At 71.1% G+C, this 57671-nt stretch carries 52 protein-coding genes and 1 pseudogene (2 of these 53 running past the window's edge); 26 read left to right on the top strand and 27 right to left on the bottom strand.

The window, feature by feature from the left end; genetic code table 11:
* Position 1: a 1-nt sliver of a hypothetical protein gene (locus F4558_RS29605; protein WP_053654123.1), read on the top strand. It extends 320 nt beyond the left edge of the window; just 1 of its 321 coding nucleotides falls inside the window; the start codon falls outside the window, past its left edge; its stop codon straddles the left edge of the window (only 1 of its three bases is visible, at position 1).
* A gap of 391 nt (positions 2 to 392) precedes the next feature.
* On the top strand, positions 393 to 1118 hold the full coding sequence (locus tag F4558_RS29600) for a methyltransferase domain-containing protein (protein ID WP_053654125.1): 726 nt from the start codon (positions 393 to 395) through the stop codon (positions 1116 to 1118).
* 31 nt (positions 1119 to 1149) lie between these two features.
* Here F4558_RS29600 and F4558_RS29595 read toward each other — a convergent pair whose 3' ends face one another.
* Positions 1150 to 2187 (bottom strand): LacI family DNA-binding transcriptional regulator, encoded by a 1038-nt coding sequence (locus tag F4558_RS29595; RefSeq protein ID WP_053654128.1) that lies wholly within the window; start codon positions 2185 to 2187, stop codon positions 1150 to 1152.
* Between the two features lie 144 nt (positions 2188 to 2331).
* Here F4558_RS29595 and arfA point away from each other — a divergent pair, with 144 nt between their 5' ends.
* From arfA to F4558_RS29570, 5 genes are read left to right on the top strand one after another with little or no spacing between them, the layout of a single operon-like run.
* Entirely contained in the window at positions 2332 to 3846 is a 1515-nt protein-coding gene (arfA, locus tag F4558_RS29590; RefSeq protein WP_167946921.1) for an arabinosylfuranosidase ArfA, read from the top strand.
* Positions 3847 to 3905: 59 nt separating this feature from the next.
* Positions 3906 to 5240 carry an ABC transporter substrate-binding protein gene (locus tag F4558_RS29585; RefSeq protein WP_053654130.1) on the top strand — a complete coding sequence of 445 codons (1335 nt, stop codon included), beginning with the start codon at positions 3906 to 3908 and terminating at the stop codon, positions 5238 to 5240.
* Positions 5241 to 5246: 6 nt separating this feature from the next.
* Positions 5247 to 6212, top strand: a complete 966-nt coding sequence (locus F4558_RS32285) for a carbohydrate ABC transporter permease (RefSeq protein WP_053654132.1) — start codon at positions 5247 to 5249, stop codon at positions 6210 to 6212.
* Positions 6213 to 6222: 10 nt separating this feature from the next.
* Positions 6223 to 7077, top strand: coding sequence for a carbohydrate ABC transporter permease (locus tag F4558_RS29575; protein WP_245241375.1), 855 nt, complete (start codon positions 6223 to 6225; stop codon positions 7075 to 7077).
* Positions 7074 to 8099 carry a glycoside hydrolase family 43 protein gene (locus F4558_RS29570; RefSeq protein WP_167946919.1) on the top strand — a complete coding sequence of 342 codons (1026 nt, stop codon included), beginning with the start codon at positions 7074 to 7076 and terminating at the stop codon, positions 8097 to 8099. The genes F4558_RS29575 and F4558_RS29570 overlap by 4 nt, the downstream gene beginning before the upstream one ends.
* Before the next feature lie 55 nt (positions 8100 to 8154).
* Here F4558_RS29570 and F4558_RS29565 read toward each other — a convergent pair whose 3' ends face one another.
* Positions 8155 to 9651: an amino acid permease gene (locus tag F4558_RS29565; protein WP_167946917.1), complete on the bottom strand. Its 1497-nt coding sequence runs from the start codon at positions 9649 to 9651 to the stop codon at positions 8155 to 8157.
* Positions 9652 to 9953: 302 nt separating this feature from the next.
* Here F4558_RS29565 and F4558_RS29560 point away from each other — a divergent pair, with 302 nt between their 5' ends.
* Positions 9954 to 11612, top strand: a complete 1659-nt coding sequence (locus F4558_RS29560) for a glycoside hydrolase family 10-like protein (RefSeq protein ID WP_167946915.1) — start codon at positions 9954 to 9956, stop codon at positions 11610 to 11612.
* A 177-nt stretch (positions 11613 to 11789) separates the two neighbouring features.
* Complete coding sequence (locus F4558_RS29555; RefSeq protein ID WP_053654141.1) at positions 11790 to 12326, top strand: phospholipase; 537 nt, start codon at positions 11790 to 11792, stop codon at positions 12324 to 12326.
* 97 nt (positions 12327 to 12423) lie between these two features.
* On the opposite strand, the gene F4558_RS29550 is transcribed toward F4558_RS29555, so the two are convergent.
* Both F4558_RS29550 and F4558_RS29545 read right to left on the bottom strand, forming a co-directional pair.
* Entirely contained in the window at positions 12424 to 15267 is a 2844-nt protein-coding gene (locus F4558_RS29550) for an ATP-binding protein (protein ID WP_245241374.1), read from the bottom strand.
* A 150-nt stretch (positions 15268 to 15417) separates the two neighbouring features.
* Positions 15418 to 15639: an FmdB family zinc ribbon protein gene (locus tag F4558_RS29545; RefSeq protein WP_167946913.1), complete on the bottom strand. Its 222-nt coding sequence runs from the start codon at positions 15637 to 15639 to the stop codon at positions 15418 to 15420.
* 38 nt (positions 15640 to 15677) lie between these two features.
* On the opposite strand from F4558_RS29545, the gene F4558_RS29540 reads away from it, so the two are divergent.
* From F4558_RS29540 to F4558_RS29530, 3 genes are all read left to right on the top strand, one after another.
* Positions 15678 to 17108 carry a lytic transglycosylase domain-containing protein gene (locus F4558_RS29540; protein WP_209273445.1) on the top strand — a complete coding sequence of 477 codons (1431 nt, stop codon included), beginning with the start codon at positions 15678 to 15680 and terminating at the stop codon, positions 17106 to 17108.
* 72 nt (positions 17109 to 17180) lie between these two features.
* Positions 17181 to 18197: a GNAT family N-acetyltransferase gene (locus F4558_RS29535; protein ID WP_053654149.1), complete on the top strand. Its 1017-nt coding sequence runs from the start codon at positions 17181 to 17183 to the stop codon at positions 18195 to 18197.
* Between the two features lie 92 nt (positions 18198 to 18289).
* A complete protein-coding gene (locus tag F4558_RS29530; protein WP_053654151.1) occupies positions 18290 to 21568 on the top strand; it encodes a lamin tail domain-containing protein in 3279 nt (1092 codons plus the stop codon).
* Positions 21569 to 21633: 65 nt separating this feature from the next.
* Here the strand turns inward: F4558_RS29530 and F4558_RS29525 are convergent, their stop codons facing one another.
* From F4558_RS29525 to F4558_RS29500, 6 genes are all read right to left on the bottom strand, one after another.
* Positions 21634 to 22149, bottom strand: a complete 516-nt coding sequence (locus tag F4558_RS29525; protein WP_053654153.1) for a helix-turn-helix transcriptional regulator — start codon at positions 22147 to 22149, stop codon at positions 21634 to 21636.
* Between the two features lie 545 nt (positions 22150 to 22694).
* On the bottom strand, positions 22695 to 23678 hold the full coding sequence (gene hemB, locus F4558_RS29520) for a porphobilinogen synthase (protein ID WP_053654155.1): 984 nt from the start codon (positions 23676 to 23678) through the stop codon (positions 22695 to 22697).
* Positions 23679 to 23697: 19 nt separating this feature from the next.
* Positions 23698 to 25278 carry a bifunctional uroporphyrinogen-III C-methyltransferase/uroporphyrinogen-III synthase gene (locus tag F4558_RS29515; protein WP_053654157.1) on the bottom strand — a complete coding sequence of 527 codons (1581 nt, stop codon included), beginning with the start codon at positions 25276 to 25278 and terminating at the stop codon, positions 23698 to 23700.
* A complete protein-coding gene (hemC, locus tag F4558_RS29510; RefSeq protein ID WP_053654160.1) occupies positions 25275 to 26243 on the bottom strand; it encodes a hydroxymethylbilane synthase in 969 nt (322 codons plus the stop codon). The genes F4558_RS29515 and hemC overlap by 4 nt, the downstream gene beginning before the upstream one ends.
* Positions 26240 to 27637, bottom strand: a complete 1398-nt coding sequence (locus F4558_RS29505; protein WP_053654162.1) for a glutamyl-tRNA reductase — start codon at positions 27635 to 27637, stop codon at positions 26240 to 26242. Before F4558_RS29505 ends, hemC begins: the two co-directional genes overlap by 4 nt.
* Positions 27634 to 28404 carry a redox-sensing transcriptional repressor Rex gene (locus F4558_RS29500; protein ID WP_053654163.1) on the bottom strand — a complete coding sequence of 257 codons (771 nt, stop codon included), beginning with the start codon at positions 28402 to 28404 and terminating at the stop codon, positions 27634 to 27636. The genes F4558_RS29505 and F4558_RS29500 overlap by 4 nt, the downstream gene beginning before the upstream one ends.
* 451 nt (positions 28405 to 28855) lie before the next feature.
* On the opposite strand from F4558_RS29500, the gene F4558_RS29495 reads away from it, so the two are divergent.
* Both F4558_RS29495 and F4558_RS29490 read left to right on the top strand, forming a co-directional pair.
* Positions 28856 to 30160, top strand: coding sequence for a sensor histidine kinase (locus F4558_RS29495; RefSeq protein ID WP_053654166.1), 1305 nt, complete (start codon positions 28856 to 28858; stop codon positions 30158 to 30160).
* Between the two features lie 50 nt (positions 30161 to 30210).
* Complete coding sequence (locus tag F4558_RS29490; RefSeq protein WP_053654167.1) at positions 30211 to 30864, top strand: response regulator; 654 nt, start codon at positions 30211 to 30213, stop codon at positions 30862 to 30864.
* On the opposite strand, the gene F4558_RS29485 is transcribed toward F4558_RS29490, so the two are convergent.
* Genes F4558_RS29485 through F4558_RS29475 form a run of 3 tightly spaced genes read right to left on the bottom strand, consistent with a single transcriptional unit; the run spans position 30845 to position 33427 of the window.
* Positions 30845 to 31510 carry an HAD family hydrolase gene (locus tag F4558_RS29485; protein WP_167946911.1) on the bottom strand — a complete coding sequence of 222 codons (666 nt, stop codon included), beginning with the start codon at positions 31508 to 31510 and terminating at the stop codon, positions 30845 to 30847. The genes F4558_RS29490 and F4558_RS29485 overlap by 20 nt on opposite strands.
* A gap of 20 nt (positions 31511 to 31530) precedes the next feature.
* Positions 31531 to 31785, bottom strand: a complete 255-nt coding sequence (locus F4558_RS29480) for a glutaredoxin family protein (protein WP_053654171.1) — start codon at positions 31783 to 31785, stop codon at positions 31531 to 31533.
* A complete protein-coding gene (locus F4558_RS29475; RefSeq protein ID WP_312877414.1) occupies positions 31775 to 33427 on the bottom strand; it encodes an AMP-binding protein in 1653 nt (550 codons plus the stop codon). Before F4558_RS29475 ends, F4558_RS29480 begins: the two co-directional genes overlap by 11 nt.
* Positions 33428 to 33999: 572 nt before the next feature.
* On the opposite strand from F4558_RS29475, the gene F4558_RS29470 reads away from it, so the two are divergent.
* The 3 genes from F4558_RS29470 (at position 34000) to F4558_RS29460 (ending at position 37141) form a co-directional block, all read left to right on the top strand.
* Entirely contained in the window at positions 34000 to 34962 is a 963-nt protein-coding gene (locus F4558_RS29470) for an ECF subfamily RNA polymerase sigma factor, BldN family (RefSeq protein WP_053654173.1), read from the top strand.
* A gap of 288 nt (positions 34963 to 35250) precedes the next feature.
* Positions 35251 to 36132, top strand: a complete 882-nt coding sequence (locus F4558_RS29465) for a DUF5667 domain-containing protein (protein ID WP_167946909.1) — start codon at positions 35251 to 35253, stop codon at positions 36130 to 36132.
* Positions 36133 to 36265: 133 nt separating this feature from the next.
* Positions 36266 to 37141: an HAD family hydrolase gene (locus F4558_RS29460; RefSeq protein WP_053654175.1), complete on the top strand. Its 876-nt coding sequence runs from the start codon at positions 36266 to 36268 to the stop codon at positions 37139 to 37141.
* Positions 37142 to 37150: 9 nt separating this feature from the next.
* Here the strand turns inward: F4558_RS29460 and F4558_RS29455 are convergent, their stop codons facing one another.
* From F4558_RS29455 to F4558_RS29415, 9 genes and pseudogenes are all read right to left on the bottom strand, one after another.
* Positions 37151 to 37960, bottom strand: coding sequence for a lysophospholipid acyltransferase family protein (locus F4558_RS29455; RefSeq protein WP_053654985.1), 810 nt, complete (start codon positions 37958 to 37960; stop codon positions 37151 to 37153).
* A 245-nt stretch (positions 37961 to 38205) separates the two neighbouring features.
* On the bottom strand, positions 38206 to 39282 hold the full coding sequence (locus tag F4558_RS29450) for an NAD-dependent epimerase/dehydratase family protein (protein ID WP_053654992.1): 1077 nt from the start codon (positions 39280 to 39282) through the stop codon (positions 38206 to 38208).
* A gap of 121 nt (positions 39283 to 39403) precedes the next feature.
* Positions 39404 to 39505, bottom strand: coding sequence for a 30S ribosomal protein bS22 (locus F4558_RS29445; protein WP_007465623.1), 102 nt, complete (start codon positions 39503 to 39505; stop codon positions 39404 to 39406).
* 306 nt (positions 39506 to 39811) lie between these two features.
* Positions 39812 to 40021, bottom strand: coding sequence for a helix-turn-helix domain-containing protein (locus F4558_RS29440; RefSeq protein ID WP_007465625.1), 210 nt, complete (start codon positions 40019 to 40021; stop codon positions 39812 to 39814).
* Between the two features lie 206 nt (positions 40022 to 40227).
* Positions 40228 to 41412: an ABC transporter permease gene (locus F4558_RS29435; protein WP_053654177.1), complete on the bottom strand. Its 1185-nt coding sequence runs from the start codon at positions 41410 to 41412 to the stop codon at positions 40228 to 40230.
* A gap of 119 nt (positions 41413 to 41531) precedes the next feature.
* A pseudogene (locus F4558_RS29430) lies at positions 41532 to 42407 on the bottom strand (ABC transporter ATP-binding protein); the annotation flags it as partial.
* Positions 42404 to 43786 (bottom strand): efflux RND transporter periplasmic adaptor subunit, encoded by a 1383-nt coding sequence (locus F4558_RS29425; protein WP_053654178.1) that lies wholly within the window; start codon positions 43784 to 43786, stop codon positions 42404 to 42406. The pseudogene F4558_RS29430 and the gene F4558_RS29425, both read right to left, overlap by 4 nt.
* A 40-nt stretch (positions 43787 to 43826) precedes the next feature.
* Positions 43827 to 45116 (bottom strand): hypothetical protein, encoded by a 1290-nt coding sequence (locus F4558_RS29420; RefSeq protein WP_167946907.1) that lies wholly within the window; start codon positions 45114 to 45116, stop codon positions 43827 to 43829.
* A gap of 83 nt (positions 45117 to 45199) precedes the next feature.
* Entirely contained in the window at positions 45200 to 46120 is a 921-nt protein-coding gene (locus F4558_RS29415) for a proline dehydrogenase family protein (RefSeq protein ID WP_053654182.1), read from the bottom strand.
* Positions 46121 to 46273: 153 nt separating this feature from the next.
* Between F4558_RS29415 and F4558_RS29410 the strand changes: the two genes are divergently transcribed.
* From F4558_RS29410 to F4558_RS29400, 3 genes are read left to right on the top strand one after another with little or no spacing between them, the layout of a single operon-like run.
* Positions 46274 to 46546 (top strand): hypothetical protein, encoded by a 273-nt coding sequence (locus tag F4558_RS29410; RefSeq protein WP_312877413.1) that lies wholly within the window; start codon positions 46274 to 46276, stop codon positions 46544 to 46546.
* A 1-nt stretch (position 46547) separates the two neighbouring features.
* Positions 46548 to 47714: a glutathionylspermidine synthase family protein gene (locus tag F4558_RS29405; protein WP_167946905.1), complete on the top strand. Its 1167-nt coding sequence runs from the start codon at positions 46548 to 46550 to the stop codon at positions 47712 to 47714.
* A 19-nt stretch (positions 47715 to 47733) separates the two neighbouring features.
* Positions 47734 to 48321, top strand: coding sequence for a CGNR zinc finger domain-containing protein (locus tag F4558_RS29400; protein WP_167946903.1), 588 nt, complete (start codon positions 47734 to 47736; stop codon positions 48319 to 48321).
* A 49-nt stretch (positions 48322 to 48370) separates the two neighbouring features.
* Here F4558_RS29400 and F4558_RS29395 read toward each other — a convergent pair whose 3' ends face one another.
* Positions 48371 to 49177: a sugar phosphate isomerase/epimerase family protein gene (locus F4558_RS29395; protein ID WP_053654188.1), complete on the bottom strand. Its 807-nt coding sequence runs from the start codon at positions 49175 to 49177 to the stop codon at positions 48371 to 48373.
* 75 nt (positions 49178 to 49252) lie between these two features.
* Positions 49253 to 50197 (bottom strand): Ppx/GppA phosphatase family protein, encoded by a 945-nt coding sequence (locus F4558_RS29390; protein ID WP_053654190.1) that lies wholly within the window; start codon positions 50195 to 50197, stop codon positions 49253 to 49255.
* Between the two features lie 80 nt (positions 50198 to 50277).
* Between F4558_RS29390 and F4558_RS29385 the strand changes: the two genes are divergently transcribed.
* Genes F4558_RS29385 through F4558_RS29375 form a run of 3 tightly spaced genes read left to right on the top strand, consistent with a single transcriptional unit; the run spans position 50278 to position 51692 of the window.
* Positions 50278 to 51078: a DUF3109 family protein gene (locus F4558_RS29385; RefSeq protein ID WP_053654996.1), complete on the top strand. Its 801-nt coding sequence runs from the start codon at positions 50278 to 50280 to the stop codon at positions 51076 to 51078.
* 30 nt (positions 51079 to 51108) lie between these two features.
* The gene (locus F4558_RS29380) at positions 51109 to 51309 is read left to right on the top strand and encodes a hypothetical protein (RefSeq protein WP_197281488.1); all 201 of its coding nucleotides are present in this window, start codon (positions 51109 to 51111) and stop codon (positions 51307 to 51309) included.
* Between the two features lie 32 nt (positions 51310 to 51341).
* Entirely contained in the window at positions 51342 to 51692 is a 351-nt protein-coding gene (locus F4558_RS29375; RefSeq protein ID WP_312877412.1) for a type II toxin-antitoxin system death-on-curing family toxin, read from the top strand.
* Positions 51693 to 51708: 16 nt separating this feature from the next.
* Here the strand turns inward: F4558_RS29375 and F4558_RS29370 are convergent, their stop codons facing one another.
* Both F4558_RS29370 and F4558_RS29365 read right to left on the bottom strand, forming a co-directional pair.
* Positions 51709 to 52392, bottom strand: coding sequence for a response regulator (locus tag F4558_RS29370; protein WP_053654192.1), 684 nt, complete (start codon positions 52390 to 52392; stop codon positions 51709 to 51711).
* Positions 52393 to 52414: 22 nt separating this feature from the next.
* Entirely contained in the window at positions 52415 to 53698 is a 1284-nt protein-coding gene (locus tag F4558_RS29365) for a sensor histidine kinase (protein WP_053654194.1), read from the bottom strand.
* Positions 53699 to 53901: 203 nt separating this feature from the next.
* Here F4558_RS29365 and phoU point away from each other — a divergent pair, with 203 nt between their 5' ends.
* The gene (gene phoU / locus F4558_RS29360) at positions 53902 to 54555 is read left to right on the top strand and encodes a phosphate signaling complex protein PhoU (protein WP_053655002.1); all 654 of its coding nucleotides are present in this window, start codon (positions 53902 to 53904) and stop codon (positions 54553 to 54555) included.
* Positions 54556 to 54615: 60 nt separating this feature from the next.
* Here phoU and F4558_RS29355 read toward each other — a convergent pair whose 3' ends face one another.
* Positions 54616 to 55383, bottom strand: a complete 768-nt coding sequence (locus F4558_RS29355; RefSeq protein WP_167946901.1) for a phosphoglyceromutase — start codon at positions 55381 to 55383, stop codon at positions 54616 to 54618.
* 153 nt (positions 55384 to 55536) lie between these two features.
* Here F4558_RS29355 and F4558_RS29350 point away from each other — a divergent pair, with 153 nt between their 5' ends.
* Positions 55537 to 56817 (top strand): MDR family MFS transporter, encoded by a 1281-nt coding sequence (locus F4558_RS29350; RefSeq protein ID WP_053654197.1) that lies wholly within the window; start codon positions 55537 to 55539, stop codon positions 56815 to 56817.
* 108 nt (positions 56818 to 56925) lie between these two features.
* Positions 56926 to 57671, top strand: partial view of an MFS transporter gene (locus F4558_RS29345; RefSeq protein ID WP_167946899.1) — the 5' portion only. The gene runs 538 nt beyond the window's last position; 746 of the gene's 1284 nt are visible here — the first part of the coding sequence; the start codon lies at positions 56926 to 56928; its stop codon lies off the right edge, out of view.

Raw genomic sequence — 57671 nt, 5'->3', positions numbered from 1 at the left:
ACCTGCCGCACCCCTGCTCTGGCCGGCCCCGGCGCACCCTGCCGCCCCGGTCCGATTCGCCGCACCCGGACGCGGCTCAGGGCTCACGGCTCACGGCTCGTGGTCAACGGCTCGCAGCCACGGCCCGGGATCGAGGGCGTGGCGCGGAGGCGCGGGGCGTGGCGCGGAGGCGCGGGGCGTGACGCGAAGGCGTGGGTGCGGGTGCGGGTGCGGGGCCCAGGGCTCGTCGAGGCGTGATACCTCTGAGGAATTTTGATGACTCTCAGGTATCACGCTCGCCGCAGTGTCCCCGTCGGTCCTGCGACACGCCGACTGGACGGCACGCCGAGGCTGTGGACGAGTGGGGCATACCGGGCGCGGATGCGGGTAACGCGCGGCGGGAGGTGGCCCCAATGGTTGCTTTGGCACAGACTCCACCCTCGGCCGACCGGCTGCGGGCGATCGACGAGTTCCTCGCGCGGGCCTGGGCGGACCAGGTCCGGCACGACGACCGGCTGCGCGGCTTGGCGGTCGAGGTGCGGTTCGACCGGGGGGTGGCGCACCTCAGTGGTGAGGTGCCCGAGCAGGAAGACCTACGGCTGGTACGCGACATGGTGGGCCGGCTGGCCGGGGTCTACGGCGTCTGGTGCCGGGTCGGCGTCGGCGGGCGGAAGCCGGTGGTGGTGGATCTCGGCTGCGGACCGACGAAGCAGTGGCAGGGCAACCTGGGGTTGGACATCTATCCAGCGCCGGGTGTGGACGCGGTGGCGGACCTCTCCGGCTCGCTGCCCCTGGCCGACAATTCGGTGGACGTCCTCTTCGCCGTACACATCCTGGAGCACCTGATCGACTTCCTGCCGCTTGTGGACGAGTGCCACCGGGTGCTCCGCCCGGGTGGCGTGCTCCACGTGATGAGCCCCTGGTGGGGGCACGTGAACGCGGTGGCGGACCCGACACACGTGCGGCTGATGGACGTGCAGACGTTCAAGGGGATCTGTCAGCTACGGCCACCGGGCACGCCGCGTTGGTATCCCCTGCACGCCGGCTGCGACGGCGCCTCCATCTTCGCCGACCTGACCCCACTGCCCCCCGACGAGGACCCGGCACCCCAGTCCCACCTGGCCCGCTTCTTCGACTGATCCGCCCGCCCCAGCCGGCTTGGTCAGGACGTCATTGCGGCGGTACGCCGGCAGCGAGGGCACTGACCTTCTGGGTGGATTCTCGTAGTTCCACGCGGTAGGGGGCGGAGAGTTCCCGGGCGGGAGCAGCCCGGTCGCCGTCGAGACGGTTGGCGAGCAGTTCGACGGCGAGACGGGCGATCCGCTCCTTGTCCGGCGCGACGGTGGTGAGCGTCGGGATCGAGAACCGGCCGTCCTCGATGTCGTCGAAACCGACGACCGCCACGTCGTCGGGCACCCGTAGGCCGGCCTCGTGCAGGGCACGCAGGGCACCAAGTGCGAGCGTGTCGTTGAAGCAGAAGACGGCGTCGGGGCGTACCCCTGAGGTGAGCAGGCCCCGCATGGCGGCGGCACCGTCGGCGCGGTGCCAGGCCGCTGCGGGTGCCACGAGGGTCTCGTCGAAGTCGAGGCCGGCGGCGCGGTGTGCGTCGGCGTAGCCGGCGAGGCGCAGCCGGGCGCTGGCGCCCTCGTCGGTGCGCTGCGAGCCGATGGCCGCGATCCGGCGGTGGCCGAGCTGGATCAGGTGGCTGGTGATCTCGCGGGCGGCCGCCACGTTGTCGATGACGACGCGGTCGGCGGGGCCGTGGTCGACCCGCTCGCCGAGCAGCACCATCGGGGCGCCGTCCAGACCGGTCAGGTCCTCCGCGGTGAGTGCCAGCGGGCTGAAGATGAGCCCGTCGATGAGGTGGTCGGTGATGCCGGACGCGACAACCCGTTCCTGCTCGCGCCGGCCGCCGGTCTGGTCGATGAGCACCGTCCAGCCGTAGTCGGCGGCGGCGGTGACGACGTGGCGGGCCAGTTCGGCGAAGTACGGGATGTCCAGTTCCGGCACGGCCAGGGCGATCACACCCGTGCGGCCCTTGCGCAGGTGGCGCGCGGAGAGGTTCGGCCGGTAGTTGAGTTCGGCGATGGCCTGCTCGACCCTTGCCCGTGTGTCGGGCCGGACGTGGACATAACCGTTGACCACGTTCGAAACGGTCTTCACCGACACGCCGGCCCGCTCGGCCACGTCCTTGAGCCTGTGTCGCACTGCGAAACCTCCCCTGTAACCAAGCGCACCATACCTCGTCATCAGCTCTTTACAACGTTGCCTACAACGTTGTAGAAACGAGGGACACCGGGGTGGCCCGTGACTGCGGTCACCCGGTCCAGCACCGAGGAAAGGTGGCATCCCTTGCGGACGGCACAGCTGACGATCGATCCGGCCTTCGCGATCGGCCCGGCCGACCGACGACTCTTCGGCTCGTTCGTCGAGCACATGGGGCGGTGCGTCTACGGCGGCATCTACGAGCCCGGCCACCCCAACGCCGACTCCCGCGGCCTGCGCCGAGACGTGCTTGAGCTGACCCGCGAGCTGGGCGTATCGGTGGTCCGCTACCCCGGCGGCAACTTCGTCTCCGGCTACCGCTGGGAGGACGGGGTGGGCCCGGTCGGTGACCGGCCGCGCCGCCTCGACCTGGCCTGGAAGACGATCGAGACCAACGCGTTCGGGCTGGACGAGTTCATGACCTGGGCCGCCGAGGCCGGCGTCGAGCCGATGATGGCTGTCAACCTGGGCACTCGCGGCGTCCAGGAGGCCCTTGACCTGCTGGAATACTCCAACCACCCGGGCGGCACCGCGCTTTCCGACCTGCGTCGCAAGCACGGCGCGGAGGACCCGTACGGGGTGCGGCTGTGGTGCCTCGGCAACGAGATGGACGGCCCGTGGCAGGTCGGCCACAAGACCGCCGACGAGTACGGGCGACTGGCCGCCGAGGCGGCCCGCGCGATGAAGATGATCGACCCGTCGATCAGCCTGGTCGCCTGCGGCAGCTCCAACCGGCGGATGCCCACGTTCGCCGCGTGGGAGGCGACAGTGCTGGAGCACACCTACGAGCACGTCGACTACATCTCGGCGCACACCTACTACGACCCGTCCGACGGCGACCAGGCCAGCATCCTGGCCTCAGCCGTCGACATGGACAACTTCATCACCGAGGTGGTGGCCACCGCCGACCACGTCGCTGCCAAGCAGCGGCACAAGCGCAAGCTGAAGATCTCGTTCGACGAGTGGAACGTCTGGTACGAGTCCCGCCTCCAGGCCGACCTGGACCGGCGCGGCTGGGTCGAGGCGCCGGCGCTGATCGAGGACGACTTCACGGCTGTCGACGCGGTGGTCGTCGGTGACCTGCTGATCACCCTGCTGCGTCACGCCGACCGGGTCGGGGTGGCCGCTCAGGCCCAGCTCGCCAACGTCATCGCGCCGATCCGCACCCGCAACGGCGGTCCCGCCTGGCGGCAGAGCATCTTCCACCCGTTCGCGCTCACCGCCCGGTACGCCCGGGGCACCGTCCTGCGTACCGAGCCGGTGTCGCCGCGCTACGACACGAAGAAGTTCGGGGACGTGCCGGTGCTCGACACCGTCGCCGTACACGACGAGGAGACCGGCGAGCTGACCGTCTTCGCGGTCAACCGTGACCAGACGGACCTCGCATTGGACATCGACCTGCGCGGTCTGCCAGGACTGTCCGGTTATTCCTTCCAGAGCATCGCTGCCGGGTCTGACCCGTCGGCGACGAACACCGAGGCCGAGCCCGACCGGGTGACGCCCCGGGAACTCCCCACACCCACCACCGACGGCGGCCGGTGCACCGTACGCCTCCCCGCCGTGTCCTGGAGCGTGCTGCGCTTCGGCCCGGCCGCCGTCTGATGTCGTACCGGGCTTGACCAGGCACAATTCATTCCGTCCCCCCAAGGAGAGATACCAGCATGATCCAGAACGACATGAGCCGGCGCCGCCTGCTCGGCCTTGGTCTCGGACTCGGTGCCGCGGCTTCGTTGACGCTCGCCGGTTGCGGCGGCGGCGACGATGACGGCGCCTCCGGGCCGGCCGCGGGCAACGGCGGCAAGGAGTACACCGGACCCAAGGTCGACCTGAAGCTGTGGAACGGCTTCACCGGCGGCGACGGCGAGATCTTCAAGACTCTGGTGAACCAGTTCAACACCGAGCACCAGAACATCGCCGTCTCGGTGGCCACGTACCAGTGGGAGGACTACTACAACAAGCTCCCCGGTGCGGCCTCCAGCGGCAATGGCCCGGACATCGCGGTCATGCACATGGATCAGCTCGCCACCTTCGCCGCCCGTGGCGTGATCAGCGAGCTGGACGACGTGGCCAAGAACCTGGAGCTCTCCGAGGGCGACTTCGCCCCGACCGTCTGGAAGGGCGGGCTCTACAACAACAAGCGGTACGGCATCCCGCTGGACATGCACCCGCTGGGCTTCTACTACAACAAGTCCGTCATGGAGAAGGCCGGCCTCGACCCGAACAAGCCGCCAACCACCAAGGACGACTTCACGGCGGCTCTTGTCGAGCTGAAGAAGTCCGGCGTGCAGGGCTTCTGGGTCAGCCCGTTCCAGTTCACCGGCGGCATGACCTTCTACTCCCTGCTCAACCAGTGGGGCGGCACCCTCTTCGACGCCGACGTGGCGAAGGCCACGTTCAACTCGGACCCGGCGGTCGAGGCGTGCACCTGGTTCGTCGACATGATCAAGCAGGGCCACTCACCTGCGAACGTCGGTCAGGACGCCGAGTACCTGGCGTTCAAGAGCGGCAAGAACGCCTTCACCTGGAACGGCATCTGGCAGATCAACGATCTGAAGAAGAGCCCCGAGGTGCAGTGGGGCGTCGCCCCGCTCCCCCAGATCGGCAGCAAGCCGGCGGCCTGGGCAAACTCACACAACTTCACGATCGTGAAGCAGCGGGCCAACAACGCCAACAAGGTCTCGGCTGCGAAGGTCTTCATCAACTGGCTGAGCCAGCACTCGCTGGACTGGGCCAAGGGCGGTCAGATCCCGGCCCGTAAGGATGTCCGCGAGGGTGCCGAGTTCAAGGCGCTTCCGGAGATCTCGGCGCTCGCCCCCGAGCTGGACTACGCGGCCTTCCCGCCGGCGGCACCGGGGCTGGGCGAGGTCATCACGACCTTCTACAACTCGTTCAACGAGGCCGCGCTGGGCAAGAAGACGCCGAAGCAGGCGCTTGACGACGGTGTTGCCAAGGCCAACAAGCAGCTCGAGGACAACCGCAAGAAGTACGGGAGCTGATAACCCGTGGCGGACGTGATCGAGGTCGGGGCGGCGCGCGATGACGCGCCGCCCTCGGCGGCCAAGGCTCCCCGCCGGGGCGCCACGGCGGGCCGGACCGGACGGGCGACGCCGTATCTGTTCCTCGCCCCCTACCTGATCCTGTTCGGGGTGTTCGGCCTGCTGCCGATCATCCTGGGCGTGTGGCTCAGCGTGCACCAGTGGGACTTCCAGCTGCCCAACCGCCCGTTCGTCGGGTTGGACAACTACAAGCAGCTCTTCTCCAGCGACTCCGCCGTCTTCGGCGACTGGTGGCAGAGTGTCCGGGCGACCGCGATCTTCACGCTGCTGTCGGTGCCGCTGCTCGTTGTCGTACCGCTCGGGTTGGCGTTGCTGTTGAACCGCTCCTTCCCGGGTCGGACCTTCTTCCGGGCTGTGTACTTCGCGCCGTACGTGCTGGGTGTTGCGGTGATCGGCCTGCTCTGGCGCTTCCTGCTCGACGCCAACCTGGGCCTGGTCAACCGGCTCCTCGGCGTGGTCGGGCTGCCGTCGGACACCCCGTGGGTGACGAACATGCCGTGGGCGTGGATCTCCCTGGTCGGGGTGACAGTCTGGTGGACCTCGGGCTTCAACGCGGTGATCTACCTGGCCGGCCTTCAGGACATCTCGCCTGAGCTGTACGAGGCGGCCCGGATGGACGGCGCCAGCGCGTGGCAGCGGTTCCGCAACGTCACACTGCCCGGCCTGCGGCCGGTGCTGCTCTTCGTGATCACCACGACAGTTCTCGCCTCGGCGAACATGTTCGGCCAGTCGTTCCTGATCACCCAGGGCACGCCCGGGACGGAAACCCGCACCGTGGTGTGGTTCATCGTCGAGGAGGGCCTGCGGAACAACAACGCCGGCCGCGCCGCCGCCATGAGCCTCGTGTTCGCCCTGATGCTGGTGGTCGTGAGCATCGCCAACTTCCGTCTCTTCCGCTACAAGGAAGACTGAGGGGTACGCCATGACGACGCCCACTCCGACCACCCGCCATTCCGCTCTCACGGGCCGGGTCGTGCTCTACGCCACCCTTGTGGCGCTGGCCCTGATCTTCCTGGTCCCGCTGGCCTGGATGGTCATCACCTCGCTGAAGACCTACACGGCCGCCCAGCAGATCCCGCCGAGTTGGCTGCCCAACCCTGTCGCGGGCTACGGCTACGAGCAGATCCTCAACAACTCGGCCAACCCGGTGCTGCGCTGGTTCCTCAACAGCATGGTGGCCGCCACCCTGCACTCGCTGCTGGTGCTGGTGACCGCCTCGATGGCGGCGTACGCCCTGGCCCGTCTGCGGTTCCGCGGGCGCGGGGTGACCTTCGCGCTGATCGTCGGGACGCTGTTCATCCCGCCGACCTCGCTGATCATCCCGAACTTCCTGATCGTCGACCAGCTCAGCTGGATCGACACCCTCGCCGTCGTGGTGGTGCCCGGCGCGGCCAGCGCGTTCGGGGTGTTCTTCCTGCGGCAGTTCTTCCTGTCTCTGCCGAACGAGTTGGAGGAGGCCGCGACGCTTGACGGCGCCAACCAGTGGCAGATCTTCTTCCGGGTGGTGCTGCCGCTGTCCAAGCCGGCCCTGGCCACCCTGGCGGTGCTGTCGTTCCTGACCAACTGGAACGACTTCCTCTGGCCGATCTTCGTGCTGTTCAGCCCGGAGAAGCTCACCCTGCCGCCGGGCCTGGGCCTGCTCCAGGGCTCGTACGTCACCGACTACCCGGTGATCATGGCGGGTGCGGTGCTGGCAAGCGTGCCGGTGCTGATCCTCTTCGTGCTCGCTCAGCGGCACATCATCCAGGGCGTCTCCCGCAGCGGTCTGAAGGGATGACGCGGGCGACAACCCTGCGACGTGGCGCGGCGGCGGTCGTTCTGGCCGCCGCGCTGCTCGTTTCGGGCTGCACCGGAGACAGCGAATCCACCCCCACGAGCAGCGGGAGCGACTCAAGCATGTTCACCAACCCGGTCGTACGCACCGACGCCCCGGACCCGCAGGCCATCCAGGTGGGTGACACCTGGTATCTGTTCCACACCAACTCCGGCGGCCGCAACGTGCCGGTGCTGACGTCGGCGAACCTTGTCGACTGGGCCGAGGCGGGGGACGCCCTGCCTGCGCTGCCGGACTGGGCGGACGCCGGCAAGACCTGGGCGCCCGAGGCGATCCAGTTGGCACCGGAGGAGTTCCTGCTCTACTACACGGTGGCCGGCCGGGAGTCCGGGCGGCAGTGCGTGGGTCGCGCGGTGGCAAGTGCGCCGCAGGGCCCGTACCGGGACGACTCGACAGGTCCGCTGATCTGCCAGGCGGACCTGGGCGGGGCGATCGACGCGAGCCCGTTCCGGGACACCGACGGCAGCCTCTGGCTGCTGTGGAAGAACGACGGCAACGCGATCGGGGTGGACACCTGGCTCTGGTCGCAGCGACTCTCCGACGACGGCCTGACCCTCGTCGGTGAGCCGACGAAGCTGCTCAAGCAGACCGAGCCGTGGGAGGGGACCCTGATCGAGGGGCCGTTCTTCCACCGTCAGGACGGCCGGCTGCTGCTGTTCTTCGCTGCCAACGCCTACGACCGGGCGGAGTACGCCGAGGGCTACGCGGTCTGCGAGAGCCCGACAGGCCCGTGCGTGAAGGCGGCGGAAAACCCGATCCTGAAGAGCACCGACGCCGCCTCCGGCCCCGGTCACGCCTCGATGGTGGTCAAGGACGGCCGCACGTGGCTGCTCTACCACGCGTGGCCGCCCGGCCAGGAGGGCAGCACCGACCCCGGTCGGCAGGTCTGGCTCGACGAGGTGACCTGGGTCGACGGCAAGCCTGTCGTCAAGGGGCCGACCGCCTCACCGCAGCCTCGACCCTGAGCGGATCGCATGGAAGGGCCCCCGCCGGAGCGGGGGCCCTTCCGCACGTGTCGGGTCAGGCGGACGGCTCGCGGGGCGCCGGGGCGACGGCGGGCTCGTGCTGGGCAAGCCGGTTGCGGCGGTAGCCGTAGCCGAAGTAGATCACCGCGCCGAGCAGCATCCAGGCCAGGAACCGCAGCCAGGTCTCCACCGACAGGTTGAGCATCAGGTAGAAGCAGGCAAGCGCCGACACGATCGGCAGCACCGGCGAGAACGGCACCCGGAACGGACGCTCCAGGTCAGGCCGCTTGCGGCGCAGGATCGGCACGGCGATCGAGACAAGCACGAACGCACAGAGCGCGCCGATGCTGACCAGGTCGGCCAGGGCGGACAGCGGCAGGAAGCCGGCCAGCAGCGCGACGACCACCGTCATGATCGCTGAGATCCGGTACGGCGTGCCCCAGCGCGGGTGCACAGTCGCGATCGAGGGCGGGATCAACCCGTCGCGGGCGATGGCGAACCCGATCCGGCCCATCGCCACCAGGTCGACAAGGATGACGCTCGTCAGACCGGCGACGGCGGCGATGGAGACCAGCACCGCCGCCCAGCCGGCGCCGACCGACTCGAAGGCCGACGCGATGGGCGCGCCCCGGTCGATCTCGGTGTAGGGCACCATGCCGACAACCACAAGCGAAACGCCGATGTAGAGCACCGTGGAGATCAGCAGCGTGCCGAGCAGACCCAGTGTGAGGTCCCGCTTGGGCTTACGGGTTTCCTCGCCGAGGTTGGCCACGGCCTCGAAGCCGGTGTACGCGAAGAAGACGACGGCTGCGGCGCTGAGCACCCCGACGAAACCGAAGACCGACGGTTCCAGCCCGAACAGCGCCTGGGTGACCGGCTGCTTTATGCCGTCGTCGCCGCTGCCTGCGGGCTCGGCCGGCGGGATGAACGGGGTGAGGTTGGTGGCCTTCACGAAGAACAGCCCGGCGACCACCACGAAGACGCAGATGGACACCTTGACCAGCACCAGCAGGTTGGTGATCCGGGCGGACTCGCGGATACCGACGATCGCCACGACGCCGAGGATCAGCACGACGGCGATCGCGCCGATGTTGACAGTGCTGCCCTCCTCGCCGAACCACCGGGTCGGCAGGTCGAGCAGTTCGGCGAGATAGCCGGACCAGCCTCGGGCCACCACCGCCGCGCCGAGCGCGAACTCCAGCAGCAGGTCCCAGCCGATGATCCAGGCGACGATCTCGCCCATCGTCGCGTACGCGTAGGTGTAGGCGCTGCCGGCTGTCGGCACGCTGGAGGCCAACTCGGCGTAGCAGAGGGCGGCGAGCAGGGCGACCACCCCGGCGATGCCGAAGGAGATCACCACGCCCGGTCCGGCGCTGTCGCGCGCCTCGATGCCGGTGAGCGTGAAGATGCCGGTGCCGATCACGATGCCGATGCCGACGCCGGTGAGGTCGACAGCGCCGAGCCGCCGCTTGAGCCCCAGCTGGCCCTCGCTGCCGTCGGCTTCGCCCTGGGCTATGACGTCCTTGATTGGTTTGGTTCGCAGCATCGACATGCGCTCACCCCTCCCACCGCGCGACCACCCCCGTGGCGGCCGGTGACCGGCGTTGCTACCCACCGACCGGTACCGTCAACCGCTCTGGAAATCTGACGTTCGGTATGCGAAACATCACGGGCGGCAACCCGGCAATCGACGCCGGACACCCCGAACTCCGACTGTCGGCCAGATGTGGTGTGAACCCCTTGCGGCGGTGGGCCGGAGTGTGAAAATTTCCTTCCAGCGACAAATAGGCAGCGGCGAATCTTGCCGAACCTGTCGCTCGGAGCACCGGTAGCCCCAACGAAGGGACACACCGCATGAAAGCACCTCGACTAGGAGCTGCCGGGCTGGTCACTGCCCTGCTCGGCACGCTCGTCGCCGCCACTCCCGCCAGCGCCGCCCCGGCGAGCGTGGAGACCTCCTCGACCACCACCTGCGTCACCGATCCGGCCACGCCGAAGAGGCAGTTCCGGGCAATGTGGATCTCGTCGGTCGTCAACATCGACTGGCCCAGCAAGGGCTCCCAGAGCAGCCCGGACCGGGTCGCCGCCCAGCAGGCCGAATACCGCGACCTGCTCGACCTCGCCGAGCGACTCAACCACAACGCCGTCGTGGTCCAGGTCCGGCCGACCGCGGACGCCCTCTGGCCGTCGCCGCACGAGCCCTGGTCGGAGTACCTGACCGGCGTCCGTGGCCAGGACCCCGGTTGGGATCCGCTGGCGTTCCTCGTCGCCGAGGCGCACCGCCGCAACCTGGAGTTCCACGCCTGGTTCAACCCGTACCGCGTCTCCATGCCGGCCCCCGGTGGTGCCGGCGCGGACCTCACGCAACTCGCGCCCGGCCACCCGGCGCAGCAGCACCCGGACTGGACCTTCGCGTACCCGCCGGCCGGCGTCGCCGGCAGCCGGCTCTACTACAACCCCGGCATTCCCGAGGTACGCGAGTTCGTCCAGACCGCGATGATGGACGCGGTCAAGAGGTACGACGTCGACGGGGTCCACTTCGACGACTACTTCTACCCCTACCCCAGCGGCACCTACCAGGTGCCTGACGACGCCACCTTCGCCGCGCACAACAGGGGTTTCACCGACCGGGCGGACTGGCGGCGGGACAACATCAACCTGCTCATCCAGGAGATGAACGCCAAGATCAAGGCGGCGAAGCCGTGGGTGAAGTTCGGGGTCAGCCCGTTCGGCATCTGGCGCAACCAGACCGCTGACCCGCTCGGCTCGGACACGACCGGCAGCCAGTCGTACGACATCATCTCCGCCGACACCCGCAAGTGGATCAAGCAGGAGTGGATCGACTACGTGGTGCCGCAGCTCTACTGGTACATCGGCCAGTACCCGGCCGCCGACTACGCGCGGCTGGTCCCGTGGTGGGCCGAGACGGTACGCGGCACCCGCGTGCAGCTCTACATCGGCCAAGCCGACTACAAGAGCGGCGACCCGGCGTACGGGCCGTTCTGGCAGAACCCGCGCGAGCTGTCCGATCATCTGACGCTCAACCGGTCGTACCCCGAGGTGCAGGGCAATGTGCACTTCTCGGCCGTGCAGGTCCGGGCCAACCGGCTCGGCGCCACCGACATCTACGCCGCCGAGCACTACTCCCGGCCGGCGCTGGTGCCGGCAATGCAGCACCTGCCCGCCAAGCCGCTGCTCTTCCCGGTGGTCACCAAGGCCGTCCGGGAGGCCGACGGGGTGCGGTTGACCTGGCGTCAGCCCGCCGACGGCGTCGGGCCGCTGGGCACTGCCACCTCGTACGCGATCTACCGATTCGACGGCACCACGCTGCCGGGCCGGTGCGGCATCGCGGACGCCGCCCACCTGATCGACACCGTCCGGGCCACGCCCGGAGCGCAGTCCTGGGTGGACACGTCGGCCGAGCCCGGCCAGCGCTACACCTACCAGGTGACCGCGTTGGACCGGACCGCCAACGAGAGCCCGGCCAGCCCGCCGGCCTTCGTCCTCCGCTGACCGTACGATTCTGCTGAACTGCCCCGGGTGCCACGGCACCCGGGGCATTCGTCTGTTTCGACGCATGTCACCAATAGTTGGTGGGACGCATACCGACAAGTTGATCAGTTGATCGAGACTTGTCGACACCCGGTAACCCGCCGGTAACATCCCCGCTCACCCCCGCGGAGGTCACCCGTGCCCCGACGTCTCACCACAATGCTCGCCTCGGGCGCGCTCGCACTGCTCGCCAGCCTCGCTGTCGCCTCCCCCGCCGCAGCCGTCACCCCCCAGCAGAAGCTGTCGGTGCTGTCCAGTTGGACGCAGACAAGCGCGTCCAGCTACAACTCGTGGAACAGCGCCCGGGTCAACAGGGCACCCTGGGCCGACTACAACTTCAACTGGTCCACCGACTACTGCTCGTCGAGCCCGGACAACCCGCTCGGGTTCACCTTCAACCTGAGCTGCTACCGGCACGACTTCGGCTACCGCAACTACAAGGCCGTCGGGCAGTTCTCCGGCAACAAGGCCCGCCTGGACAACGCCTTCTACGCCGACCTGAAGCGGGTCTGCGCCACGTACAACGCGGTCGTCCGTCCGGCCTGCAACAGCCTGGCCTGGACCTACTACCAGGCGGTCAACATCTTCGGGTCGGTCGCCGCCGTCCAGCAGGCGGACATCGACCGCGCTGCCCGGATGAAGGCCGACGCCGAAGCCCGCGCCGCCGCCCGCTGAGCATCGCCCCACTCTTCGGTGCGGCCATTCAGCGATACCGGATGGCCGCACCGAAGATCGCCAGCGGCACCATCTCCTGCGGGATCCGGCGTGACGATCAGGCCCGTTCGGTGCGACCGGCCGGACGCCGATCCTGCTCCGCACCGGCCTGCTGGGGCGCGGAGGCCGCCGGCATGGTGCTGAAGCGTGTCGAATCCGCCGCCAGGTCCGGGTGTTCCACGTCGAGCGCCAGCGCGACAGCCTCGTCCAACCCCAACTCGGCACCCTCGCCGTACGCGTCGTCGAACGCCGCGTCACCCAACACCCCGCGCAACTCCGCCTGCTGGTCGGCCCAGTAGCCGCCGTAGATGCCCGGCGTACCCCGCATGCTCGCCCGCGTCACCTGCGCCGCCCCGAACAACCGGGCGGCGGTCGTCCGCTCCCCACTCAGCGCGCAGCGCACAGCTATCGCGTTCAACGTGTCGCACGCTCGGCCGTGGTAGCCGTGGTACATCCGGGAACGCAACGCCACAAGCAGATGCTCGTGCGCGGCGATCACGTCGCCCCGGGCCAACGCGACCATCCCGAGCAGCATGTCCACCGAACGCCGGCCCCGCTCCACAGGCCGCGCCGCCTCCACCGGCCGCGCCGCCCCGAGCAGTTCGGCCGCCTCCTCAAGCTCGCCACGCCGCCACAGCAACTGGGCGAGGCTGAACACGGCGAACAGCGCCTCGCCGACGACGTCCTGCCCGTGTGCCCAGTCGATGACCTCCCGGCACACACGCTCGGCCTCGACGAACTGCCCCATGTCGACAAGCGGCGCCGCCCGGCCGGCGAGCACCCGGGCCAGCAGCCCGGCGTCACCGGCCTGCCGCGCCGCCGCCTCCGCCCGCTGCGAGTAGCGCAGCTCCTCGGCGAACTCCCCGTCGGCACCGGCGTGCAGCGAATGCATGTGGTACGCCGCCGCCAGCTCCGCCTCCGGAATCCGCTCGCCCGTCTCGGCGATCCGCCCGTACAGCCGGAACAGCCAGAGCCGCCCCTCCCGGGCCAGCCCACGCTCGCGCCACCACTGGTCCAGGCCCCCGGCCAGCCGCAGGCCGGCACGGGCGCTGCCGCCGGTCGCGCACCACCGCAGCGCGGCCCGCAGCTCGTCGGCGAGCGGGTCCAGCGTGTACAGCGACAGCGTCACCGGCCGGCCGTCCGGGCCCAGATGCGCCCGCTCCAACGCGTGCACCGACCAGGCCACGTGCCGGTCCCGGGCCGCCTGTTCCTCACCGGCCTCGACCAGCCGTCGCGCCGCGTACGCGCGGATCGGGTCGAGCATCCGGTACGAACTGCCGGTCGCACGCGGCTCGGCAAGCACCATCGACTTGTCCACGAGCACCGACAGGGGATCCAGCGGGTCGTCCCCCAGCAGCCACTCCACGGTCGGAAGGTCCACCGGCCCGGCGAACACGGCAAGCCACCGCAGCAGCCGCGCGGCCCGGGGGCCCAACGTCCGGTACGACCAGGTGACTGTGGCCTGCATCGTCAGGTGGCGTTCGGTGGCGGAACGCTGCACAGCCCTGCTCGCCGGGGTGGGCGGTGGCGTACCGATCGCCGCCGCCACCAGGTCCACGGTGTCCTGCTGGTTACCCGACCAGCCCCGCTCCACCGGCGGCGGCTCCGGATCCTCCCGACCCGCGTCCAACGTGCCGAGCACGTCCTCCAGCCGCTCGGCGAGCTGACCTACCGAGAGCACCCGCAGCCGGGCCGCCGCCAACTCGATGGCGAGCGGCAGCCCGTCCAACCGCTGCACCACACGGCGCAGATCGGCCGACTCGGCGGCCTCCGGTTGCCGGCCGCCGCGCGCCGCCGCCGTACGGTCCAGCAGCAACGCCACCGCGTCGCTCTCCGCGCCGTCCGGACGCGGGTCGACCGAGAGCGGCGGAATCCGCCACACGACCTCACCGGGCAGGCTGAACGATTCGCGGCTGGTCGCCAGCACCCGCACGCCGCCCCCGCCGGACAGCAGCCGCGAGATCACCTCGGCGCAGGCGGACGGCTGCGCGTCGCAGGTGTCCAGCACGACGAGCATCCGGCGGCCGGCCGCGTACTCCACGAGGGTGTCCATCATGGGCCGGCCCGGCTCGGGTCGCAGCCCGAGCACGGCGGCGACCGCGAACGCCACCAGCCCCGGGTCGGTCACCGCCGCGATGTCGACGAACCACACCCCGTCCGGGTACGCCTCGACGACCCCACCGGCCAGCTCGACGGCCAGCCTGGTCTTGCCCGCGCCACCCGCGCCCAGCACTGTGACCAGTCGATGCTGCTCCACCAGCCGACTCAGTTCGGCGCGTTCGACCTGCCGGCCGACGAACGACGTCACCTGGGTAGGCAGGTTGTGCGCCACAGCGTCGGCGGTGCGGGGACGAGGGAACTGCCGCTCCAGCCCCGGTGCGACGAGCTGAAACAGCCGCTCCCGGTCGTCGAAGCCGCGTAGTCGGTGCAGGCCCAGGTCGAGCAGTGTGGCACCGGGCGGCAACGGGTCGGCCCGGCGGGCAGTCGACGCCGAACAGAGCACCTGCCCGCCGTGCGCCGCCGCGGCAACCCGCGCGGCGCGGTGCACCTCGGGGCTGGCGTACTCCCCGTCGCCCGGCTCGGCGTAACCGGTGTGCAGGCCCATCCGCACCCGCGGGGCGGCCTCCGCCGTGGGCCAGTCGTGACTCGCCAGAGCCCGCTGGGCCGTCAGGCACGCGGTCAGTGCCGCCGCCGCGTCGTCGAAGGCCAGGAAGAATGAGTCGCCCTCGGTCAACAGCTCCGCGCCACCGGTGGCGGCGAGCGTACGACGCAACAACCGGCGGTGCTCGGCGAGCACCGGACGGTAGTCCGCGCCAAGCAGCTGGGCCAGTCGGGTCGAGCCCTCGATGTCGGTGAACACGAAGGTCACCCAACCGCTCGGGAGCTGGATCCGTGGCGACATGCGTGGAACCTCCGCCCGTAACGTCGGGTTCATGCTGCCTGAGTCCGAGCAGTCACGCATCGTGAGAACGGCCGGGCACGTGCCGCCTCAAGGTGCCACTCGGGCCCGCTCCCGGCAAGGCCCGCCCACCGGTCGGACGCGAACGGCCGATCAGCAGCCGCAGGCGCCGCCGCAGCAGCCACCTCCGGCGGGCGCGGGCACACCACCGGCGGAACCGCCGGCACCGCGGCCGGTGACCGCCACAGCGGACAGCAGCTTGACAGTGTCGGCATGACCCTGCGGGCAGGCAGCCGGCGCGCCGGCCTCGACCATCGGGCGGTTGACCTCGAAAGTGTCGCCGCAGGCGCGGCAACGGAACTCGTACCGGGGCATGACAACCAGGGTACGTGGACCTGACGCCCACCGGGGACATGAGTGATACTCGACGGGTGGTGGACGGCGAGGACGAGACGCGTGTGCGACCGCTGCGACCCGCCGCGCCGCTGGACGGCCCGCTCGAAGGCTCGGGAGCGGCACCGGACCCGGCGGCCCGGGTCGTGCCCCGCCCTCGCCGGCCCTGGTTGAGCGGCAGAAGACCGGACGCCAAGACCAGCCCGACCCGCGACGCCGCCCCAGCGGCCGACGCGGCCGACCCGGCAACCATCCCGACCAGCGACGCCGGCCCGGCGAGCGGCGCGACCGTCACCGACTCCCCGCCGACGGATGCCACCGTCGCGGACCCAAAGACGACCACCGTCGCGGACCCAAAGACGACCACCGTCGCGGACCCAAAGACGACCACCGTCGCGGACCCGAAAGCGGCCACCGTCGCGGGCCCGGCCGCGACCATCGTGGACGGCGTGGCCGTCCCGCCGGCGCCCCAGAGTGGCCGGCGGCGACGCGTGCCGTTCGCGCACGCTGTTCGCCTGCCCCCGCGCCAGGCCGCGGCGACCGCCGTTCAGGTGACCCGCGACTGGTCGCGCCGGCCCAGCGGCCGACTCGCTCTTCCCGGCCTCTTCCTGTTGGCTCTCGTGGCGGCGACGGCCGCGGCGGGTGCGCTGCTCGTTCCCGCGACCATCCGCGCGCCCCGGCCCGTGGCCGTCGACGCCTCGGTCCCGCCGACCAGGGCCGTACCACGGTTGACACCGCCCGGCCTGGCGCCCACCGGCCCCCTACCGACGGGGGCACTGCCGACCGCTCCGCTGCCCACCGGCCCGCTCCCCACCGCCCCGCTGCCCGGCGGTGGGTTGCCAGGTGGGCCGGGCGGTGGGCTGCCGGGCGGCGGTGGCCGCCCCTCGGACGCCCTGGCCGGCTGGGCTCAGCAGGTCGGCGCAAAGGTCGGCATCCCCCCGGTCGCCATGCAGGCGTACGGGTACGCCGAGTGGGTGCTCTCCCAGACCAACCGCAGCTGCGCGTTGAGCTGGACCACGCTCGCCGCGATCGGTCAGGTCGAGTCCGGCCACGGCTCGGCCAACGGCGCGAGGCTCGGGCCGGACGGCAGGGCGCTGCCGGAGATCATCGGTTTGCCGCTGGACGGCAACGGCGGCCGGATGCGGATCATCGACACCGACCGTGGGGTGCTCGACAAGGACACCACCTACGACCGCGCGATCGGGCCGATGCAGTTCATCCCGACCACCTGGCAGGAGATCGGCGCAGACGCCGACGGCGACGGCGTCAAGAACCCGCACGACCTGGACGACGCCGCGCTGGCGGCCGGCAACTACCTGTGCAAGGGCGGCCGGAATCTCAGCATCCCTGGCGACTGGTGGAACGCGATCCTGTCGTACAACGACGTACGCCGGTACGCCCAGGCCGTCTACGACACGGCGAACCGATACGGACAAGCCAGCCGCACGTGAAGTGATCGTCCGCATACATTGGAGAACTGGACACTTCCCCCGGACAGCTGTTAGCGGCAAGCTAGACGAGTGATGGTGCGCGAGTGGGACCCCAGGACCGCGTCGTCCGCCGAGATCGCGTCGTTGCTGTCCACGCTGAACGCGGTTCTGGCGGCCGATCTTCCGCAGGACCCGCCCTGGCGGGAGACCTCCCTGCGGGAATACCTCGCTGAGGTGATGCCCGGCGAACGGCGAATCTCCTGGATCGCCCAGGCCGAGCCGACCGGCCCTGACGAGCCTGGCGCGGTCCTCGGGCAGGTGCATGTGCTGCTCCTCGGTGACATCGGCGTGATCGAGGTGCTGGTCCACCCGTCCGTACGCCGCACCGGTCTCGGCCGTGACCTGGTGTTGCGGGCCGCCCGGCGGGTCTACCAGGAGGGCTTCCAGTCGATCGGCGTCGAGGTGGTCGGCGACACGCCGGCGGTGGGTTTCTACGAGTCGCTCGGCTTCACCAAGGAGTACGTGGAGACGCGCAGCGTGCTCGACCTGGCCACTGTCGACTGGGCCGAGTTGACCGAGATGGCAAACGGGCTCGGCTCGGGCTATCACCTGGAGTTCTGCCCTGGCGGCCCACCGGACGACCTGATCGAGTCGTACGCGCGGGCCAAGGCCGAGGTGCGCGACGTGGACGACGGCGAGCTGCGCCCCAGCTCGTACGACCCCGAGCGGCTCCGGGACAGCTTGAACACCCTGCACCGCCGGGGCATGAAGCCGTACATCGTGCTCGCACAGCATGAGCAGAGCGGCGAGGTGGCGGGGCTGACCGAGGTGGTGGTGCCGGCACAGCACCCGACCCGCGCCGACCAGTACGACACGATCGTCGTGCAGAGTCACAGGGGCTACGGCATCGACCGGGCGATCAAGGCCCGGATGCTGCTGGAGCTGCGCTCCGCCGAGCCTGAGCTGGCCGAGGTGCAGACCTGGAACGCGCAGGCCAACGAGGCCATGCTCAAGGTCAATGCGGAGCTTGGCTACCGGCCCGACCGGGACTGGTGCGAATACAGCGTCGATGTCGCCGAGTTGGTGCACCGGCTCGATCCGCCGCGCTGAGGAATTCACGAAACTGTCCAATGAGGGATGGACGGTGGACAGCCGCGCACCTTAACGTGCGTTGACTCCTGTCCACCCATCGTGGAGGCCCTATGCGCCCGCGCCGCACCATGGCTGTGCTCGCGACCGCCACCGCCGCTGTGACCGTCGCGGCTCTCGGCGTCGCACCCACCGCGGCCAGCGCCGCGCCCACCGACCTTTTCATCTCCGAGTACGTCGAGGGCTCGTCGAACAACAAGGCGATCGAGCTGTTCAACGGCACCGGCGCGGCCATTGACCTGGCCGCTGGCGGCTACCAGCTCCAGCTCTACTTCAACGGTTCCACCACGGCGACCACCATCGCGTTGACCGGGAGCGTCGCAGCCGGGGACGTGTTCGTGTTCGCCAGCGCCTCGGCCGGAGCCGCGATCCTCGCCCAGGCCGACCAGACCACCGGTGCGGGCCTGTTCAACGGCGACGACGCGATCGTGCTGCGCCGGGGTGCCGCAGTGCTCGACTCGATCGGCCAGGTGGGCGTCGACCCCGGCACCGAATGGGGTGCCGGCGTCACCAGCACTGCCGACAACACGCTGCGCCGGCTGCCGTCGGTGACCGCTGGTGACACCGACCCGTCGGATCCGTTCGACCCGGCCGCGCAGTGGGCCGGCTTCCCGGTCGACACGTTCGACGGGCTCGGCGCGCACACCGTGGACGACGGCGGCCCGGTCGACGTACCGGCCACGCTGACCTGTGGCGGACCGCTGGTGACGGCCTCGGGAACCGCGGCGACCCGTGAGGTCACCGCCACCGACCCGGACGACACGATCGTCGACCTGGCGGTGACCGGGGTCAGCCCGACGCCGGCCACCGGGTCGATCACCCGTACCGCTGTCACCCCCGCCGACGGGGTTGGCGGCACCGCCCGCGCCACGATCGGCACGAGCGCCGACCTCGCCGCCGGGGCGTACACCGTCACCGTCACCGCGACCGACGCGGACGGCGGCAGCGCGAGCTGCGCGCTTGCCGTGCAGGTCACCCGGGAGCTGACAGTCGGCGAGGTGCAGGGCCCGACCACCGACGCCGAGTCGGGGCCGACCGACCGGTCACCGCTCGCGCCGGCGAGCGGCAACGGCACGAGCAGCACGATGTACGACGTACGCGGCGTGATCACCCAGTTGACCCGGGCGCGTACGTCGGCCGGGGCGGAGCAGCATGGTTTCTTCCTGCAGAGCCGCACCGGTGACACCGACGGCGACCCGACCAGCTCCGACGGCATCTTCGTGTTCATGGGCACGTTCACCTCGTTGATCGGCGGCTATGTGCCGACGGTCGGCGACGAGGTGGTGCTCCGGGCACGGGTGTCGGAGTACTTCAACTTCACCCAGCTCTCCGGTGCCTCGCTGGTCCGCCGGATCGCCACCGGTCTGGATGTGAACTCGGCGGTCGCGGTGACCGACGCGGTGCCGCCCGTCGAGTTGACCGACGCGCAGCGCTTCTGGGAGCGGCACGAGGGCTCCCGGATGCGGGTACGCGCGGGCAGCGGCGCGGTGAGCGGCCGGGACGTCTTCTCGTCCACAGCCGACGCCGAGCTGTGGGTGGTCGACCGGGACGACCCGCTGTTGGACCGCGCCGACCCGTACGCCCGGCGGGTCTTCCGGGACTCGCACCCGCTGGACAACGACCCGACCCGGCGCTTCGACGACGGCAACGGGCAGCGCGTGCTGCTGGGCAGCATGGGCGTGAAGGCCACCGCCGGGGACAGCGCCGCGCTGCTCCCCCCGGTACGCACGTTCGACACGCTGCGCGCGGACGCGGTGGGCGGCGTCTACTACTCGTTCGAGAAGTACGGCGTGCAGGTCGAGCAGGCGGACTTCGCCGCCGGGGCCGACCCGTCGCGGAACAGCCCGCCGAAGCCTGCCGACCGCTCGCAGGAGCTGGCGGTCGCCACCTACAACGTGGAGAACCTGTACGACTACCGCGATGACCCGTTCGACGGCTGCGACTTCGCCGGTAACGCCGGCTGCACCGGCGTCACCCCGCCGTTCGACTACGTGCCGAGCAGCGAGGCGGACTACCGGGAGCACCTGACCGCGCTCGCCGACCAGATCGTCAAGGATCTGCACGCACCGGATCTGATCCTGGTGCAGGAGGCCGAGGACCAGGACATCTGCACGGTGTCCGGGACGGTGCTGGCCTGCGGTGACACCGACAACGCCGACGGCGCGCCGGACAGCATCCAGGAGCTGGCGCTCGCGGTGGCGGCGGCCGGCGGGCCGGCGTACGCCGCTGCCTATGACCGGACCGGCGCGGACGCCCGCGGCATCACCGCTGCCTTCCTGTACCGCACCGACAGGCTCTCGCTTGCCGCAGCGACGGCTGGCGACCCGCTGTTGGGGTCGGCGCCGACCGTCCAGTACCGCGCTGCGGGGTTGCCGGGCAACGCCGACGTGCAGAACCCGAAGGCCCTCAACGCGGTGCTGCCGGCAGACGTGGACACCTCCACCGGGCGGGACGGCAACAACGTCTTCACCCGCGCTCCCCAGCTGGGCAAGTTCAGCGTGGCCGCGGCACCCGGCTCGACCGAGCGGTTCACCCTGTACGCGCTGAGCAACCACTACTCCTCCGGCCCCGACAGCCGGGTGGGGCAGCGTCGGGAGCAGGCGGCGTACGGCGCGGCGATCGTCACCGCCATCGAGGCGTCCGACGCGCACGCGCGTGTGGTGTACGGCGGGGACCTGAACGTCTTCCCGCGTCCGGACGACCCGATCGCGACGGGCAGCCAGCCCACCCCGTCGGACCAGCTCGCCCCGCTGTACGAGGCGGGCCTGCACAACCTGTGGGACAACCTGGTCGCGGACGTGCCGTCGTCGGCCTACTCGTACAGCTTCGAGGGGCAGGCGCAGACGCTCGACCATCTGTTCGTCAACGACGCGCTCTACGGCGATCTGGTGCAGGTGCGGGCGGCGCACATCAACGCCGACTGGCCGGCGGAGTTCACAGCTGACGGGTCGCGCGGTTCCAGCGACCACGACCCGCAGGTGGCCCGGTTCCGCTCGCGGGCGTCGTTGACGGTGGCCGACACGGCTGTGGTCGAGGGCAACCAGGGAACCCGGCAGCTCACCTTCACCGCCACCGTGTCCCGGCCGCTGTCCCAGCCGGTGCTGGTCTGCGCCGCCACCGTCGGTGTGACCGCGCAGGTCGGCTCGGACTTCGACCCGTACGTCGGTTGCCGGACCCTTGCCGCCGGGCAGACGTCGGTCGCCTTCCCGGTGACCGTGCGCGGTGACCGCAAGCGGGAGTCGGACGAGAAGCTGACGCTGCTGGTGGCGGGTGTGCCCGGGTTGCGCCTGGCCGATCCACTGGCGGTGGGCACCATCACCAACGACGACTGACGTCGCGCGTTCCCGGTGAGGCCCGCAGGTCCGTTCCGGACCGGCGGGCCTCACTGGTGTCAAGGTCAGACCACCCCGCGCGGGGGCCACGGCGGTCGGGGCAGGTGCCGGTGTTGGGCCACACGCACCTCCCACTGGCTAAGGCGCCGCATCGCGTCCCGAATTGCCCGGTCGCGGTAGAACGTCTCAGGCGGGCGGGCCAGCCCGTAGATGTCCGCCCACCACTCACCCAGCTCAGGGTCGAGAATGGTGTCGAGGTGCGACGGGTAGCGACGCTCGGCGCCGTTGTACGTGTCCTGCCAGTCCCGCATCGGTTTCAGCACCCGGCCGAACTCGTCCACCACGGCCAGCCGGCAGCCCACCACACCGATGATGCGCCGGAGCAGGACGATGCTCGGCACCATGCGGCCGGCCTCGATTCGGCCAATGGTGGCATGGTGCACACCCGCCCACCTGGCCAGCTCGCGCTGGCTCAGGTCGGCGCGACGGCGGACCGCCCGAACGATGCCGGCGGCCGGCCAAGGCGCATCGGAGGGCTCGGTGAGGAGGGCCGGCTCGGGTGCGGCAGACGAATCACTCATGCCGCCACCGTCCCGCCTGGTGGAGTTGGCCGCAATCCCGCTTGCCGGGCCTGTGGACAACTAGCTGACCTGTGGACAACGCCTGCGGCTCGGCGGGTAACTTTCCGTGCTTGCGGCGCCAATTACGCCGCCGCTACAGCGCGTCACAGGGCTGCACGCTGCCCCCGTCGGGCAGCCAGACCAGGCCAGGCCCACCACCGGACTGACCAGGAAGGCTCCGATCCTCGTCAGCAGACACACCACCCCACGCCCGCCCCCTTTGCTCTGCAGCTCAATATGCGCCGAAAGCGGAGGGTGAGCGTCGCTGTCATGGGTGCAAAGCAAAGGCGGGAGGAGGCGTGGTGGCGGCTCGTCATGTGGTTACGCTCCGCAAGCCGTTATTGCCGGTGGGTCCACAGGTCGGTCGGTCCGCGGGCCGGCACGTCCGGGAATCTCTACCGCACCGCCCGTCGACGGGATACCCGGTCAGGACGCGCTAACCGTGCGCGAGCCGGTACCGCCCCCACACGCTCGGAAGACAGCGTGGCCGGGGTCGGACCTCGGGGTCAGTATCGCTCGCGCAGGAGCTGGGCGGCCTCGACCGCCCAGTACGTGAGGATGATCTGGGCTCCGGCCCGCTTGATCGAGGTCAGCGTCTCCAGAATCACCCGCTCGCGGTCGATCCAGCCGTTCGCGGCGGCCGCCTCGACCATCGCGTACTCCCCGGAGACCTGGTAGGCGGCGACCGGGACGTCCACCGCGGCCCGGACCGCCGACACCACGTCGAGGTACGGCAGCGCCGGCTTGACCATCACCATGTCGGCGCCCTCGGCGACGTCAAGCGCCACCTCGCGCAGCGACTCGCGCAGGTTGGCCGGGTCCTGCTGGTAGGTGCGTCGGTCGCCCTCCAGCGCCGACTCCACAGCGTCCCGGAACGGACCGTAGAACGCCGAGGCGTACTTCACGGCGTACGCCAGCACTGCCACGTCCTGGTAGCCGGCCGCGTCGAGCGCCCGGCGTATGACGCCGACCTGGCCATCCATCATGCCGGACGGCCCGACCACGCCGACCCCGGCGGCGGCCTGGGCCACCGCCATCTCGGCGTACGCGGCCAGGGTGGCGTCGTTGTCCACCTCACCGCCGGGGGTGAGCAGCCCGCAGTGCCCGTGCGAGGTGAACTCGTCCAGGCACAGGTCGCCCATCACTACGGTGTTGTCGCCCACCTCGGCCACCACGTCGCGGATGGCGACGTTCAGGATGCCGTTCGGGTCGATGCCGCCGGAGCCTGTCGGGTCACGCCGCTCGGGCACCCCGAAGAGCATGATCCCGCCGACACCGGCCTGGACCGCCTCGGCGGCAGCCTTGCGCAGCGAGTCCCGGGAGTGCTGGAGCACCCCCGGGAGCGACGCGATGGCCCGGGGCTCGGTCAGCCCCTCCTTGACGAACATCGGGACGATCAGCTCGGCCGGGTCGACCCGGGTCTCGGACACCAGCCGCCGGATCGCCGGGGTGCGGCGCAGCCGGCGTGGCCGGATCTCGGGGTACGACATGTTCGGCCTCCTCGGACGGCTACCGGAAGCGCAGGGCGGTCGGCCCCTGCACCTTCGAGCCGCGGCGCTGCTTGGCTGGCATGGCGGCCAGCTTCTCGCGCAACTCGACGGCGTAGGCGGCGAGCGCCTCCACCAGGTCGGGCACCGAGGCGTGCGGCGGCTGGACGTCGACCCGCAGGCCGAACTCCGTCGCGGTCTCCGCCGTCTTGGGCCCGATCACAGCAACAACGGTACGGGCGTGCGGCTTCCCCGCGATACCGACGAGATTGCGCACTGTCGAGCTGGACGTGAAGAGCACGGCGTCGAATCCGCCCGACTTGATGGCGTCCCGGATCTCGGCGGGCGGCGGCGCGGCCCGCACCGTCCGGTACGCGGTCACGTCGTCGACCTCCCAGCCGCGCTCGGTGAGCCCGGCGGCGAGCGTCTCGGTGGCGATGTCGGCGCGCGGCAGCAGCACCCGGCCCACCGGGTCGAGGATCTCGTCGTGCGGCGAGAACTCGGCAAGCAGCCCTTCGGAGGACTGCTCCCCGGCGGGGATCAGCTCCGGCTGGATGCCGAACGCGCGGACCGCGTCCGCAGTGGCCTCGCCGATGCAGGCGATCTTGACGCCGCCGAAGTGCCGGGCGTCCAGCCCGTGCTCGGCGAACTTCTCCCAGACCGCGCGGACCGCGTTGACCGAAGTGAAGATCACCCAGGCGTACCGGCCGTCGACAAGGCCCTTGACGGCCCGCTCCATCTGCGCCGGGGTACGCGGCGGCTCGACAGCGATGGTCGGCACCTCACACGGGATCGCCCCGTACGCCCGCAGCCGGGCGCTCATCGCGCCGGCCTGCTCCTTGGTACGCGGTACGAGCACCTTCCAGCCGTACAGCGGGCGGTTCTCCCACCAGCTCAGCTTGTCGCGCTGCCCCACACCGGCACCGATGGTGAGCACCACCCGGCCGGTGAAGCCGAGCGCGGCGGCCACGAAGCTGTCAACTGTCGACGTCGTCGTGTACTGGGTCTCGCCGGTGCCGTCGCCGGTCACCCCGACGCCCGTGGTGCCGTCGATCCCGGCGGCCAGCAGACCGTCCCGGACGGCGGCGAGATCACCGGCGTCCACAGCGAGCGCGAGCGAACCCCGACCGACGGCAGCGGCCAGCGCCTCGAAGTCCAGCGCTGTGACGTCCTCGACGTCGGCGGCCGTACGCACGCCAGGCAACGGAACACCCGCGTAGGTGGCCACGCCCTCGGCCTGGCCGACACCGGGCACGACCTCGAAGTGGGCGGCGGTGCGGGCCACCGCCTGCACCTCCTTGACCACCGAGTCGTGGCCGAACGGGTCGCCGGCCACCAGGTGCACCGCGTTCAGCCCGGACCGGGCAGCGGAGATCAACACCTTCGCCACGTCCCCCGGTGCGCCTTCGGCAGGCGTGAACTGGGCGTCGTCCCTGGCCTCGGCGCGTACGACGGCGAGCAGGGAGTCGGGGACTCCCCGGTCGTAGATGACCTGGTCGGCGTCTACCAGGGCGTCGTGCGCCCGACGGGTCAGCAGGCCCGGGTCACCGGGGCCCGCCCCGACGAATGCGATACGACCGACGGGCTTACGGGTGCGGGTCATTCTGTGCTCCCAAATTCCTGGGTCCCCGGGCCGGTGTGTCCTTCGTGGCCGAGGATCGAGTCGGCGCCGAGTTCGAGGAGTTCGGCGGCGAGTGCCTTACCGATCTCCGCCGCGTCGGCGGGCGTTCCGGTGCGGGACAGCCGAAGGTCACGAGTGCCATCCGGACTGATCACCGCCCCGCGCAGGTAGATCTCATCGCCGGTGTCACCTTCGGCGAGTTCCGCATAGGCGGCGACGGGTGCGCTGCACCCGGCCTCCAGGGTTGCCAGCAACGCGCGTTCCGCGGTGACCGCGGCGTGCGACGGTGCGTGATCGAGCAGCGCGAGCAGCTCGATCAGGTCCTGATCGTCGGCCCGGCACTCCACGGCCAGCGCGCCCTGGGCGGGTGCGGGCAGCATCAGCATCGGGTCCAACGTCTCGGTGATCACATCGGCCCGACCGAGTCGGGCAAGCCCGGCCCGCGCCAGTACGACGGCGTCCAGGTCGGCGTCGGGGCCGAGCACCCGGGCCAGGCGGGTGTCCACGTTGCCGCGGATCGGTGTGACCTCAAGTTGCAGGCCGAGGGCGTTCAACTGGGCGATGCGACGCAGCGCGCCGGTGCCCACTGTCGCCCCGGGTGCCAGTTCGGTGAGCGTCCGACCGTCGCGGGCGATCAGCGCGTCGCGCGGATCCTGCCGGGGCGGAACGGCCGCGACGAGCAACCCGCCGTCGCTCGCGGTGGGCAGATCCTTGTAGGAGTGCACAGCGAAGTCGATGGTCCGGGCGGTGAGCGCGTCGCGCAGCGCGGAGACGAACACCCCGACGCCGAGCCGGTGTACAGGCGCGTTGGACTGGTCGCCGGCGGTGAGCACCTCGACCAGCTCGACCGGCCGGCCGGTGGCGGCGGTCAGCGCCTCGGCGACCTGACCGGACTGGGCCATCGCCAGGGCGCTGCCCCGGGTGCCGAGTCGCAGGGGGGCGGTCATCGGGCACCTCCGGTGGGCGGGGCGGGGTCGGGGGTGTCCGCGCCGACCGTCGGGTCGACGCCCGCGAGCGCCGCACCGAGGTCGGGGGTCAGCACGTCGGGGACGGTGTCCACCGGCGAGGTCTGCGGCACCTGAAGGTCGAACAGCTCACGCAGCAGTGCCGCGTACTGGTCGCCGCCGGGCTCGGCGGCGAGCTGGCGGACCTTGACGGTGGGCTGGTGCAGCAGCCGCTGCACCACCCGGTGCACGGTGCGGGCCACCTCGGCGCGCAGGTCGTCGCCGAGGTCGGGGCGACGCTGGGCCAACCGGCGTAGCTCGGCGGTGACGACGTCGTCGGCCCGGCCGCGCAGCGCGGCCACGGTGGGTGCCACGTCGGCGCCGCGCAGCCAGGTGAGGAAGCTCTCCACCTCGCCGAGCACGATCTGCTCGACGGCGGCGGTGTCGGCGGCGGCGGGACCGTCGGCGAGCAGCCCTGCCATCCGGTCGATGTCGATCACCTCGACGCCGGGCAACTCGGCGACGCCCTCCTCGACGTCGCGCGGCACGGCGAGGTCGAGCAGGACCAGCGGGCCCCGGCCCAGGTCCCGCTCGGCAAGCGCGGCGGTGACCACCTGGCGGGTGAGGACCGGTTCAGCGGACGCGGTGGCGGCCACTACGATGTCCACTGTGGAAAGGGTGTCGGTCAGCTCGGTCATCGGCGCGGCGCCCGCCCCGTACGACTGGGCGAGCCGGACGGCCCGGTCGAGGCCCCGGTTGGTGACGGTGAGCGGCCCCGCACCCAGGCGCGACAGCGTGGCCACCCCGAGTGAACCCATCGCACCGGCACCGATCACCAGGGCGGGACGGTCGGCGAGGTCGCCGTCGAGGTGCCCGGCGGCCAGCTCCAGTGCGGCGGTGACCACGCTCTGGCCGGCCCGGTCGATGCCGGTCTCGGAGTGGGCCCGCTTGCCGACCCGCAGCGCCTGCTGCATCAGCTCGTGCAGCAGACGGCCGGCCGAGTCGGCGCCGCTGGCCCAGTGGTAGGCGTCACGCAACTGGCCGAGGATCTGCGCCTCGCCGACCACCATCGAGTCGAGACCGCTGGCGACCCGGAAGACGTGGTCCACGGCTGCGGTGTCGTAGTGCACGTACAGGTGACTGGCGAGCGCCGCCGGCTGGCAGCCGGCCTGCTCGGCCAGGACGGCGCAGATGTCGCCGAGCCCACCGTGGAAACCGGACACGGCGGCGTAGACCTCCACCCGGTTGCAGGTGGAGACGAGCACCGCCTCGCTCACGTACGGCTGAGCGACCAGGCGGTCGAGGGTGCGGGTGAGGTCGGCTGGGGGTACGGCCAGCTGCTCCAGCGTGGCGACCGGGGCGGTCCGGTAGGACGCGCCGACGACAAGCAGTTTCACGTGCCGATCGCCTCCTGGGTGTCGGTGGTCGCGAGCCCGCCCGGCAGAGCGGTGAGGGCGGACCCGCCGGTGGCGGGCAGCGCGATCAGCGACGCCTTGCGGTGCTCGTGGAAGGACAAAATCTGCAGCTCGATGGCGAGGTCGACCTTGCGCACGTCGACTCCCTCCGGCACCGAGAGTACGCACGGCGCGAAGTTGAGGATGCTCGTCACGCCGACCGCGACAAGCTGGTCGGCGACGCTCTGGGCGGCCGCGGCGGGGGTGGCGATCACGCCGATGGCCAGCGATTCCGCAGCGGCGACCGCCGGAAGCTCGTCGACATGTCGGACAGTCAGCCCATTGATCTCTTCGCCGACACGGGACGGGTCGGCGTCGAGCAGCGCCACGATCCGGAAACCGCGGCCCGCGAAGCCGTCGTAGCCGGCCAGAGCGTGACCGAGATTACCCACGCCCACCAGAGCGACGGCGCGACGTTGGGTGAGCCCGAGCACATACTCGATCTGTTCGATCAACAACGCGACGTCGTAGCCGACACCCCTGGTGCCGTACGAGCCGAGGTGCGAGAGGTCCTTGCGGAGCTTTGCGGAGTTGACCCCGGCGGCGGCGGAGAGGCCCTCGCTGGAGACCGTCTCGTGGCCGGCGTCGGCGAGGTTGTGGAGCGCGCGCAGGTACTCCGGGAGCCGAGCGACGGTCGCCTCGGGTAGGTCCGGGAGCGTCGGTACGGCACCGGCGCGGCCGGACGCGCCTGGGTGACGGTGCTGACTCATGAGACTCCGTGCGGTGCGATCCTCGGCCAACGTCGCAGGTCGGCCGCTTGTGGACTCCCGCTGGCGACCGAGATTGCCGGCTGTGCTAGCAGGGCGCGTCGGAACTACAGAGTAGGCGCTTGTGAAGACGTGCACAAATCGCGATCTTGTCGCCCCGTGACGCGGCCTCACCAGCACCTCCCTTTCGCAAGATCGATTCAGCAGCCGACCGACTGTCGGCCGCTCGGGGCGATTATTGCTCAATCCCGACTTCTCTGACTAATTCCGCGCCGTGCGTCACTAACTCCGCGATCTTGCAGTTGCTGCCCCCGCAGTAGCCCCATACCGGGCAATCTGGCGACCACAAATGCAAGATCGACGCGCCGGAGGAGGTCGGGGTAGGGACAGCACTACGGGAGAGAGGCTGGGCTTCGGGATGGGGACGGGCAGCCTCGGTGCCTAGCCTTTTGGCATGACCGCCGCTACCGCCGCCAGCGATCCCCGGACGCTGGCACCGAGCATTCCCCGCCAGCTCTTCGTCGACTCCGGGTACGTGCTGCTCGGCCTCCCCCTGGCCGTGGCCAGCTTCGTCGTCCTCGTCGTGGGCCTCGCGGTCGGCGTCGGTCTGGTGGTCACAGTGATCGGCCTGCCGATCCTCAGCGGCACCCTGTACGCCGCCCGTGGGCTCGCCGACATCGAGCGACTGCGGCTGCCCGCAGTCCTCCGGCAGCCCCGGATCCGGCCGCACTACCGGCTACCCGAAGCGGGAGCGAACGCCTGGCGGCGGATCTTCGTACCGATCCGGGACGCCCAGTCCTGGCTCGATCTTGCGCACGGCATCCTGCGGCTGGTCGCGGCGGTGGGCACCTTCGTGGTGACCCTGGTGTGGTGGGCCGCCGCGATCGCAGGCTCCCTCTACTGGGCGTACGACTGGGCGCTGCCCCAGGCCGACGCCGACGGAGACAGCGACCTGGCACAACTGCTCGGCCTGGGCGACTCGACAACCGCCCGGATCGGGCTGTACACCGCGCTCGGGGTGTTCTTCCTGATCACGCTGCCGATCGTGGTCCGGGGCTGCGCGCTGCTCCAGGCCAGCTTCGCCAAGGCCATGCTGACCGGGGTGGCCGAGATGCGCGACCGGATCACAGTGCTGGAGGAGCAGAAGCGCGCCGCCGTGTCCGCCGAGGCGTCCGCCCTGCGTCGGCTGGAACGCGACATCCACGACGGCCCCCAGCAGCGCCTGGTCCGGCTGGCGATGGACCTCAGCCGGGCCCGGCTCCAGCTCGCCTCCGACCCGGAGGCCGCCGGCCGGACCATCGACGAGGCGGTCACCCAGACCCGGGACACCCTCGCTGAACTGCGGGCGTTGTCCCGGGGCATCGCCCCGCCGATCCTGGTCGACAGAGGGCTGCCCAGCGCCCTGGCCGCGCTCGCCGGCCGAGGGCTGATCCCCATCGAGCTACAGGTGGACCCGCAGCTCGGCACGCCCGGCGGGCGGCTCGACCCGGCGGTGGAGAACACCGCGTACTTCGTGGTGGCCGAGGCGCTGACGAACATCGCCAAGCACAGCCGGGCCACCGAGGCCACTGTCGCCGTGACCCGGCACGGCACCCACCTCCAGGTACGGGTGGGCGACGACGGGCAGGGCGGCGCCGACCTGGCCAAGGGGCACGGTCTGGCCGGCATCGCCGACCGGGTCCGGGCTGCCGGTGGCGAGCTGACAGTGATCAGCCCCACCGGTGGGCCCACCGAGATCCGGGCCGATCTCCCACTGTGAGCGAGCATCGAGACCCGCACGGGAGTCCCGACGTGGTAGACACCACACCCATGCGCATCGTGATCGCGGACGACGCCGTCCTGCTCCGGGAAGGGCTGGTGCGGCTGCTGACCGAGAGTGGGCACCAGGTGGTGGCCGCCGTCGGCGACGGCGACGCGCTTGTCGAGGCGGTGGTGGAGCACCGGCCGGACGTGTCGATCGTCGACGTCCGAATGCCACCGACACACACCGACGAGGGGCTGCGGGCGGCGGTGGAGGCCCGCCGGCTGGTGCCGCGTACGCCGATCCTGGTGCTCTCCCAGTACGTCGAGGTGTCGTACGCCGACGACCTGCTGGCCACCGCGGGCGGGTCCGGCGGCGGGATCGGCTACCTGCTCAAGGACCGGGTGGCCGCTATCGAGGAGTTCCTGGACGCGCTGCGCCGGGTGGCGGCCGGCGGTACTGTGCTCGACCCGGAGGTGGTGAGCCAGCTCTTCGCACGCCGACGCCGGGACGACCCGCTGCGCGAGCTGACCCCGCGCGAACGCGAGGTGCTGTCCCTGATGGCCGAGGGGCGGTCCAACACGGCGATCGCCCGCGCCCTCGTTGTCAGCGACGGCGCGGTGGAGAAGCACGTGCGCAACATCTTCACCAAGCTCACCCTCCCACCGGACACCGAGCAGCACCGGCGGGTGCTTGCCGTCCTCACGTACCTGCGGAACTGACCTTGCCGGTGGCCAGTGCCACCGCGTCGGTGAGGGTGTCGGCGACCGGGTGGCCGGAGGCGCGCAGCCGGGCCGGGTCGGTGAAGCCGCCGGTGTAGAGCACCGCCCGGCCGCCGACGGCCAGCGCGGCGTCCGCGTCGTCGATGGAGTCGCCGATGAGCACCACCGAGCTGCCGTCCACGCCCAGCTCGGCCAGGTGCCGTTCGAGCGACTCGGCCTTGCGTCCGCCACCGACCGTGGCCCGCAGCCCGTCCACCCTGATGAACCGGCCGGTCAACCCGTAGGTGTGCACTGTCGGCACCAGCTCCTCGTGGAACCACATGGACAGCAGGCTCTGGCTGCCCTCCCAGCTGGCCATCGCCGTCTGCGCGTCGGCGGCAAGCTCGCAGGTGGTCAGACCGGTTCGGTACGCGTCGTGGAAGATCCGGTCCAGCCGGCCGAACGCCTCGTCGTCGACGGCCTTGCCGAGCACCTCGGCGTAGTAGTCGGCGATCGGCCTGCGGAACCTCGTCCGATGCTCCTCGGAGGTGACCGACGGCCCTCCCACGCTTGCGAACGCGGCGTTGGTGGCGGTCACCACCAGGCTGAGATCGTTGAGCAGGGTGCCGTTCCAGTCCCACACCAGGTGGGGGTGCGCAGGGCTCATCCGAGCACCATAGGTGCGATTCAGAGCTGGGGGGTGGTCAGGTCCCGCAGCAGCCGGTCCTCCTCCACCCGCCAGTAGCCGTGCTCCTTGCCGTCGAGCATCACCACCGGCAGCCGGTCCCCGTACTCCCGTTCCAGGTCCTGGTTGTCGCTCACGTCCCACTCGACCCACCTGTCGCCGGTGACCGCCACCACCCGGTCGAGCGCCGCCTTGGCGTCGTCGCACAAATGGCAACCGGGCCTGGTGATCAGAGCGAGCCGGGCGTCACTGGCCATCGGTTACCTCCGTGCGGGTGTCGGCGGATGCGGGCGGGCCGGCTGGCGTCGCCGACCGGAGCTGGATCTTGCGTACCTTGCCGATCGCCGAGTGTGGCAGGGCGTCGACGAACTCGACGGCGGTCGGGCACTTGAACCGGGCCAGGTTCCGTGCGCAGTGGGCGAGCAACTCCTCGCTTGTCACCGGCCGCCCCTGTGCCGGCACCACGTACGCCCGCACAGTCTCGCCGGTCCGAGGGTGCGGCACACCCAGTACCGCCGACTCGGCCACCCCGGGGTGCCCGCCGAGCACCAGCTCCACCTCGCGCGGATAGACGTTGAACCCGTTCACCAGGATCAGCTCGCCGAGCCTGTCGACGAGGAAGAGGTCACCGTCGGCGTCGGCGTAGGCGACGTCGCCGGTAGGCCACCAGCCGTCGGCGTCCGGGCCGTCGCGGCCGTCCGGCCAGTAACCGGCGAACAGGTTGTCGCCGGCCACGACGATCTGCCCCGGGTCGGTGCCCGGCGCGATGTCGGAGATGTCCAGCTCATCGGGGTCGTCGTCGGGCACGGCCTCGCCGTCGCGCCACAGGTCCACACCGTCCGGGTCGACCAGGCGCAGCCGCACGCCGGGTAGCGGCCTGCCGATCGAGCCCGCCTTGGCCACCCCGCCGACGAGGGTCGTGGTGAGCATCGGCGCGGTCTCGGTGAGGCCGTACCCGATGTGCACAGGGTGTCCGGTGGCCTCGGCGAAGCGCGCCGCGACCGCGCGCTCCAGCGGCGCCGCGCCACACACCGCCACCCGCACCGACGCCGTCGCCGCGCGGGCCTCCGGCGCGTCGGCCCAGGTCAGAAACATCGACGGTACGCCCGCCAGCACGCTGACCCGGTGCCGCGCGATCTCGTCCAGTCCCGCAGTGGGCCCCAGCTCGTCGAGCAGCACCCCTGTCGCGCCATGGCGGACGACAGCGCCGAGCCCTGAGTTGAGCCCGTACGCGTGAAACAGCGGCAGCGCCAGCAGCACGGTGTCCGTGGGGCCGACCACCGGCGGGTCGATCCGGTCGACCTGTTCGTGGTTGGCCAGCAGCGCCCGGTGGGAGAGCATCGCTCCCTTCGGGCGGCCCTCGGTGCCTGAGGTGTAGAGCAGTACGGCCAGGTCGTCGCCGCCCCGGGACGGAAGCGCCGACGGCCCGGGCGCCCCGGCGGTCGGCGACGTGGCGTGCGCAGCGGTCGGCGGCGTGCCGTGCACAGCGGTGAGCGCCGGCAGCTCGGCAGCCACCTCGGCGACCAGGCTCCGGACCCGGTCGGTGCCGATCAGCACCGACGCGCCGGAGTCGGCGAGCACGTGCCGCAGTTCCGGCGCGGTGAGGCCGGGGTTGACCGGGACGGCGACCAGCCCCGCCCGCAGGGTGCCGAGCAGGCCGATCACGAAGTCGGGGGTGTTGGGCAGTGCGATGGCGACGCGGGGCGGTGTGCCGCCGGGCTCGGTGGGTGGCGCGACGGCGGCCAGGCCGTGCGCGGCGGCGGTCACCGCGACGTCCAGTTCGGACCAGTTGATGCTCTGGTCCCGCCAGTGCAGCGCGGGCCTGTCGCCGTGGTGGAGAGCCGCCCCGCGGACCGGGTCGGCGAGGTTCGGCGCGGAGTCTGCCGCTGCGTCCTGCACGGTGATCGAGTCTGGCACAGCGGGCGGCGACAGACCATGCGCGACAGTCGATCGCGAGCACCGCTCAGGTCCCGCCAGCGGGACCGGATATGTGCCGTCCACGGTGCTGACGGGTCCCCCTGATGGGACGTGCGTTGCCCCCGGTCGACGGGCCGGACACACACCATCCACCTTCGGTCGTGGTGAAGCGACCGACCGGCCAATGTGCTCCGAGCAGGGACTTCGTCCTGGATCACCGGCCCGGCGGAAAGTCAACCGCACACGACGGACAAGCGGTCCGCCATGTGTGCGACACAGGGGGAAATACTTCCGCCCTGTGTAACGGACTTGCCACGCGCGGGTGACGTTGGCCCTATTATCACTCGGGTCGGCTCACCCCATTTGCCGTGAGTCGACACCCCTCAGCCCGAGGAGGCCCCCGTGCCTGTGAGCGCATTGGACCAGCACCTCAAGGGGAACTGCCGCCTGTCGGCACACCCCGGAACCGTCCTACCCGACCGGTTGCCCGGTCGGTCCGCACCGACGACGCGCAGACCGGCCCGCCCGGCGAACGACGGGACGGGGGCGGCGCGGTGACCGCCTTCGGTTACGCGGAACGCCCGGTCGGCCTGACCGGTCAACAGACCCGCGCCCAGGTCAACGAGCGTCCGGCGGCCCGTGCGCCGCTCGACGACCAGCACGGTGCCACCATTCGGGGTGACACTGCGGCGCAACGGACCCGCAATCGTCCACACACGAACGAGCCGCCACCGAGACCAGCGGTCCCCGGCGGCAACGCGATGCCGACGGGTGGCCGGGTCGTCGCACCGGCCCGACCGACAATGCCGGCCCAGGGCCGCCGCGTCGGCGACACACCTGCGGTGACAAGCGATCCGGCAGCGGGCGAGACGGCGGTGATCCCGGCCGTTCAGGCCACCACCACCACGACGACGACCCCTACCGGGTTCCCCAGCCGACCGGACCCGTCCGACCCGGCCACCGAGGTCTGGACGCTCATCGAGCGCGCCCAGGCCGGCGAGTCCGAGGCGTTCGGCCTCATCTACGACCGGTACGTGGACACCGTGTTCCGGTTCGTCTACTTCCGGGTCGGCAACCGCCAGCTCGCCGAGGACCTCACCTCGGACACCTTCCTGCGCGCCCTCAAGCGGATCGGCAGCTTCACCTGGCAGGGCCGCGATCTCGGCGCCTGGCTGGTGACGATCGCCCGCAACCTGGTCGCCGACCACTTCAAGTCCGGCCGGTACCGGCTGGAGGTCACCACCGGCGACGTACTCGACGCCGATCGGGAGGACCGGGGCCCGGAGGGCAGCCCGGAGGCGGCGGTGGTGGAGCACATCACGAACGTCGCGCTGCTCACCGCCGTGAAGCAGCTCAATCCGGAGCAGCAGGAGTGCATCGTGCTGCGGTTCCTGCAGGGCTTCTCGGTGGCCGAGACGGCACGTGCCATGGGCAAGAACGAGGGTGCCATCAAGGCACTCCAGTACCGGGCTGTCCGGGCGCTGGCGCGGCTCCTGCCGGACGGCTTCCAGCCGTAGTGGTTCGGCGGGCGGTCGGAGCGCTGATCTGCGTTTGCGCAGCTCAGAGCCGCTTTCGCGTGGTGACGGCCATCACTTTCGGTGATTTCCGCTCCGCCCGGCCCGTAACCCGTGCCCCGTCCGCCGCGTTTCTCCGGGTGCGACCGGTGGTTGTCCCGGCAGGCCCGGGACACCGAGGTCCGACCGGTACGCCGGACGGCACCTCACCTCCGTGGTGTCACACTGCCGACCGGTCGCTGGCAACGACGGCGGCCGACCGGCCGTGACCAGCGAGAGGAGGTGCCAGCGGTGGACAACATCCTCTTCTCCCGCCGGCGCGCCAAGCGCTTCGCGCAGCTTCTCGACGAGGCCAACGGCGGCCGGCGGCACCACGTAAGGTCCCGGGTGGACGGCCAACTGGCACCGCTGGTAGCGGTGGGCCAGCGGCTCAGCGTCGATCCCCCCGCGCCCGAGGTGGATCCCGAATTCCGCACCGGCCTGCGGGCGATGCTGCTCGCCACCGCCGAACGCGACGGGATGGGCACCACGCCGGCGGCCGCCGAACCGTCTGTGGCGCGTCCGGCCGCCACCACCGCCCGCGGGTCACTGCTTCCGGCGGCCACCGCCCGGCGCGCCCGCGCCCGGGGCGCGATCCTGATCGGCATCGCCGCCGGTGCCGTCGCTGTCTCCGGGATCTCCGCAGCCAGCGAGAACGCGGTGCCCGGCGACGCGCTGTACGGCATGAAGCGGTCGACCGAACGCGCCCAGCTCGCCCTGGCCAGCTCGGACATCAGCCGCGGCCAACTCTTCCTCGACTTCGCCCGGACCAGGCTCGGCGAGGCCGCCGAACTGCGCGGCGATGCCATCGGTTACAGCGCCGTCCTCGACGACATGGACGCCGACACCCGGCAGGGCATCCGCCTGCTCACCGCTGCCGCCTTGCAACGGGCCGAGCCGAGCAGCCTGGACACCGTCAACGCGTTCGTCGCGAGCCAGCACAAGGCGGTGAGCAAGCTGCTCGACGGGGCCAACCGGGCCGACCGGGAACGGACCCGACGGTCGCTGGCGCTGCTGGACACCATCCGGGAACGCTCGGACGCGCTGCGCGACGCGATCGCCTGCGGCCTGCCGGCACCGGCCGGTAGCGACAGCCTCGGGCCCGCGCCGACCACCTGCCCCGGCGACCGCTGACCTGCCGGAACGCTTCCTTTCCGCTCGTTCCGACCGACCACGCCACAGTTCCCTGTGTGAGTGGTCGGTCGACCGTTGCCGCCGGATACCCTCGCTGGAGACATCCGTCGCGCCTGGTCAGGAAGGGGGTCGCGTGGCACGCAGCCGCAAGGTGACGGTCAGCACCGACGCCCACGGTCACACCGCCGGTTGGGCGGAGACCGAACTGGCGCCGGTGACCCCACCCTCACCGGACCCGACCGCCGCCGCCTTCTTCGACGTGGACAACACGATGATGCAGGGCGCGTCAATCTACTGGTTCGCTCGCGGGCTCGCCGCCCGCAACTACTTCACCACCACCGACCTGGCGCGCTTCGCCTGGCAGCAGCTCCGGTTCCGGGTGCTCGCCCGGGAACACGCCGGTGACATGTCCCAGGCCAAGGAGGCCGCACTCGCCTTCGTCGAGGGTTGGCGGGTCGACGACGTCGAACGGCTCTCGGAGGAGATCTTCGACGAGCTGATGGCACCGCGGATCTGGAGCGGCACCCACCAGCTCGCCCAGGCCCACCTGGACGCCGGTCAGCGCGTCTGGCTGGTGAGCGCCGCTCCGGTGGAGATCGGCCGGGTGATCGCCACCCGACTAGGCCTGACCGGTGCGATCGGTACGGTGGCCGAGGTGCTCGACGGGGCGTACACCGGACGGTTGGTGGGCGACCTCATGCACGGGCCGGCGAAGGCCGAGGCGGTCACCCAGCTCGCCTCCGTGGAAGGGCTGGACCTGTCCCGCTGCGCGGCCTACAGCGACTCCGCGAACGACCTGCCTCTGCTCCGCGCGGTCGGTCGGGCGGTGGCGGTCAACCCGGACGGCACCCTGCTGCGGCAGGCCCGGCAGGACGGCTGGGAGGTGCGGGACTTCCGCACCGGCCGGCGAGCGGCAAAGATCGCCGTACCGTCGACGGCGGCAGCCGGTCTGGTCGCCGGTGCGGTGACCGCCGGCCTGGCGCTCCAGCGCCGGCGCCGCGACAGCTGACGCCGCGCCTCAGGGGCCGAACGGGTCCGGTCGCCGCTCCAACAGCGAGTGCAGCGTCTGCTGGATGGTCTCCCGCACCTGGTCGGCGAGGTTGAAGACCACCAGCGGGTCGTCCGCCGAGTCGGTCAGGTGCGCGGTGGGGATCGGCGGGCAGAACTCGATCAGCCACTTGCTGGGCAGCGGCACCATGCCCAGCGGCCCGAGCCACGGGAAGGTCGGCGTGACCGGGAAGTAGGGCAGCTTCAGCAGCCGCGCGAGGGGCTTGATGTCGGCGAGCATCGGGTAGATCTCCTCGCCGCCGACGATGGCGACGGGCACGATCGGGGTGCCGGTGCGCAGCGCCGCCGACACGAACCCGCCGCGTCCGAACCGTTGCAGCTTGTAGCGGTCGGCGTAGAGCTTGCCGATGCCCTTGAACCCCTCGGGGAACACGCCCACGAGGTCACCGCCGCCGAGCAGACGCTCGGCGTCCGGGTTGCAGGCCACCGTACCGCCGGTCTTGCGGGCGATCTCGGACACCACAGGCATCCGGAAGACCAGGTCCGCGCCGAGCAGGCGCAGGTAGCGGTGTGCGGGGTGCTTGTCGTGCAGCGCCGCCGAGAGGATCAGCGCGTCCAACGCCACGGTCCCCGAGTGGTTGCCGACCACCAGGGCCGGCCCGTCGACGGGCACGTGCTCCACGCCGCTGACCTCGGTGCGGAACCAGTCCCGGTAGAGCAGCCGCAGCAGGGGGTGGAAGACCGCGTCGGTCAGCTCCGGGTCGAAGCCGAACTCGTCGACCTCGTACTCGCCGGACAGCCGTCGGCGCAGGAACGCCAGGCCGTCGGCGACACGCCGGTCCCACGGGTCACCCGGCCGGTCCGGAACGGCCGCGCCACTGGCGGTCGCGGGCTCGTCGGTGGCCGCGGTGTCGACCTCGTCGGCCGGCGTCGGGGTCGGGGTCGGCGCGACCTGTGCCGCCGGTCGGTGCCCGTTACGCCGCGCCGGCTCCACGTCCGGCGTCACCTCCGGGGGTACGTCGAATCGCCCGTTGCCCGTCGGCTCGCGACCCGTTTCCGGCCCGCTCACGACGACCGCTCCCGCACCGCTGAGCGGACCTGCCGGATGCCGTCCAGGACGAGCTGCTCGGCGGCGGCCAACTGACTCCGGCTGAGCACGACCCCGCCGTGGTGGGCGCGGATGAAGTCGTCGAACGCGGCGGCGGTGGAGCGGGGCGTGAAGCCGTACTCCTGCTCAAGCCGGGTGGTGTCGACGACCCTGCCGTGCACGAAGAGGTCGACCTGGTCCAGGCCGTAGCGGCCGAAGCCCATGTTGCGGGCCAACGCGGCCGCGCCGGAGAGGCCCGGCTCCAGCACCGGCACCGCTACCCGGCCGGCCCGCCGGATCGCCTGGGACAGCGACAGGACGCCCGGACCGGCGACGTTGTAGGTGCCCGGGTGGTCCTCGACGATCGACCGGTGCAGCACCTCCAACGCGTCGTCGAAGTGCAGGAACTGCAACCGCGGATCGCGGCCGAAGACGGTGGGCACGAACGGCTGCGCGAAGTAGCGGGTCAACGTCGTGTCGGCGTTGGAGCCGATGAACGGGGCGAACCGCAGCACCGTCGCCGTGACGTCGGGTCGGCGACGCCGGAAACCACGGACGTACCCCTCAAGGTCGAGGATGTCGCGGCCGAAACCGCCGCGCGGCACCTCGCGCGGTTCGGTCTCCTCGGTGAAGACCGCCGGGTCCCGGAACGACACCCCGTACGCGGCGGTCGAGGACCGGACCACGAGCTTGCGCAGCCGGGGCGCTCGCTGGCAGGCGGCGAGCAGTTGCATGGTGCCGATGACGTTCTGGTCCTTCATTGCCGACCGGCCACCGTGCTGCGGGTCGGGGGAGCTGACCAGCGCGAGGTGCACGACTGCGTCGACGTCCAGGTCGGCGAGGAGCCCACCGAGTGAGCCGGGGTCGACGCGAACCCGCTCGACACGGTCGAGCAGGTCGGTGAACTCGGCACCGGGCTCCGGCACGTCCACGCCGATGACCCGCTCGATACGCGGGTCGGCCGCCAGTCGCGCCGCAACGTGAGCGCCCAGGTATCGACCGACGCCGGTCACGACGACGACCCCCGGAGCACCTGGGGTGCTACCGGGGGTCATCTGACGCACCTACACCGGCAGGAGGGACCGAGCCGGGACGACCACGGCCTGATCACCTGAGCCTCCGGAAGTCGACAGTTGGCAAGAGTCGCCGAACGCCGGGCCATGAGCCCGGCGGCGATCACTTGCCGAGACGGCGACGCTGGACGCGGGTCTTGCGCAGCAGCTTGCGGTGCTTCTTCTTAGCCATGCGCTTACGGCGCTTCTTGACCACCGAGCCCATACGACAGCCTTTCGATACAACGTGCGGGGCGGACCGAATGACACCACGCTTGTGGCGACGGCGACCGCATGCGGACAAAGGACCGGACCAGTCTGGGCGGCGGGGCGCACCGGTGGGGCCTCGGTCGGGCTCCAGGGTAGCGGGAGAGCGTCAGCAGGACCAACGCGCCCCCGCCGTCGCCGCTTTCGGTACGCGACCACCAGCCCCGCCCGTCCACCTCAGGCGCTCACCGATGCCGCTTCCCGTCGGCACCGACAGGCTCGTACGCGCGCCCGTCACTGTGTGCGCGATCGGCCCGGCGGTGGCTCAGGCGGTTTCCTGAAAGGCGCCCCGGAGATATTCGTGCACGGCGTGCTCGGGCACCCGGAAGGACCGGCCGACCCGCACGGCGGTGAGCTCACCGCTGTGCACCAGGCGATAGACAGTCATCTTCGACACCCGCATGACCGTCGCGACCTCTGCGACGGTCAGGAACTTGACCTCCGACAGCCGTCCGTCGGACTGTGACCCGGCCATGGCTCACCGACCCATCCCATGCCCGGCGCGTGCCATCCCGACGGATGCTCCGGGCCGGGCGGCGACGCGCGTGTTACCAGTACGGTAGCGGGGCGGCTGTGACCGGCGCGATCCCTTCTTACAACTGATCATGTTTGGATCGCTGGTTCACCCGATCCGCGCTCCCGGATTCTCCCCGCCTGCGTCCGCTGTCCGATTGCGCTCACTCACTCGGCGCGCAGCGCCACCACCGGGTCGAGCCTGCCGGCACGCTGCGCGGGGACGACACCGAAGACGATCCCCACGGCCGCCGACACCCCGAACGCAAGTGCCAGCGACCACCAGGTGATCGCCGCCGGAATTGGGGACAACGCGTCGACAAGCAGGGCGGTGCCCACGCCCAGCGCCATCCCGGTCAGCCCGCCGATCGTGGTGAGCAGCACCGCCTCCAGCAGAAACTGCACGCCGATGTCGCGGGGGCGGGCGCCGACGGCCTTGCGCAGCCCGATCTCCCTGGTCCGCTCGCGGACGCTGACAAGCATGATGTTGGAGACGCCGACCCCGCCGACGAGCAGGGAGATGCCGGCGATGGCGGCGAGCACGCCGGTGAGGATGCCGAGGATGTCGCCGAGTACGCCGAGGATCTGCTGCTGCGTGACGGCGCTGAACTCGGTGTCCGGGTGGCGGCGGTTGAGTTCGGCGACGATGCGCTCGCCCAGCTCGTCGATCCTTTCCCGGTCCGGCGCCTTCACCGCGATGCCGTCCACCCGCTGGGTGCCCCAGAGGCGCTGCGCGGCTGTCACCGGCACGTGCACCTCGTCGTCGCGGTCGACGCCGAGACTCTGCCCGAGCGGCGTGAACACGCCGATCACCCGGAACCGCACCCCGGCGAGTGTCACCTGCTGGCCGAGGGGGTCCCGGTCGGGAAAGAGCGCGCGGGCCACCGAGTCACCGAGCACCGCTACCCGTCGGCTCGTGTCGACGTCAGTGCCGGTGAGGTAGCGGCCCCGGGCCAGCGACCGCGCGAACACCGCAGGGGTCGTCTCCAGTACGCCCTGCACCGTCGTGAAGTCGGAGTAGGCGCCGGCCCGTGCGGTAGCACCCGAGGCGACGGTGACCGCCACCCGCTCGGGGTCGCCGACCACCCGGGTCACGGCGTCCACGTCCTTGAGGGTCAACGGCGACACGACAGGGGCGTTGCCCACCTCGATCCGGCCGGGGACGACCAGCAGCAGGTTGGAGCCGAGCCCTTCGACCTGCTGTTCCACCTTCTGCTTGGTGCCGGTGCCGATGGCCACCAGCAGCACCACCGAGGCCACGCCGATGATCACGCCGAGCATTGTGAGCGCGCTGCGCAGCCGGTTGGCGCGTAGCGCGTCCAACGCCACCCGCCACGCCTCGGCGACCCTCACGACCCGCTCCCGGAGCCTGCGTCCGGAGCGTGGCCAGCCTCGGCGTCGGTGGGCGCGAGCGCCGCGTCGGCGCTGGTCGGTGTGCCCGTCGCGGCGGTGTCCGGGGGCGCGAGCGGAAGGCGCCCGGTGGCTCCGGCGGCGCCACCGGAGCCACCGGGCGGGTGCCCCGGGCCGTTTCCGGACACGGACCGGGGCTCCGCGCTGGGAGCGGGCATCAGTGTCTCAGGTCGACCGTGGCCGTCCGACAGCGGTCGATCATGAAGGCCGGTGGGCTCGGCGGCGATGCTGTCGGCGACCACCACGCCGTCGCGCATGGTGATCCGACGGGCGGCCCGCGCCGCGACCTCCTGGTCGTGGGTGACCATCACCAGCGCCACCCCGGACTCGGCGTTCAACCGCTCCAACAGCTCAAGCACCGCCGCTCCGGTGACGCTGTCCAGGTTGCCCGTCGGCTCGTCGGCCAGCAGCACCGTCGGTTCGGTGACGAGCGCGCGGGCGATAGCCACCCGTTGCTGCTCGCCACCGGACATCTGGTTGGGCCTGTGGTCCAGCCGGTGCCCGAGGCCCACCCGGCCGAGCATCGCCGCCGCCCGCTCCCGACGCTGCCGGGCCGACACGCCTCTGTAGACCAGCGGCAGCGCCACGTTCTCCACGGCTGAGGTACGCGGCAGCAGGTGGAACGCCTGGAAGACGAAGCCGATCGTCTCGTTTCGAAGGGTGGCCATCTCCGGTGGGGAGAGCGCGTTGACGTCCCGCCCGCCGATCACCAGTCGGCCGCCGGTGGGCCGGTCGAGCCCGCCCAGCAGGTGCATGAGTGTGGATTTGCCCGAGCCGGACGGGCCGACGAGCGCAACGTAGTCACCCGGCTGCACTGTCAGCGACACCCCGCGCAGCGCTTCGACCGACACGCCGTCCAGTTGGTACGTCCGCGACACGTCCACCGCCTCGATGGCAGCGACGCGCTCCCCCGCCGGCCCCGCTGCCGGCTCGGTCACCGGACTTCCTGGCCGTCGCGCACCTGGTCGGTGCCGCGCACAACGATCCGGTCGCCGGGCTGGACGCCGTCGAGGATCTGCACCAGGTCGGGCCCCTGCACGCCAACTGTCACCGGCGCCCGATCCGCCTTGCCGTCGCGGACCACCCATACCGCGTCCCGCCCGTCGGCGGAGAACACCGCCGAGGCGGGGACGGTCACCGCGTCGGCCGCCTCGCGTACGCGCAGCCGCACTATCGCGTTCATGCCGGGGCGGGGCGTCGGGGCCGGCTCGTTCTCGGCGAGCTTCCCGGCGCCCAGTGCGAGGCGTACCCGGTAGGTGACACCGCCCTGCGCGGAGTTGGTGGGCAGCACGTCGACCGAGCGGACCGTCGCGTCGTAGCTGGCACCGGTGACGGCGTCCAGCTCGACGGTGGCTGTCACACCGGGCTTGACCAGCAGTACGTCCGTCTCGTCCACCTCGGCGAGCAGCCCCAACTGCCCGATGTCGACAACTGTCAGCACCGGCGTGCCGGCGGTTACCTGGCCGCCGACAGCGACCGCGTCGTCGACCCCGGCGGGCGGCCCGCCCTGAGCGGGGGCCAGCACGGACGGGTCGATGCCGGCCCCACCGGCCTGCTCCAGCAGCCCGGCCAGACCGGCGTTCGCGCCACCGCCGGCCCGGGTGCCGCCCGGCTGCACCACACCGGCGAGCGGGGCGCGCAGGGTCAGCGCGTCGACGGTTGCCTTCGCCAGGTCGTACGCCTGCTGGGCCTGGAGCCGTTGCGCAGCGGAGAGCGCGCCGACGGCCGAGCTCAGCCCGTTGATCCCCCGCTGCACGGCGCGGACGGCCTGGTCGGCGCTGCGCGCGGCGGCGTCGTACTGCCGCTGGGCGGAGGTCACCTGGGCCAGCAGCGCGTCCCGCACCTGCGGGTCGGCGATCTTCTCGGCGGCCTTGCGGGCGGCGTCGAACGCCTCGCCGGCGGCCTTGTCGGTGTCGCGGCGGCTGCCGGTCAGGTCGCCTGTGGGAACACCTCGGCCGGCGCGCTTCGCGGCGGTCAGCGCCTCCTTCGCCTGGCGCAGGCGCTGCTGCGCCGACGGCGAGTCGACGACGGCGAGGACCTGGCCGCGCTTGACCCGCTGACCAGGTTGAACGCGCAGGCTGGCCACTGTGCCGTCGGCGGGTGCGGTGAGGGTCGCGGCTGCACGGGCAGTCACCGTCGCCGGGGCGTCGATCACCTCGGCGACCGGGTTGCGGGCGGCCGACGCCAGCGCGAGGTCGGGGTCTTCGTCGCCGCAGGACGCGGCGGTGGTGGCGGTGAGGACGGCGATGGCGGTCAGGGCGATGAGCAGGCGGGGCCGCGTGACGCTTGCGGGCCGCGGCGGCTGGGGGCGGCGCACCCATCGATGGTACGGCGCACCGTCACTGCCGCATCGGACGTCAGGCGGCGACCGCGCGGACGTACGCGACGCACTCGTCGTGCAGCGTCGACCACTGCTCACCGAACGACTCCTCGGCGGCGACGTCGAAGGGCTTGCGCTCGTGCACCACGGCCTTGAAGAAGGCGAGGAGCTGGGTCGTTCCGAACCTGTCGACGAGGTGCCGGACGGCGAGGTAGCCGACGCCGTAGCTGCCGCCGACCCGCTCGGCTTCGGCGTTGTCGGCGGGCGTGATCCCCTCCAGCCTGCCGTCCCATCTGCCCCTGACCAGCGCGCGCACCTCGGCGAGCCCCTCGTACCTGTCGACCGCCTGCCCTCCCGCACCGGCGAACTCGGCAAGCCCTTCGACCAGCCACCAGGTCGTCTTGCCCGGATAGCCGCGCTCCGGCAGCGAGGCGGCGTGGGTCAACTCGTGCCGGAGCAGGTCGTCCGTGCCACTGCTGGGCAGCCCTTCGGCGTTGAGCACCACCTCGTGGTGGCCACCGCCGACTGTCACCGCGTAACCGCCGGTCCATTGTGGCCGGCCGCCGCCGTACCAGCGCTGCCACTCGGTGCGACCGGCGTAGAAGATCCGGTAGCGGTCCGGCGGGGAGCCGGCCACGACGTACCCGTCGGCGATCTTGGCCGCCGCCTCGGCCTGGGCCAGCAGGCCGGGCAGCTTGCCGCGCAGCGCCGGTGTGGTGGCCACTATGGTCCGCGCGCCGACCGCAACGGCCAGGTCGCTGATCTCCCACGGTCGGGTGCCGGTCTCCGCCGACTTGGACTCCTCCACGGCGACCAGCCGGGGCTGGTCGCCGTTCTCCCGCCAGCGGGTACCGATCAACACCGGGCTCGGCCGGCAGTCGGGCACCACGAAGCAGTACTGGAAGCGCACCAGCAGCCGCCACTCGCCGGGTCGGCCGACGACAGGCACGGGCAGGCCGCTCGACTCGGCCCGCCACACGGTGACCTTGAGCGCGCGCAGCGCGGCGAAGCGGCGGCGCAGGTCGGCGTGCGCGCCCGGGTCGGCGACGGCCAGGTAGGCGGCCCGGTCACCGCCGAGCAGTGCCGTGGCCTGCCGCTGGAGCTGCGCGGTCATCCGGTCGGACAGTCCGCGGGCGACGGCTGTCGCCGGATCGTCGCTGGCCGGGGTGCCGGCACGGCTGACGGTGGCCCGGTCACCGGACTCCCGCACCACACCGGCGACAAGCAGCGCGGGCAGGCCACAGCCGAGCAGCAGGACGACCACCACGAGCACCGTCCACAGCGGCCAGAGCCGCCGCGGCGATGGCTGCTCCACCTCGTCAGTCACCCGCCGAAGGGTACGACCATTCGCCGGAGCAAACGAGCCGCTACCACCTCGACCCACCCTGTGGACCCACCCGCCACAGCGGGCTACTTCTTGGACATCAGGGCGCGGCCGAAGAAGACAAGGTTCGCCGGGCGCTCCGCGAGCCGGCGCATCAGGTAGCCGTACCAGTCGTCGCCGTACGGGACGTACGTGCGCACTGTGTAGCCCTCGCCGGCCAGCCGGGCCTGCTCCTCCGGACGGATCCCGAAGAGCATCTGGAACTCGAAGCGATCCGCTCCCCTGTCGAACCAGCGGGCCCGGTCCTCGCCGATCGCGATCATCCGGGGGTCGTGGGTGGCGAGCATCGGGTAGCCGTCGCCGGACATCAGGATGTTCATGCAGCGGACGTAGGACTTGTCGACCTCGCGGGCCGACTGGTACGCCACCGACTCCGGCTCCTTGTAGGCGCCCTTGCACAGCCGTACCCGCGACCCCGCCGAGGACAACTCCCGGCAGTCCGACTCGGTGCGACGCAGGTACGCCTGGAGCACCGCGCCCGTCGACGGGAAGTCCTTGCGCAGCTTGCCCAGCACCTCCAACGTCGAGTCGGTGGTGGTGTGGTCCTCCATGTCCAGCGTGACAGTGGTGCCCGCCGCGTCGGCCGCCGCGCAGATCGCCCGGACGCTGTCGTACGCCAGCTGCTCGTCGAACATCTGGCCGAGGGCGGAGAGCTTCACGCTCACCTCGGCCGCCGGGGTGAGCCCGGCCTCGGCGAGCATCTTCAGCAGCCTGAGGTATTCGTCCCGGGTGGCGACTGCCTGCTCGGGGGTGACGGTGTCCTCGCCGAGGTGGTCGAGGGTGACAGCCAGGCCGTCGTCGATGAGCCCGCGGGTCACGCGCAGCGCATCGTCGGTGGCGGCGCCGGCGACGAACCGGCGGACGACGTCCCGGGTGTACGGGGCAGTCGCGACAAGCCGCTCGACCTGGGATGACCGGGAGGCGGCGAGGATGACGGAACGGAGCATGAGCCGAGCGTATCGCCCGTGCCGGTACCTCCGCCGGGCAGCGGCCGGGGCACCTCGACCGGATGTCACTTGGGGGTTTATGTGCTACAACGGGCCCCTTTGACAGCCGGGGCCGGGGCGGTGCTGTTGGCATCGATCAGCTACAACGGTGCCGTGGAACAACGCCCCCGTCGCCGGCTCCGGTCGGCCTCCGTGCAGCTCGGCGCGCTCACCGCCCTGGCGCTCGCTCTCTCCGGCTGCAACATGACCTCCGACGACGACGATGACGACGACTGCGCCCTCGGGCCGGTCGGCGGCGGCGACACTGTCGCGCTGGCGATGCGGATTCCCCAGGCCTCTGCCGGTCGGGCGGCACCGGAGCCCACGACAGCAGCCGTGCCCGAACGCGGCGGCTTCGGCACCCACCTCGCCGCCTGCGGAGGTTGACGTGCGCCGTGTGCCGGTGACCCCTCGGCCCGACTGGGACGCCACCATCCGGGAGCAGGGGCTCGTCTACGTCGACACGGAACTCCCCGACGGCGGGATCATGTCGTACTGGGACGAGACCGCCGCGTACGCCTTCGACCTGGACGAGGTGCTGCGGCTGGAGGAGGCCACCGAGGAACTGCACCGCATGTCGGTGGCTGCCGCCGAGCACGTGGTCGCCAAGCACCGGTACGCCGAGTTCGGCATCCCGCAGTGGGCGGCCGAGGCGGTGGCCAGGTCACTGCGCGAGGCGCCGCCCACCCTCTACGGCCGCTTCGACCTGGCGTACGACGGCACCTGGCCTCCGAAGATGTTGGAGTACAACGCCGACACCCCCACCGCGCTTGTCGAGGCGAGCATCATCCAGTGGTACTGGCTGGAGGAGACCCGGCCGGATCTGGACCAGTGGAACAGCCTGCACGAGCGGCTGGTCGGCGCCTGGGCCAAGATCGGCGCTGGGCTGCACGACCGCCGGGTGCACGTGCTCTGGTCGAACGAGGAGGAGTCGGGCGAGGACCACATGACCGCCGGCTACCTGGCAGAGACGGCACGGCAGGCCGGCCTGGACGCGGAGCTGCAACCCATCCAGAAGATCGGCTGGGACGGCCGGCGCTTCATCGACGCCGCGGACCGCCCGGTGACCACGTGTTTCAAGCTCTACCCGTGGGAGTGGATGCTTGCCGAGCCGTACGGCCCGCCGGCGCTCGACCCGGGTACGCCGACCACCTGGATCGAACCGGCCTGGAAGCTGCTCCTGTCGAACAAGGCGCTGCTCGCGATCCTCTGGGAGCTGTACCCGGGCCACGAATACCTGCTCCCGGCGTACCTCGACTCGCCGCGCGGCATGCGGGAGTACGTGGCGAAGCCGCTGCTCGGTCGCGAGGGCGGCTCGGTACGCATCGTGACGGCCGAGGAGGAGATCACCAATCCGGGGATCTACGGCGACGAGGGCTGGTGCTATCAGGAGTTCAGGGCGTTGCCACAGTTCGACGGCAATCGGACGGTGCTGGGCAGTTGGATCGTCGACGGGGAGTCGGCGGGCGTCGGGGTTCGCGAAAGCGCAAGCCTGATCACCGACGGTTACGCGCGGTTCCTGCCGCACTACATCGACGCGCCGCGTACCCCGTGAGTCGTCTACCGTTGGGGGCGTGAACTTCGACGCGTACGCCCGGACCGGTGTTGACCTGGTCAACGCCCGCCTGGACGACCTCGACGACCTAAGGGCGCTCTTTCCCGCCGAGAACGAATGGATGCGCGACGAGGTCGCGGAGCGGGATATCGCGATCTTCCGGCGAGCGCAGAAGCGGCTCCGCGACGTCTTCGAGTACGGCACCTCGGGGCGTGACGCCCAGGCGGTGACCGAGCTGAACGCGCTGCTCGAGGCGTTCCCGGTCCAGCCGCGCATCTCCGGGCACGACTCCAGCGACTGGCACATGCACGTCACCAGCCGGGGCGCGTCGGTGAGCGCGGAATACCTGGCCGGCGCGGTCTGGGGGCTGTCGGTGTGGCTCTGCGAGTACGGCAGCGCCCGTTTCGGCGTCTGCGCCGACGAGCGGTGCGGCAACGTCTACCTGGACACGTCGTCCAACTGCTGCCGGCGGTTCTGCTCGGAGCGCTGCGCCACCCGCTCGCACGTTGCGGCGCATCGGGCCCGTAAGCGGGCCGCGATCGTCGAGCAGCCGACTGTCGCTCCGCAGCCGACAGCGAAGGCCGATTCGCTGACGCCGATCAGCTAGGCCACCGCCCGGCGCAGGGCGGGCCCGCGCCGGGTCCCGGCGCGGGCGTTCAGGCGTCGACCGGGGACGGGGTGCTCAGGTGCTGGCGGGCGAACTCCAGCGAGGCGCGTAGGTCCGCCTCGCGCACCGCGCGGCTCTTCGCTCCCCGCGTCGCGACCTCCACCGCCACCGAACCGGTGAAGCCGCGCCCGGCCAGCGAGGAGAGCAGCTCCCCGCAGGGCTGGGTGCCCCGCCCGGGCACCAGGTGCTCGTCGCGGCCCTCGCCGGTGCCGTCGCCGAGGTGCACGTGCACCAGCCCGGAGCCCATCCGGTCGGCCATCGCGAGCGGGTCGCTGTGCGAGGCCGCGCAGTGCGACAGATCCAGTGTGTACGACGCATAGCCGGCCTCGGTCGGATCCCAGCCCGGCACGTACGGGACGAACTGGCGGCCTGCCATCCGCACCGGGTACATGTTCTCCACAGCGATGTGCAGCCCGCTGAACTGGTCCGCGATGGTGGCCAGCCCGTCGACGAACCCGCGCGCGTAGTCGCGCTGCCAACTGAACGGGGGATGCACCACCACAGTCGGCGCCTCCAGCGTCTCGGCCAACTCGGCGGCCCGGCGCAGCCGCTCCCACGGGTCCGGGCTCCACACCCGCTGGGTGACAAGCAGGCAGGGCGCGTGCACCGACAGGACCGGCACCCCGTAGTGCTCGGAGAGGCCGCGCAGCGCTCCGGCGTCCTGGCTGACCACGTCGGTCCAGACCATCACCTCGACGCCGTCGTAGCCGAGCGCCGCGGCCATCTGGAACGCCGCAGCGGTCGGTTCGGGAAAGACTGACGAGCTGGACAGGAGGACGGGAACGCGGGAAGTCACATCAGCCAGGGTAGCCCGGTTGTCACGGGACTATCAGGACGAGCATCAGCAAAACACCCGCTACCGGACCCGTCCTCACATCGGTTCGAGTTGATCGAGTCGGCGGAGGATGACGCCCTCGCGCAGCGCCCACGGGCAGATGTCCACCGAGTCCAGGTCCAGCTTGCGCATCACCGCCTCGGCGACCACAGCGCCGGCCAGCAACTGGTGGGCGCGGCCCGCGCTGACCCCCTCCAACTCCATCAACTGCGCCGGGGGGATGTGCCTGATGAAACCGATTACCTGCCGCAACCCGGCGCGGGTCAGGCGGCGGGGCACCCAGAGCCCGGCGCCCGACGGTGCCGCTCCGGCGAGCCGGGCCAGGGTACGGAACGTCTTCGAGGTGGCCGCCGTCCGCTCCCAACCCACCTGGGTCATCTGGTCGACCACCTTGTCGAGCCGGCCGTCCACGTACTCCCGCAGCCTTTCGACGGCCTCGGCGGACGGCGGCGCCGTGCTGTCCGGCTCGACCCGCAGCCGCTCCCGGGTCAACCGGCCGGCCCCGAGCGGCAACGAGATCGCGACGTTCGGGTCCTCGTCGATCCCGGCGGCGATCTCCAGGGAGCCGCCGCCGATGTCGAGCACAAGCATTCGCCCCGCCGACCAGCCGAACCAGCGTCGCACCGCCAGGAACGTCATCCGCGCCTCGTCCGCGCCGGAGAGCACCTCCAGGCGTACGCCGGTCTCGTCGCGGACCCGGGCCAGGACGTCGGCGGCGTTTGTGGCGTCGCGGACCGCGGAGGTGGCGAACGCGATCAGGTCGGCGGCCTCCAGGCCGGTGGCCGCTGCCCTGGCCATGCCGACCGCCTTGACCAGGCTGTCCGCGCCCGCCTCGGTCAGCGCGCCGTCGGGGCCGATCTGCTCGGCGAGGCGCAGCACCACCTTCTCCGAGTGCGCCGGCCAGGGATGCGCACCGTGGTGCGCGTCGACAACCAGCAGGTGCACGGTGTTGGAACCGACGTCGAGGACACCCAGTCGCATGGTGAAGACACTAGGGGCAACACGTTTGCGTGGCTCGGCAGCCCATGGCCTACACCGGGCGTACGCTGGGCCGGGTGACGATGGAGCTCCGCGTGCTGGTGGACGATCCGGGCGACCCGCGTAGCCGCGAGGTGCCGCTGGACTTCCCCCGGGAGTGGATCGAGTTCGCCGACCCGGCGGACGACAACCACCTGATCCGCGCCGACCTGACCTGGCTGCTGTCCCGCTGGACCTGCATCTTCGGCCAGGGCTGCCACGGCATCATCGCCGGCCGGTCCGCAGACGGCTGCTGCTCGCACGGGGCCTTCTTCACCGACTCGGACGACGAGAAGCGCGTCCGCAGCGCTGTCAAGCGGCTCACCCCGTCGACCTGGCAGCATTTCCGGCGCGGCTTCAAGAGTTGGACCGACCAGGACACGATCGACGGCAAGAACCCGGCCCGCCGCACCGCCACCCAGGGCGCGGAGGGGCCGTGCGTCTTCCTCAACGACGCCGACTTTCCCGGCGGCGGTGGCTGCGCCCTGCACGGTCAGGCGCTACGCGACGGCGTGCACCCGTTGGAATACAAGCCGGACGTCTGCTGGCAGTTGCCGATCCGGCGCGATCAGGACTGGGTCAAGCGGCCGGACAACACGAAGGTGCTGGTCTCCACGCTTGCCGAGTTCGACAGGCGGGGCTGGGGTGCCGGCGGGCACGACCTGGACTGGTGGTGCACCTCCTCGACGGATGCGCACGTCGGCACCGAGCCGATGTACCTGTCGTACGGGCCCGAGTTGACGGCGCTCATCGGTGCGGCGGCGTACGAGCGGCTGGCCGAGCTGTGCGCGGCCCGGGTGAAGCAGGGCATGATCGCCCCGCACCCCGCCGACGAACCCAGCTGATCTTGGTAGCAGAGTTGCTACCATTCGCTCATGGCCATGACGCTTCGGCTTGACGACGAACGCGAACGGCGACTCCGCCTTGTCGCCGACGAGGAAGCGCGCTCCATGCACGCGGTAGTCGTCACCGCGATCGACGAGTACCTGGCGCGGCGCAACGCCAAGGAGTTCGACGACCTCGCTGACGAGATCATCGACCGCCACGCCGCGCTGCTCGCCCGCCTGGCTGAGTGATGGCGGAGGTCCGCTACCCCACGCTCGCCGACGTGGCACGCATCGCCCGCAAGCTCGGCGTCGGCATCAGAGACGCCGGCCTCGTGGAGTCGGCTGTGGCGCGGTCGAGGGCGAGCGTGTTCGGGGAGGATGCCTACCCCGACCTGTGGACCAAGGCGGCGGCCCTGCTGCACTCCCTGGTCAACAACCACCCGTTCATTGACGGCAACAAGCGGATCGGCTGGATCACGGCGATCGCCTTCCTGCTGCAGAACCGCGCCGTCACCATTGCCCAGCTCGACGAGATGGATCAGGACGCCGCGTACGATCTGGTGATCAGCGTGGCGGAGAGTCGGCTGACAGAGGTCGCCGAGATCTCCGCCGCCCTGCGCAAGCTGTTCTGACCTGAGCGGCTGTCGATCACGGCTCGAACTTGTAGCCCAGCCCTCGCACGGTGACGATGAAGCGCGGCGCGGACGGCTCCGGCTCGATCTTGGAGCGCAGCCGCTTGACGTGCACGTCGAGCGTCTTGGTGTCACCGACGTAGTCGGCACCCCAGACCCGGTCGATGAGCTGGCCCCGGGTCAGCACCCGGCCCGCGTTGCGCAGCAGGAGTTCCAGCAGCTCGAACTCCTTCAACGGCAACTGCACGTTCCCACCCTCGACGGTGACCACGTGCCGCTCGATGTCCATCCGCACCGGGCCGGCGGCCAGCGTCGGGGCGCCGGATTCGGCCACCTCCGGGCTCTGCCGACGGAGCACCGCCCGGATCCGGGCAACCAGTTCCCGGGGCGAGTACGGCTTGGTGACGTAGTCGTCGGCACCGATCTCCAGGCCGACCACCTTGTCGATCTCGCTGTCCCTCGCGGTGACCATGATGATCGGCACTGCCGAACGCTGCCGGAGCTGCCGGCACACCTCGGTCCCCGACATCTCGGGCAACATCAGGTCGAGCAGGACGATGTCAGCGCCGGTCCGGTCGAACTCGGTGAGGGCGTCGGTGCCGGTCGCGGCGACCGAAACCTCGAAGCCCTCCTTGCGGAGCATGTACGACAGGGCGTCGGAGAACGACTCCTCGTCCTCGACCACCAGAACGCGGCTCAACGGGGGGTTCCTTTCATTGCTGTCAGACCTGCCGTAGCTCGGCCGGACCGGCCTCGATCCCAGCCTGTGGCAGTGTCGCCAGCAGGTCGTCCGGTGGGCTGGCGGGCAACCGGAGGGTGAACGTCGATCCACCTCCAAGAGTGCTCGACACCTCCACCCGACCGCCATGGTTGCTCGCGATGTGTTTCACGATGGCCAGGCCGAGCCCGGTGCCGCCGGTGGCACGCGAACGCGCCTGGTCTGCCCGGTAGAACCGCTCGAACACCCGGTCCACGTCGGTGGGGGCGATACCGATGCCCTGGTCGGCGACCGCGATCTCGACGTGCTCGTCGCCGCCGCGGAGGGTGACCCGCACAGTGGTGTCCTCCCCCGAGTAGTTGATGGCGTTCTCCACAAGGTTCGCCACGGCCGTGGCGAGCTGGGCGTCGCTGCCGTACGCGGTGAGGCCGCGCTCGCCGTCCACCGTCACCTCGACGCCGCGGGCGGCGGCCGTGGTGCGCGTCCGGTCGACCACCTCGGCGATCACCCAGTCGAGCGCCACGGGCTCCGGAGGCGGCTGCGGCTCCGCGCCCTGCAAACGGGTCAGCTCCAGCAACTCCTGCACCAGCCGGCCCAGCCGGGTCGACTCGTGCTGGATCCGTTCGGCGAACCGGCGGGCGGCCACCAGGTCCTCGGAGAGGTCGGGCATCGCGGCGTCGGCCGGTTCGGTGGCGTCCAGCAGCGCTTCGGCGAGCAGTTGGAGCGCCCCGATGGGGGTCTTCAGCTCGTGGCTCACGTTGGCCACGAAGTCACGACGTACCCGGGTCAGCCGGTGCGACTCGGTCACGTCGACCGCTTCCACAGCGATGAAGCCGTTGCCGATACCCATGGCCCGCAGGTGCACGCCGAGCGGGTTCTCCCCCGCGCTGTCGCGGCCCCGGGGCAGGTCCAGCTCGATCTCGCGGCGCACGCCGGTGCGCCGCACCTGGCCCGCGAGGGTACGGATCAGCGGGTGCGCGGCGATCGAGCCCGGGGTGCTGCCGGTACGCAGCAGCCCCATCGCGCGGGCAGCAGGGTTGATCAGCACAGGCACGTCGTCGTTGTCCAGGACCACGACACCGGCCCGGAGCGAGTCGATCGTCCGTCGGCCGAGCCCGGTCTGCTGTTCGTCGGCTATCGCGGGCCTCCCCCTGCTCCATCGGGAGCTCACGCTGCCCGTCGATGTGGTGCGGGCGTCGCGCGCCGGCAGGAACCGGGGCAGCAGGAGACCGGCGACCAGTCCGGCCACCAGCGCCACTGCCACAACGATCGCCACTGCCCACTCCACCCGGCGATCGTAGGGTCATTGTTAACCTGGCTACCACGCAGAACGGGACGAACCACCCTCACTTTCGAAACTGTTCACCCACCGGTCTGGCGTCGTTCATCGTGGTTCATCCGGGATCCGTCAACGCCGCCTACCGTTGGCGTCGCACCTGCTCAGCCCCATGCGCCGACAGCCGTCGGCGGCGACGACCACAGGACGTGATGATGCGCGACGAGTTCCGGGCCGACCTCCAGATCGTCAGCCAACTGCTTGTGGACATGGCGGAGGGCGTCCGCGCCGCCATGCGCCAGGCCACCCGCGCCCTGCTCACCGCCGATCGGCAGGCCGCCGAGACGGTCATCGAGCGGGACGCCGAGATCGACGACCTCTACCGGCACGTCGAGGAGCGGGTGTGTGACCTGCTCGCCCGGCAGGCGCCGGTCGCCTCCGACCTGCGCGCCATGATCACCGCCCTGCACGTGGCGGCCGACCTGGAGCGGATGGGCGACCTCGCCGACCACGTGGCGAAGACAGCGCTGCGGCGGCACCCGTCGCCTGCCGTGCCGGCCGAGCTGCGGGCGATCTTCACCGAGATGGCCGACATCGCCGACCGGATGGCGGTGAAGATCGGCTCGGTGCTGGCCAAGCCCGACGTCGACCTCGCCAGCGAGCTGGACCGTGACGACGACGCCATGGACGAGCTGCACAAGAGCCTGTTCTCGGTGCTGCTCGGCGACGACTGGCCGTACGGGGTGGAGACCGCTATCGACGCCACCCTGCTGGGCCGCTTCTACGAGCGCTTCGCCGACCACGCGGTGAACGCCGGCGAACACGTGATCTACCTGATCACCGGAGAAAGCGCCCCCACAGCCAGCTGAAGTGCAAGGAAGGGCCCCTTGTTATCGCTTTATGCATAACAAGGGGCCCTTCCTAACTTCTTAGCGGCCCTGGTTCGCGACCGCCGCGGCGGCTTCCTTCGCTGCCGTGGGGTCGAGGTAGGTGCCGCCCAGGGTGAGCGGACGCAGCTGCGGGTCGAGGTCGTAGCGCAGCGGGATGCCGGTCGGGATGTTGAGCTTGGCGATCGCCTCGTCGGAGATCTGGTCGAGGTGCTTGACCAGGGCGCGCAGCGAGTTGCCGTGCGCGGCCACCAGCACCGTCCGGCCGGCCAGGATGTCCGGCACGATCGAGTCGTACCAGTAGGGAAGCATCCGCTCGACGACGTCCTTGAGGCACTCGGTACGTGGCATCAGCTCGGTCGGCAGCAGCGCGTACCGCGGGTCGCCCACCTGCGACCACTCGTCGTCGTCGGCGATCGGCGGCGGTGGGGTGTCGTACGACCGGCGCCAGAGCATGAACTGCTCCTCGCCGTACTCGTCAAGGGTCTGCTTCTTGTTCTTGCCCTGCAGTGCGCCGTAGTGCCGCTCGTTGAGCCGCCACGACCTGCGCACCGCGATCCAGTGCCGGTCGGCGGCGTTCAGCGCCAGCTCGGCGGTGCGGATCGCCCGGCGCATCACACTGGTGTGGACGACGTCCGGCAGCAGGTCGTGTTCGCGGAGCAGCACGCCGCCGCGCCTCGCCTCGCCCTCGCCCTTCTCGGTCAGGTCGACGTCGACCCAGCCGGTGAAGAGGTTCTTGGCGTTCCAGTCACTCTCGCCGTGCCGCAGCAGGACCAGCGTCCCGATGGTGGGCCCCTCGCTCGCAGTCATGCGGATCATCCTGCCTCAACCCGGCACGGGACACGCGACCACCCGTCGTGACGACCACCACGTGAAAAAGCGGGTGACCCGTCGATCGGGCCACCACTAGGGTCGTAAGGCGCTACGGTCATCTCGGTCATTACTTGCAAGCGGGGGCACGACGTGTTGACGATGCGGAGCTGGTTCCGGGACACCACCGGCGGCCTCCCCACCACCTTCTGGTACCTGTGGACCGGCACCCTGATCAACAGGCTCGGCTCGTTCGTCCTCATCTTCCTGGCCATCTATTTGACCCAGGAACGCGGCTTCTCCGCCTCCCAGGCCGGCCTGGTGCTCGGCCTGTGGGGCGTCGGTGGCGCGGTCGGCACCACTGTCGGCGGCACCCTTGCCGACCGGTGGGGTCGCCGCCCGACGCTGTTCACCGCGCACGTCGGCGCGGCCGCCATGATGATCGCCCTCGGCCTGGCCCGGGACCTCTGGGCCGTGGCACTGGGCGCGCTGCTGCTCGGCCTGTTCGCCGAGGCGGCCCGACCCGCGTTCGGCGCCATGATGATCGACGTGGTGCCGGCGAAGGACCGGCTACGCGCCTTCTCGCTCAACTACTGGGCGATCAACCTGGGCTTCGCCTGCGCCGCCATCCTTGCCGGTCTCGCCGCGCAGGCCGACTACCTGCTGCTGTTCCTTGTCGACGCGGCCACCATGCTGATCACCGCGCTGATCATCTTCATCCGCGTCCCGGAGACCCGCCACGCCGGCCCGACCGTCACGACCGCGAGGGCACCTCGTGGCGCCCTGCGCACGATCCTCGCCGACCGGGTCTTCCTCGGCTTCGTGGTACTGAACCTGTTCGCCGCGCTTGTCTTCCTCCAGCACATCTCGATGCTGCCGATCGCCATGGGCGACTCCGGTCTGAGCCCGGCCACCTTCGGCTCGGTGATCGCGCTCAACGGCGTCCTGATCGTCGTCGGCCAACTCTTCGTGCCCCGGCTGATCCGGGGCCGCAGCCGCTCGCACGTGCTCGCGCTGTCCGCCGTCGTGATGGGGGTCGGGTTCGGGCTGACCGCGTTCGCCGGCTCCGCCTGGTTCTACGGGCTGACCGTGCTGATCTGGACGGTCGGCGAGATGCTGAACTCGCCGTCAAACGCCACGCTGATCGCCGAGTTGTCCCCGGCCGCGCTACGCGGGCGCTACCAGGGCGTGTTCGGGCTCTCCTGGCAGATCGCCGGGGCCAGCGCGCCGGTCCTCGGTGGCCTGGTCCGCGAACACGCCGGCAACTCCGCGCTCTGGCTCGGCTGCGCAGCGCTCGGTGTGCTGACCGCGGTGGCCCACCTGGTGTCCGGTCCGGCCCGGGAACGGCGGGCTGACGCGCTGCGCCGCTCCGGTGCGGGGCTGGTGCCTGCCGACGCCCGGACGGCCGCACAGCCCGCCGAGGCGACGGCCTGACCCGCCCTGTGACGTACCGCCCATGATCAGCAATACGACTGGCGCGAACGGGCCCGACTTCCTACCGTCCCAGGAAACGGTTAGGAAACTGAACTGTCGGGAGGTCGGGTGCACGCCCTGCGGCGCTTGTGGAACGACACCGCGGGCGGACTTCCCGCCACCTTCTGGTACCTCTGGGCCGGCCTGCTCATCAACAGGGCCGGCGCGTTCGCCATGCTGTTCCTGTCGCTCTATCTCACCGACGCGCGGGGCGCCAGCGAGTCGCTGGCCGGCACTGTGGTCGGGGCGTACGGAGCGGGCGGGGCGGCAGGCGTGCTGCTCGGCGGGGTGCTTGCCGACCGGTGGGGCCGACGGTCCACCCTGGTCGCCGCCCACCTGGCCACCGCCGCCCTGATGGTGGCGCTGGCCTTCAGCCGGCCCCTGCTGTTGATCGCGGTGCTGTCCGCGCTTGTAGGCGTGGTGCACTCGATGCCCAGCCCGGCGTTCGTCGCGGCGATCGTCGACGTGGTGCCCGCGCAACGCCGCTCGCGTGCGTTCAACCTCCAGTTCTGGGCGTTCAACCTGGGTATGGCGGTGGCCTCACTGCTCGCCGGGGTCCTGGCCGAGGCGAGCTTCACAGCGCTGTTCCTGGTCGACGCGGGTGCCACGCTTACCGCCGCGGTGCTCATCGCCTGGAAGGTCCCGGAGACCCTGCGACGGGGCGCTGCAAGCGTCGACCTCCGGCCACCGGCCGAGTCCGCCCGAGCCCGGCGTCCCGGCCTGCGTACCGCGCTCACCGACCGCACCTTCCTGGTCTTCGTCGGTCTCACATTCGTGCTGGCCGTACTCACCATGCAAACCTCGACGATCATGCC

The organism is Micromonospora profundi, from assembly GCF_011927785.1.
Classification (GTDB): Bacteria; Actinomycetota; Actinomycetes; order Mycobacteriales; family Micromonosporaceae; genus Micromonospora; species Micromonospora profundi.
This window is presented reverse-complemented; position numbering and strand designations above follow the sequence as displayed.

Coding starts and splice junctions, on each gene's coding strand:
- F4558_RS29440 (WP_007465625.1), bottom strand. CDS start 40,021: ATGGCCGGGTCACAGTCCGACGGACGGCTGTCGGAGGTCAAGTTCCTG.
- F4558_RS29385 (WP_053654996.1), top strand. CDS start 50,278: ATGGAGCTCCGCGTGCTGGTGGACGATCCGGGCGACCCGCGTAGCCGC.
- F4558_RS29415 (WP_053654182.1), bottom strand. CDS start 46,120: ATGCTCCGTTCCGTCATCCTCGCCGCCTCCCGGTCATCCCAGGTCGAG.
- F4558_RS29570 (WP_167946919.1), top strand. CDS start 7,074: ATGACGCGGGCGACAACCCTGCGACGTGGCGCGGCGGCGGTCGTTCTG.
- F4558_RS29515 (WP_053654157.1), bottom strand. CDS start 25,278: ATGACCCGCACCCGTAAGCCCGTCGGTCGTATCGCATTCGTCGGGGCG.
- F4558_RS29380 (WP_197281488.1), top strand. CDS start 51,109: ATGGCCATGACGCTTCGGCTTGACGACGAACGCGAACGGCGACTCCGC.
- F4558_RS29355 (WP_167946901.1), bottom strand. CDS start 55,383: ATGACTGCGAGCGAGGGGCCCACCATCGGGACGCTGGTCCTGCTGCGG.
- F4558_RS29540 (WP_209273445.1), top strand. CDS start 15,678: ATGAGTGATACTCGACGGGTGGTGGACGGCGAGGACGAGACGCGTGTG.
- F4558_RS29450 (WP_053654992.1), bottom strand. CDS start 39,282: ATGACCCCCGGTAGCACCCCAGGTGCTCCGGGGGTCGTCGTCGTGACC.
- F4558_RS29480 (WP_053654171.1), bottom strand. CDS start 31,785: ATGGCCAGTGACGCCCGGCTCGCTCTGATCACCAGGCCCGGTTGCCAT.
- F4558_RS29390 (WP_053654190.1), bottom strand. CDS start 50,197: ATGCGACTGGGTGTCCTCGACGTCGGTTCCAACACCGTGCACCTGCTG.
- F4558_RS29585 (WP_053654130.1), top strand. CDS start 3,906: ATGATCCAGAACGACATGAGCCGGCGCCGCCTGCTCGGCCTTGGTCTC.
- hemC (WP_053654160.1), bottom strand. CDS start 26,243: ATGACCGCCCCCCTGCGACTCGGCACCCGGGGCAGCGCCCTGGCGATG.
- F4558_RS29535 (WP_053654149.1), top strand. CDS start 17,181: ATGGTGCGCGAGTGGGACCCCAGGACCGCGTCGTCCGCCGAGATCGCG.
- F4558_RS29575 (WP_245241375.1), top strand. CDS start 6,223: ATGACGACGCCCACTCCGACCACCCGCCATTCCGCTCTCACGGGCCGG.
- F4558_RS29495 (WP_053654166.1), top strand. CDS start 28,856: ATGACCGCCGCTACCGCCGCCAGCGATCCCCGGACGCTGGCACCGAGC.
- F4558_RS29550 (WP_245241374.1), bottom strand. CDS start 15,267: ATGTCGCCACGGATCCAGCTCCCGAGCGGTTGGGTGACCTTCGTGTTC.
- F4558_RS29445 (WP_007465623.1), bottom strand. CDS start 39,505: ATGGGCTCGGTGGTCAAGAAGCGCCGTAAGCGCATGGCTAAGAAGAAG.
- F4558_RS29545 (WP_167946913.1), bottom strand. CDS start 15,639: ATGCCCCGGTACGAGTTCCGTTGCCGCGCCTGCGGCGACACTTTCGAG.
- F4558_RS29490 (WP_053654167.1), top strand. CDS start 30,211: ATGCGCATCGTGATCGCGGACGACGCCGTCCTGCTCCGGGAAGGGCTG.
- F4558_RS29500 (WP_053654163.1), bottom strand. CDS start 28,404: ATGAGTCAGCACCGTCACCCAGGCGCGTCCGGCCGCGCCGGTGCCGTA.
- F4558_RS29525 (WP_053654153.1), bottom strand. CDS start 22,149: ATGAGTGATTCGTCTGCCGCACCCGAGCCGGCCCTCCTCACCGAGCCC.
- F4558_RS29565 (WP_167946917.1), bottom strand. CDS start 9,651: ATGTCGATGCTGCGAACCAAACCAATCAAGGACGTCATAGCCCAGGGC.
- F4558_RS29530 (WP_053654151.1), top strand. CDS start 18,290: ATGCGCCCGCGCCGCACCATGGCTGTGCTCGCGACCGCCACCGCCGCT.
- F4558_RS29485 (WP_167946911.1), bottom strand. CDS start 31,510: ATGAGCCCTGCGCACCCCCACCTGGTGTGGGACTGGAACGGCACCCTG.
- F4558_RS29600 (WP_053654125.1), top strand. CDS start 393: ATGGTTGCTTTGGCACAGACTCCACCCTCGGCCGACCGGCTGCGGGCG.
- phoU (WP_053655002.1), top strand. CDS start 53,902: ATGCGCGACGAGTTCCGGGCCGACCTCCAGATCGTCAGCCAACTGCTT.
- F4558_RS29560 (WP_167946915.1), top strand. CDS start 9,954: ATGAAAGCACCTCGACTAGGAGCTGCCGGGCTGGTCACTGCCCTGCTC.
- hemB (WP_053654155.1), bottom strand. CDS start 23,678: ATGTCGTACCCCGAGATCCGGCCACGCCGGCTGCGCCGCACCCCGGCG.